The 42,827-nt window shown below is 72.1% G+C and carries 34 protein-coding genes; 19 read left to right on the top strand and 15 right to left on the bottom strand.

The features are described from left to right. The first annotated feature begins 87 nt into the window (after positions 1 to 87). Positions 88 to 378 carry a DivIVA domain-containing protein gene (locus ACLQ25_RS13065; RefSeq protein WP_425731142.1) on the top strand — a complete coding sequence of 97 codons (291 nt, stop codon included), beginning with the start codon at positions 88 to 90 and terminating at the stop codon, positions 376 to 378. A 247-nt stretch (positions 379 to 625) separates the two neighbouring features. On the opposite strand, the gene ACLQ25_RS13070 is transcribed toward ACLQ25_RS13065, so the two are convergent. The 4 genes from ACLQ25_RS13070 to ACLQ25_RS13085 all read right to left on the bottom strand — a co-directional run bounded on the left by ACLQ25_RS13070 (position 626) and on the right by ACLQ25_RS13085 (position 4,601). Beyond that, positions 626 to 1,210 (bottom strand): hypothetical protein, encoded by a 585-nt coding sequence (locus ACLQ25_RS13070; RefSeq protein WP_425731143.1) that lies wholly within the window; start codon positions 1,208 to 1,210, stop codon positions 626 to 628. Positions 1,211 to 1,318: 108 nt separating this feature from the next. Next, positions 1,319 to 1,660 (bottom strand): DUF3024 domain-containing protein, encoded by a 342-nt coding sequence (locus ACLQ25_RS13075; RefSeq protein WP_425731144.1) that lies wholly within the window; start codon positions 1,658 to 1,660, stop codon positions 1,319 to 1,321. Between the two features lie 29 nt (positions 1,661 to 1,689). Then, positions 1,690 to 2,634, bottom strand: coding sequence for an endonuclease domain-containing protein (locus ACLQ25_RS13080; protein ID WP_425731145.1), 945 nt, complete (start codon positions 2,632 to 2,634; stop codon positions 1,690 to 1,692). A 188-nt stretch (positions 2,635 to 2,822) separates the two neighbouring features. Then, positions 2,823 to 4,601, bottom strand: coding sequence for an ABC transporter ATP-binding protein (locus ACLQ25_RS13085; protein ID WP_425731176.1), 1,779 nt, complete (start codon positions 4,599 to 4,601; stop codon positions 2,823 to 2,825). A gap of 93 nt (positions 4,602 to 4,694) precedes the next feature. Between ACLQ25_RS13085 and ACLQ25_RS13090 the strand changes: the two genes are divergently transcribed. Together ACLQ25_RS13090 and ACLQ25_RS13095 are read left to right on the top strand one after the other, a co-directional pair. Beyond that, positions 4,695 to 5,123: a MarR family winged helix-turn-helix transcriptional regulator gene (locus ACLQ25_RS13090; protein WP_425731146.1), complete on the top strand. Its 429-nt coding sequence runs from the start codon at positions 4,695 to 4,697 to the stop codon at positions 5,121 to 5,123. Positions 5,124 to 5,268: 145 nt separating this feature from the next. Further along, a complete protein-coding gene (locus ACLQ25_RS13095; RefSeq protein ID WP_425731147.1) occupies positions 5,269 to 7,053 on the top strand; it encodes an N-acetylglutaminylglutamine amidotransferase in 1,785 nt (594 codons plus the stop codon). Between the two features lie 44 nt (positions 7,054 to 7,097). On the opposite strand, the gene ACLQ25_RS13100 is transcribed toward ACLQ25_RS13095, so the two are convergent. From ACLQ25_RS13100 to ACLQ25_RS13110, 3 genes are all read right to left on the bottom strand, one after another. Next, entirely contained in the window at positions 7,098 to 8,231 is a 1,134-nt protein-coding gene (locus tag ACLQ25_RS13100) for a carboxylate-amine ligase (RefSeq protein ID WP_425731148.1), read from the bottom strand. A gap of 90 nt (positions 8,232 to 8,321) precedes the next feature. Then, positions 8,322 to 9,530, bottom strand: a complete 1,209-nt coding sequence (locus ACLQ25_RS13105) for an RNA polymerase sigma factor (protein ID WP_425731149.1) — start codon at positions 9,528 to 9,530, stop codon at positions 8,322 to 8,324. Positions 9,531 to 9,532: 2 nt separating this feature from the next. Further along, complete coding sequence (locus ACLQ25_RS13110; RefSeq protein WP_425731150.1) at positions 9,533 to 9,886, bottom strand: YciI family protein; 354 nt, start codon at positions 9,884 to 9,886, stop codon at positions 9,533 to 9,535. A 266-nt stretch (positions 9,887 to 10,152) separates the two neighbouring features. Here ACLQ25_RS13110 and fxsA point away from each other — a divergent pair, with 266 nt between their 5' ends. Genes fxsA through ACLQ25_RS13125 form a run of 3 tightly spaced genes read left to right on the top strand, consistent with a single transcriptional unit; the run spans position 10,153 to position 13,252 of the window. Next, on the top strand, positions 10,153 to 10,344 hold the full coding sequence (gene fxsA / locus ACLQ25_RS13115; RefSeq protein WP_425731151.1) for an FxSxx-COOH cyclophane-containing RiPP peptide: 192 nt from the start codon (positions 10,153 to 10,155) through the stop codon (positions 10,342 to 10,344). A 2-nt stretch (positions 10,345 to 10,346) separates the two neighbouring features. After that, the gene (locus ACLQ25_RS13120; RefSeq protein WP_425731152.1) at positions 10,347 to 11,558 is read left to right on the top strand and encodes an FxsB family cyclophane-forming radical SAM/SPASM peptide maturase; all 1,212 of its coding nucleotides are present in this window, start codon (positions 10,347 to 10,349) and stop codon (positions 11,556 to 11,558) included. Next, entirely contained in the window at positions 11,555 to 13,252 is a 1,698-nt protein-coding gene (locus tag ACLQ25_RS13125) for an aKG-HExxH-type peptide beta-hydroxylase (RefSeq protein ID WP_425731153.1), read from the top strand. The genes ACLQ25_RS13120 and ACLQ25_RS13125 overlap by 4 nt, the downstream gene beginning before the upstream one ends. 10 nt (positions 13,253 to 13,262) lie before the next feature. On the opposite strand, the gene fxsT is transcribed toward ACLQ25_RS13125, so the two are convergent. The 4 genes from fxsT to ACLQ25_RS13145 all read right to left on the bottom strand — a co-directional run bounded on the left by fxsT (position 13,263) and on the right by ACLQ25_RS13145 (position 22,854). Next, on the bottom strand, positions 13,263 to 17,174 hold the full coding sequence (gene fxsT, locus ACLQ25_RS13130) for an FxSxx-COOH system tetratricopeptide repeat protein (RefSeq protein ID WP_425731154.1): 3,912 nt from the start codon (positions 17,172 to 17,174) through the stop codon (positions 13,263 to 13,265). Positions 17,175 to 17,186: 12 nt separating this feature from the next. Continuing rightward, positions 17,187 to 18,428, bottom strand: a complete 1,242-nt coding sequence (locus ACLQ25_RS13135; protein WP_425731155.1) for a TIR-like protein FxsC — start codon at positions 18,426 to 18,428, stop codon at positions 17,187 to 17,189. Positions 18,429 to 18,685: 257 nt separating this feature from the next. Further along, on the bottom strand, positions 18,686 to 21,325 hold the full coding sequence (locus tag ACLQ25_RS13140) for a discoidin domain-containing protein (RefSeq protein WP_425731156.1): 2,640 nt from the start codon (positions 21,323 to 21,325) through the stop codon (positions 18,686 to 18,688). Between the two features lie 326 nt (positions 21,326 to 21,651). Next, complete coding sequence (locus ACLQ25_RS13145; RefSeq protein ID WP_425731157.1) at positions 21,652 to 22,854, bottom strand: ROK family protein; 1,203 nt, start codon at positions 22,852 to 22,854, stop codon at positions 21,652 to 21,654. Between the two features lie 237 nt (positions 22,855 to 23,091). Here ACLQ25_RS13145 and ACLQ25_RS13150 point away from each other — a divergent pair, with 237 nt between their 5' ends. The 10 genes from ACLQ25_RS13150 (at position 23,092) to ACLQ25_RS13195 (ending at position 33,149) form a co-directional block, all read left to right on the top strand. Then, positions 23,092 to 24,390, top strand: a complete 1,299-nt coding sequence (locus ACLQ25_RS13150; protein ID WP_425731158.1) for an ABC transporter substrate-binding protein — start codon at positions 23,092 to 23,094, stop codon at positions 24,388 to 24,390. 70 nt (positions 24,391 to 24,460) lie between these two features. Continuing rightward, positions 24,461 to 25,453 (top strand): carbohydrate ABC transporter permease, encoded by a 993-nt coding sequence (locus ACLQ25_RS13155; protein ID WP_425731159.1) that lies wholly within the window; start codon positions 24,461 to 24,463, stop codon positions 25,451 to 25,453. Then, positions 25,446 to 26,285 (top strand): carbohydrate ABC transporter permease, encoded by an 840-nt coding sequence (locus tag ACLQ25_RS13160; RefSeq protein ID WP_425731160.1) that lies wholly within the window; start codon positions 25,446 to 25,448, stop codon positions 26,283 to 26,285. The genes ACLQ25_RS13155 and ACLQ25_RS13160 overlap by 8 nt, the downstream gene beginning before the upstream one ends. 29 nt (positions 26,286 to 26,314) lie before the next feature. Beyond that, the gene (locus tag ACLQ25_RS13165) at positions 26,315 to 27,679 is read left to right on the top strand and encodes a GH1 family beta-glucosidase (RefSeq protein WP_425731161.1); all 1,365 of its coding nucleotides are present in this window, start codon (positions 26,315 to 26,317) and stop codon (positions 27,677 to 27,679) included. Positions 27,680 to 27,826: 147 nt separating this feature from the next. After that, positions 27,827 to 28,378: a 2Fe-2S iron-sulfur cluster-binding protein gene (locus tag ACLQ25_RS13170; protein WP_425731162.1), complete on the top strand. Its 552-nt coding sequence runs from the start codon at positions 27,827 to 27,829 to the stop codon at positions 28,376 to 28,378. After that, a complete protein-coding gene (locus tag ACLQ25_RS13175; protein ID WP_425731163.1) occupies positions 28,375 to 29,358 on the top strand; it encodes an FAD binding domain-containing protein in 984 nt (327 codons plus the stop codon). Before ACLQ25_RS13170 ends, ACLQ25_RS13175 begins: the two co-directional genes overlap by 4 nt. Further along, a complete protein-coding gene (locus ACLQ25_RS13180) occupies positions 29,355 to 31,445 on the top strand; it encodes a xanthine dehydrogenase family protein molybdopterin-binding subunit (RefSeq protein ID WP_425731164.1) in 2,091 nt (696 codons plus the stop codon). The genes ACLQ25_RS13175 and ACLQ25_RS13180 overlap by 4 nt, the downstream gene beginning before the upstream one ends. Positions 31,446 to 31,473: 28 nt before the next feature. Beyond that, complete coding sequence (locus ACLQ25_RS13185) at positions 31,474 to 31,839, top strand: ArsR/SmtB family transcription factor (protein ID WP_425731165.1); 366 nt, start codon at positions 31,474 to 31,476, stop codon at positions 31,837 to 31,839. After that, complete coding sequence (locus ACLQ25_RS13190) at positions 31,839 to 32,477, top strand: SRPBCC family protein (protein WP_425731166.1); 639 nt, start codon at positions 31,839 to 31,841, stop codon at positions 32,475 to 32,477. The genes ACLQ25_RS13185 and ACLQ25_RS13190 overlap by 1 nt, the downstream gene beginning before the upstream one ends. 156 nt (positions 32,478 to 32,633) lie before the next feature. Beyond that, positions 32,634 to 33,149, top strand: a complete 516-nt coding sequence (locus ACLQ25_RS13195) for an NUDIX domain-containing protein (protein ID WP_425731167.1) — start codon at positions 32,634 to 32,636, stop codon at positions 33,147 to 33,149. A 346-nt stretch (positions 33,150 to 33,495) separates the two neighbouring features. On the opposite strand, the gene ACLQ25_RS13200 is transcribed toward ACLQ25_RS13195, so the two are convergent. The 3 genes from ACLQ25_RS13200 to ACLQ25_RS13210 all read right to left on the bottom strand — a co-directional run bounded on the left by ACLQ25_RS13200 (position 33,496) and on the right by ACLQ25_RS13210 (position 38,627). After that, complete coding sequence (locus tag ACLQ25_RS13200) at positions 33,496 to 35,439, bottom strand: ABC transporter ATP-binding protein (RefSeq protein WP_425731177.1); 1,944 nt, start codon at positions 35,437 to 35,439, stop codon at positions 33,496 to 33,498. A 93-nt stretch (positions 35,440 to 35,532) separates the two neighbouring features. Further along, positions 35,533 to 36,972, bottom strand: a complete 1,440-nt coding sequence (locus tag ACLQ25_RS13205; protein WP_425731168.1) for an ATP-binding protein — start codon at positions 36,970 to 36,972, stop codon at positions 35,533 to 35,535. Continuing rightward, a complete protein-coding gene (locus ACLQ25_RS13210; protein WP_425731169.1) occupies positions 36,969 to 38,627 on the bottom strand; it encodes an FAD-dependent oxidoreductase in 1,659 nt (552 codons plus the stop codon). Before ACLQ25_RS13210 ends, ACLQ25_RS13205 begins: the two co-directional genes overlap by 4 nt. A gap of 149 nt (positions 38,628 to 38,776) precedes the next feature. On the opposite strand from ACLQ25_RS13210, the gene ACLQ25_RS13215 reads away from it, so the two are divergent. Together ACLQ25_RS13215 and smpB are read left to right on the top strand one after the other, a co-directional pair. Beyond that, positions 38,777 to 41,026 (top strand): hypothetical protein, encoded by a 2,250-nt coding sequence (locus ACLQ25_RS13215; protein ID WP_425731170.1) that lies wholly within the window; start codon positions 38,777 to 38,779, stop codon positions 41,024 to 41,026. 28 nt (positions 41,027 to 41,054) lie between these two features. Then, the gene (gene smpB / locus ACLQ25_RS13220; protein WP_425731171.1) at positions 41,055 to 41,549 is read left to right on the top strand and encodes an SsrA-binding protein SmpB; all 495 of its coding nucleotides are present in this window, start codon (positions 41,055 to 41,057) and stop codon (positions 41,547 to 41,549) included. Between the two features lies 1 nt (position 41,550). On the opposite strand, the gene ACLQ25_RS13225 is transcribed toward smpB, so the two are convergent. Beyond that, positions 41,551 to 42,417 carry an aldo/keto reductase family oxidoreductase gene (locus ACLQ25_RS13225; RefSeq protein ID WP_425731172.1) on the bottom strand — a complete coding sequence of 289 codons (867 nt, stop codon included), beginning with the start codon at positions 42,415 to 42,417 and terminating at the stop codon, positions 41,551 to 41,553. Positions 42,418 to 42,559: 142 nt separating this feature from the next. Here ACLQ25_RS13225 and ACLQ25_RS13230 point away from each other — a divergent pair, with 142 nt between their 5' ends. Next, positions 42,560 to 42,787, top strand: a complete 228-nt coding sequence (locus tag ACLQ25_RS13230; RefSeq protein WP_425731173.1) for a hypothetical protein — start codon at positions 42,560 to 42,562, stop codon at positions 42,785 to 42,787. Positions 42,788 to 42,827 lie beyond the last annotated feature (40 nt).

A 42,827-nucleotide genomic window follows, 5' to 3' on the forward strand; every position in this document is an offset into this window, starting at 1 on the left:
GGGTCCTCTTCGGGGGGGCCCCCCCGCGGGGGGGGGGGGGGGCCCCCCCCCCCCCCCCGACCCCGCCTGCCCGCAGAGAGGATCGTCGTGGCTCAGGTGTATCGAGGAAGCCAACCCGAGCCGGCCGGCTACCCCGCCCGGCTGACGCCGTACGAGGTGCGGACCCGCGAGTTCGCCGCCCGTCAGCGCGGTGTCGACCCCGATGAGGTACGCGAGTTCCAGGCCCGCGTGGCCGACGAGCTGAGCACGCTGAACGAGACGGTACGGCTGCTCAGTCAGGAAAACGGCCGGCTCGGGCGGGCACTGCGGGACTGGCAGAGCATGCACGCACGCGAATGCCAACCGCCGTACGATCAACCCAACCCCGGCCACTGGTGACCGCGCGCCCCTCCCCCGGTGATCTGCTGGTCATCGACGGCAAGGCCTCGGTGCAGTTCGCCGGGGAACACGCGCTGACGTTCCGCGTCGTCTCGGTGTCGACCCAGCCCACGTACGACGGGTGGGTCTGGTTGACGGGCTACGTCCTCGACCGCCGGGGCGATGCGACCACCAAACGCGAGATCTTCGTGCGACTCGCCGGACTTCGTCCTCCAGACGACAGCGGTCCGATCCCCTCTACGGTTCGTCACACCTCGTCGGCGCGCAGGGCGGCGTCGGCCGGCGCGGTCGTCCGACTGGCGAGCGCCTGACGCAGCGCCGCCGACTGCTCCACCGAGCCACCGCGGACACCAAGGCTCTGTCGGGCCGCCCGGTAGTAGCCGTCCCGGGCCTCGTTGACCCGAGCCAGCTGCGCCGAGATGTCCTTCGGCGCTTCGACGATCCTTCGGGCAAGCCGCTCCACCTGCCAGATCGCGTCGCGCCAGTCCGCGGCGGCCACCACCGTCGGCTCATCACCGAGCAGGAGCAGGTTTTCCCACACGATGGTGCGTCGCGCGTCCGACTCGGCCAGACGGGCAAGTCCCTCGTCCTGGGCGATCGGGTGGCTGTGCGAGTCGGGCCGCAGGTGGGCCGTCATCCGCAGCGCCACCGCGTAACTCTCCTTGAGTGCGTGCGCGTAGTCGACGTACGCATCGAGCCGCCGCTCGTCCCAGCGCACGTTCTGGCTACGCCGCCAGCGTGCACGATCGGCGAGCGACGTGGCGAGAATCGTGCCGAGGGTGCCGACCAGGACACCGAGGAGCGCCGGAAGCTGCGACAAGAAGGTGCTCACGCCGCCGAGGTTGCCGTACTGGCGCAGGCTGCGCCAACCCGCTGGCCCGACCACTGACGCAGGCACAGCCCAGGGCTGCCGGTACTGCCCACCTGAGGGTCTAGGACATCAGCCCCAGAAGATCCCCGTCGGGTCGCTTCCGATCTCGTCGAGCAGCACGCTGACCTTGGCCGACGGCGGAGTCAGATCGTAACGGTGGAAGCCGAGATTCCGGTCTCGGTAGTACAGGGTCCAGGTGCCGGTCTTCTTCGTGTACCGCAGTCGCGCGACAGGAGAGGTCGTCCACTCCTGACCGGCCTTTCCACGCCATGGTGGTCGTCGTTCGACGACCGTGAGATGCCGGGGCGCTTCGTGGCACTCGATCCGAACCTGGTCTCGCACGCTCTGCGGTACGCGCTCGTCGCACCAGCGCCGCACCAGTGCCACGTCCTGTTCTGGAAGCCCGCCCATCAGACCAGGATCTCATCCTGTGCATGCGGTCAGGCCGCCGCGCGGGTCGCGAGGATCGCCAGGGTCTCGCGGCGTACGTCGTCGGCCTCGTGAACCAGGCGGCGATGGGCGAAGCGGACCACCAGGATCCCGACGGTCGCCAGCAGGGCGTCCCGCCGCAGGTCGATCTCCCGCTGTCGGGGATCCCCGTGGGTGGTGGCGCCGTCGAGTTCGATGTTGACCCGTTCCCCTTCGGCGAACATGTCGAGGTAGACGGTGCGCCGCCCGAGACGGATCGGCACCTGCCGGCGGAACACGGGCATGGTCGGGCCGGTGAAGACGTGGTCGTGGCCCCAGATCTCCAACGGACTACGGCAGCCCTCGGCGAGCCGGGTCAGCAGGGTCCGCAGCGCTGCCCGGTCGCTCAGCTTCGGTACGGTCTCCACGGCGAGGGTCAGCCGCTCGGGAGTGGTCAGCCAGTCGTTGACCGCCCGGATCACCGGTGCCCGCCGCTCGGCGGGCGGCAGGATCGGCCACGAGTCGACGATGCTCTGCTCGATGCGAGTGACCGTCAGTCCTCGGCGGACGACCACGTGCGGCGGCGCGATGACGAGATCGTTTCGCCGATGGACGACCACTCCGGGGCGGGCCCGTAGGCCTACGTTGATCGGGGCGGTGAGGTGCAGGGGCTCTCCGGCGGCTTGCGGGCGCAGGCCCCAGGCGGCGAGCGCGCTGGAATGGCTGAGTGTGGCGCGTCCCCGCGCCCAGGCGAGAGCCGCGAGGGCGGCGACGCCCGGGTCGAGGCGGCTCAGGACCGGGGCGCCCGGTCTGTCGTCCAGCAGGTGGGCCGCCACGAACACCTCGGGCAGCACCCGTATCAGTTCGCCGGTGCGGCACGCGTGCTCCAGCGCCCACTCCGGCACCACCTGGGTCACCGTCGTACGGGTGACCAGCCCTCCGGAGCGCTTCACGAGGTCCCGCAGCACCGAGTTCACGCCCCGAACCGTGCTGCCCGGGTCCGAGGCTCCGCAAGCAGTCACCCCAGCCACTGTGGACAGCACACCCACTGTGGAAAACCCCCACGCGCGGCCGAGTTCTGCTAGCCCTCGATCGGTGGCTGCTCAGCCGCACCCCGCTCGGCGTGTCGTGTTGCCCAGCAACCAATGATCAAGAGGGCAACGGCTCACGCCGCGAGCGTGGCATAGCGGCCTTGGCGGTTTAGCAGGGTGTCGTGGTCGCCCGACTCGACGATGCGGCCGTGGTCGAGGACGGCGATCTGGTCGGCGTCGCGGACCGTGGAGAGGCGGTGGGCGATGGTGATGGTGGTACGACCCTGGGCGAGCACGTCGAACGCCCTCTGCACGGCGCGTTCGGTCTCGGTGTCCAGGGCGCTGGTGGCCTCGTCGAGGACCAGGATGCGCGGGTCACGCAGCAGCGTACGGGCGATGGCGAGCCGTTGCTTCTCGCCGCCGGAGAACCGGTGCCCACGGGAGCCGACCTCGGTGTCGTACCCGTCGGGGAGCGCGACGATGAGGTCGTGGATCTGGGCGGCGCGGGCGGCCGCCTCGATCTCGGCGTCGGTGGCGTCCGGCCGGGCGTAGCGCAGGTTCTCCCGGACGGTGGTGTGCAGCAGGTACGTCTCCTGGCTGACCACGCCGACGATCGCGGCCAGGTCGGCCAGGCGCAGGTCGCGCAGGTCGACGCCGTCGATGGTGACGCGGCCGGCGGTCGGGTCGTGCAGGCGGCTGACCAGGCCCGCGAGGGTGCTCTTGCCGGATCCGGTCTCGCCGACGAGGGCGAGGCTGGTGCCGGCGGGCACGTCCAGGGTGATGCCGGCGAGGGCGGCGGTGTCGCTGCCCGGGTAGCCGAAGGTGACGTCTTCCAGGCGCAGGTGACCCCGTACCAGGGCCGGGTCGAGGCGGACCGGTTCGGCCGGGTCGGCGACGTCGACCGGCAGGTCGAGGTATTCGAAGATGCGGGCGAACAGGGCCAGCGACGCGGTCAGCGACACGCCCACGTTGAGCAGGCCCATCAGCGGCCGGAACAGGCCGCCCTGCAGGGCGGTGAAGGCGACCAGGGTGCCGATGCTCAGTGTCCCGGCGGCGCCGGGCAGGCCGGCGGCGAGGTAGATGACGGCCGGTACGGCAGCGAAGATGATGCTCATCGAGGCCATCCGCCAGCGTCCGGCCAGCTCGCTGCGCAGCTCCAGGTCGACGAGGCGCTCCGAGGAGGCGGTGAACCGCTCGATGAGGGCGGGGCCGGTGCCCAGGGTCTTGGCGAGCTGGACGCCGCTGACTGACAGACCCTCCTCGACGGTGACGTTGAGGTCGGCGAGTTCGCCTTGGCGCTGGGCAGTGATCTCGCGGCGCATCCGGGCGACCCGGCGGGTCAGCCAGATGGCCGGTGGCAGCACCACGAGCGAGACCAGGGAGAGCTGCCAGGAGAGCGCGACCATCGCGACGGCGGTGGCGACCACGGTCGTGAGGTTGGCCGCGACGGCGGTGGCGGTGGACGTGACCACCGACTGCATGCCGCCGATGTCGTTGGTGATGCGCGACTGCACCTCGCCGGTGCGGGTGCGGGTGAAGAAGCCCAGCGACTGCCGCTGGAGGTGGCTGAAGACGTCGGTGCGCAGCCGGTGCATGACCCGCTGCCCGACCTGGGTGGAGATCCAGGTTTGGACAACGCCGAGCGCGGCGGTCACGGCGGCGACGGCGACCATGCCGAGGACCAGCCAGACCAGCAGGGTCACGTCAGCTTGCGGTAGGGCGCGGTCGATCACGGTACGCAGCAGGAACGGGCTCGCCATCGCGACGATCGAGGAGAGCACGATGATCGCGGTGACGATGACCAGCGCGGGTCGGTGGGGGGTGAAGAGGCGGCCGATGCGGCGCAGGGACACCTGCCGGGCCTGCTCTTTTTCCTCGGCGCTGACGGTGCGGTGGCCGCGGTCGCGGCCCATCGGGGTGGGTTCCAAGGGGAACTCCTTCCGGAAGGATATGCTGAGGTTACCTCAACATGAGGGAACAACAGCATCGGCTGCTACCGTATTCCGGTGACCGAGGACACCACCGACAGCGCCGACGAGAGCCTGGCCGAGACGTTCTGGGCGGTCGCGTCCCGCCTGCGCCGGCAGACCCGCGAGTCACTGGCCCCGTGGGACGTCACCCCCAGCCAGGCCCGGGCGCTGGGCGTGCTCGGCCGCCACGGCGAGGTACGCCCCGGCACCCTCGCCGAGCACCTGCGCATCGCGCCCCGATCGGCCACCGAGGTCGTCGACGACCTCCAGGCCCGGGGGCTCGTCGAGCGGCGACGCGACCCGGCCGACCGGCGGGCCACCCTGGTCGCGCCGACCGCCGAGGGCGCCCGGGTCAGCGCCGCCATCCGGGCTGCCCGCCGCGCCGAGGCGGACCGCTTCTTCGGCCACCTGCCGGACACCGACCGCGCCGAGCTGGCCCGCATCCTGCGCACCCTGCGAGGTTGAACCGGACGCCGGGTCCCCCGCGGGTTTGCCCGCCCGCTGCGCGGGTAGCCAGCGCCCCCGTTTTCACCGAGGGCCCCGCCGCCACCAGTCGGGGAGACCTGACAGGAGGGGCCATGTCCGCCCTGAACCAGCACCGTCCCGCCTGATGTGCGGGATCAGCGGAGAGGCACGCTTCGACGGCCGACCGCCCGACGAGGCGGCGGTCACCCGGATGACCGAGGCGATGCGTTCCCGCGGACCGGACGCCGAGGGCCTGCTGACCGACGACTGGGTGACCCTCGGGCACCGCCGGTTGACCATCATCGACCTGTCTGAGGCCGGCGCCCAGCCGATGGCGCGCGACGACCTGGGCCTGGCGCTGGTCTTCAACGGCTGCGTCTACAACTACCCGGAGCTGCGCGAGGAGCTACAGAACGCCGGGTACGCCTTTCGATCCACCAGCGACACCGAGGTGATCCTGGTGGCGTACGCGCACTGGGGTGAACGCTTCGTCGACCACCTGGTCGGCATGTTCGCGATCGGCCTGGTCGACCGGGTCCGACGACGCCTCGTCCTGGCCCGTGACCGGCTCGGCATCAAACCGCTCTACCTCGCCGAGACTCCCGGACGGCTCCGGTTCGCCTCCACCCTGCCCGCGCTGCTGGCGGCCGGGGACGTCGACACCGGCATCGATCCGGTGGCGCTGCACCACTACCTGTCCTGGCACTCCATCGTGCCCGCGCCACGGACCGTGCTGCGCGGCGTCCGCAAGCTGCCACCGGCCACCCTGCGGGTCGTCGAGGCCGACGGGCGCAGCCGGGAGCAGGTGTACTGGCAGCCCGACTACGTGCGGGAACCCGCCGACGCCGGGATGGACGCCGCCGACTGGCGGGCCGCCGTCGGGGACGCGCTGCGCACGGCGGTACGTCGCCGGCTCGTGGCCGACGTCCCGGTCGGTGTGCTGCTCTCCGGCGGTCTGGACTCCAGCCTCATCGTGGCGCTGCTCGCCGAAGCCGGTCAGGAGCACCTGCGTACGTTCAGCATCGGCTTCGACAGTCGGGGCGACGAGTCCGGCGACGAGTTCCACTACTCCGACCTGGTGGCCCGCGCGTACGACACCGACCACCAGCGGATCCGGCTCGCCGACGACGACCTGGCGCCCGCCGTCCGCAACGCCGTGCGGGCCATGACCGAGCCGATGGGCAGCCACGACGTGGTCGCCTTCCACCTGCTGTCGGAACAGGTGGCGAAGCACGTGAAGGTGGCCCAGTCCGGGCAGGGCGCGGACGAGGTGTTCGCCGGCTACGGCTACCACCAGCCACTGGTCGACGCGCCTCGGCACGGTGCCGCCGAGACGTTCGCGGCGGCGTTCTTCGACCGGGACCACGACGGGCTGCGTGCCGTCGTCGGCCCGGCGTACGCGCTGGACCACGACGCCAGCCGGGACCTGCTCGCCGGGCACCTCGACGCGCCCGGGGCGCAGACCGCGTTGGACGCGGTGCTGCGCCTGGACACCCACCTGATGCTGCCCGACGACCCGGTCAAGCGGGTGGACAGCATGAGCATGGCGTGGGGGTTGGAGGTGCGTACGCCGTTCCTCGACCAGGACCTGGTGGCCCTCGCGGCGCACTGCCCGCCGGAGCACAAGGTGGCCCAGGGCGGCAAGGGCGTGCTCAAGGAGGTGGCCCGGGAGGTGCTGCCGGCGGAGGTGATCGACCGGCCGAAGGGCTACTTCCCGGTGCCGGCGCTGCGCAACGTGGACGGACCGGTGCGGGAGCTGGTCGCCGAGGCGTTGCAGGCCCCGGCGGCCCGCGAGCGCGGGCTGTTCCGCCCCGAGTACGTCTCGCGCCTGCTCGCCGAGCCGGACCGGGCCGAGGCGGCCGCCGGCAGCAACAAGCTGTGGCAACTCGGCCTGCTGGAGCTGTGGCTACAGACCCACGACATCCACTGAGCCACCGCCGACTCCGCCGCCGCCAGCAAGACGAGGGCGAGCCGTCAGGCGGCGGCGGTCTGGGCGGCGAGGTCGTCGATGACGGCACGCAGGTCGCCAGTCTCGTCAAGCACCCGGCGCTGTCGGGTCGCGCCGGTGCCGTCGCGGCGCAGCCGGGCCAGTTGGGCCAGCACGTAGCCGAGGTCGCCGTGCCGCAGCAGCGCCGGGGCGATCGTCGCCATCAGGTCGTCGACCAGGTCCCAAGCCGGGCGGGCGCCGCCGGCCCGCAGGTCGATCAGCTCGCCGTCGAGGCCGTCGTGGGCGGCCCGCCAGTGCGCCGCCGCGACGAGGCAGTCGCGCACTCCCGGGGCGGGCACACCGGCGCGTACGTCGTCGGCGAGCGTCGCGACCAGGCTGCGGACCACGGCGGCGACCAGCACCGCGTCGTCCACCGTCGGGCAGACGTCGCCGACGCGCACCTCGACCGTCGGGTACGCCGACGACGGCCGGGCGTACCAGTAGACCATCGCGGCGTCCAGCATGACGCCGGCGGCGATCAGCTCGTCGACCGTGCGGTCGTAGTCGGTGACAGAGTCGAAGTACGGGGTGGGGCCGATGCTGGGCCAGCGTTCCAACTGCATCGACCGCCAACTGGCGTGGCCGGTGTCGTACCCGTCGTGCAGCGGCGAGTTGGTGGTGAGGGCCTGCACGACCGGCAGCCACACCCGCAGGTGGTTGCAGACCTGCACGGCCAGTTCCCGGTCCGGCAGCCCGACGTGCACGTGACAGCCGCAGACGGCCGGATCGTGGGCCACCGGCCCGTACCGGCGCGACATGGCGTGGTAGCGCGGCTCGTCGGGCACCGTCCGGTGCGGCTCGGCCACCGGCGTCGCTCCGACGGCGACGAGCCGGGCCCCGGCCCGGGCGGCGGCCTCGACGGCCGATCGCCGCAGCGCCACCAGGTGGGTACGGAGTTCGTCGAGGTCGGCGCAGACCGGGGTGACCATCTCGACCATGCTGTGCCGGAACTCCTGGCGGCTCTGGTCGCGGGCCGATCCGCGCAGCGCGGCCCGCACCTCGTCAGCCACCGGCAGGTTGCCGCCGCTGTGCGGGTCGAGCAGCAGGAACTCCTCCTCGACGCCGAGGGTGAGCGTGTCGAGGTCGGCAACGGCGTCGACGGTCGCCGGACGGTACGCCATCTCCGCCTCCATCCGCTGCTGCGGCCACGGGCGGGCAGCCGGGCCGACGGGCGGCTCGGTTTCCCGGTCGGTCCACCGGCAAACGCGCGGTCAGCCCGTGGCCAGCGCCGCCGCCCGCGCGGTGAGGAAGGCCCGTTCGGCCGCGTTGTCCGTCAACGCCACGGCCGTCCGGTACGCCTCGACGGCCTCGGCGTCGCGCCCGAGCCGGGCCAGCAGGTCGGCGCGGACCACGTGCCGCACGTGGTATCCGGGCAGGTCGATCCGGTCCACCTCGTCCAGCGCCACGGCCGCGCCGGCGACCTCGGCGACCGCGACGGCCCGGTTCAGCGCCACCACCGGGCCCGGGGCGACGACCGTGAGCTGGTCGTACAACGTGAGGATCTGTCCCCAGTCGGTGTCGGCGGCGCGGGGTGCGACGCTGTGCACGGCGGCGATCGCGGCCTGGACCTGGTACGGCCCCGGCCGGCCACGGCGCAGGCAGCGGCGCACCAGCGCCTGCCCCTCGGCGACGAACGCGGCGTCCCACCGGCTCCGGTCCTGCTCGGGCAGCGGCACGAGGTCACCGCCGGCGGTGGTGCGGGCAGCTCGGCGGGATTCGGTGAGCAGCATCAGCGCGAGCAGCCCCAGCGCCTCCGGCTCGTCCGGCATCAGCTCGACGAGCAGCCGGGCCAGCCGGATCGCCTCGGCGCACAGGTCGGCGCGGACCAGGTGCGGACCGGTGCTGGCCGTGTAACCCTCGTTGAAGATCAGGTACAGCACCGCGAGGACGGCGTGCAGCCGGTCGGGCAGGTCGCCGTCGCTCGGCACCCGGTACGGGATGCGCGCGTGACGGATCTTCGACTTGGCCCGGACCAACCGCTGCGCCATCGTCGACTCCGGCACCAGGAACGCGCGGGCGATCTCGGCGGTCCGCAGGCCACCGAGCAGACGCAGGGTGAGCGCGACCCGGGTGGCCGGCGCGAGCGCCGGATGACAGCAGGTGAAGATCAGACGGAGCCGGTCGTCGCGCACGGGCCCCTCCTCGAAGGGTGGGTCGGGGGCGTACAGCAGGGCCGCCTGGGCGTGCCGGTCGGCGCGGGTCGCCTCCCGACGCAGCCGGTCGATGGCCTGGTTGCGGGCGGTGGTGATGATCCAACCGGCCGGGCTGGGTGGTGGGCCGCTGGTCGGCCACCGCCGCAGCGCGATCGTGAAGGCGTCCTGCACGGCCTCCTCGGCGAGGTCGATGTCGCCGAGGAGGCGCACCAGGACGGCGACCGCGCGGCCGTACTCGGCGCGGAACACCGCCTCCACGTCGGGCACGGTCAGCCTCCGACGGCGGACCGGAAGGGGCGAACCTCGATCGGCAGGGTGGTGGCCAGCGCGTAACGGCGACCCCAGCGCAGGGCGGCGTCCAGGTCCGGAACGTCGATGATGGTGACCCCGCCCAGGTGCTCCTTGCCCTCCACGAACGGCCCGTCGGTGACCAGGACGTCGCCGTCGCGGGGACGCAGCACGGTGGCGGTCTCCGGCCCGTGCAGGCCCTGACCGAACACCCACGACCCGTCCGCGACGAGCTCGTTCCGCAGCTCACCGATCTCGCGCATGACCTGGGCCAGGAATTCCGGCTCCGGTGTCCCGCCGTCGGGCTGGTGCATGCTGAGCAGATAGAGCATCATCGTTCCTCCTCGTGGGCGGCGGGTCGACCGGACGTCGACCCCTCATCCTCCACACGAACGGCGAGCGCCCACATCGACAGGCCGGACGGACCGGTATCGGCTCGCCGACGCCGAAGGGCCGTGGCGGTACGCCAGGTAACGGCACGGTGGCCAGCGCGTACGGGGTACGGTGTCGCGGCCTCGCGGGTCGGGCGCGATGGTGTAGAAAGGCGGAGTGAGCGCAGCGGTGACTCAGGTGCCGGTCTTCGGGCGAAGGACGGTCCACGGTGGCTGACCACGACCAGCCGCCCATCCCGCGCGCTGTCGGCACCGCTCTGGTGCAGCTCGGCGACGTACCCCTGGCGGACCTGTTGGCCGGCGCCGGTGACGGCGTCCTCGCGCACGTGCTGGGCACGCTGACCGCCGAGGGTGAGCCGGGTCGACCCGGCGACGTGTCGGCCTTCGAGTCGAGCTTCTGACCGTGCCGGCCGACGCCCCGCCGTCGGCCACCCGGGACCGCCCTGCCGTGGCCGCGCCGCACATCCGGCAGGTGGTGCTGAAGGTCCACTCGCGGTGCAACCTGGCCTGCGACTACTGCTACGTCTACCGCCACGCCGACCAGGACTGGCGGTCCCGGCCCCGGATCATGGCCCCGGGCACCGTACGCCGCGTCGCCGACCGGCTCGCCGCCCACGTGGCCCGGCACGGCACCGACCGCGTCCGGGTGGTGCTGCACGGCGGTGAGCCGCTGCTCGCCGGCCTCGCCGTGCTCGACCGGACGGTCCGCACGCTGCGCGCCGCGCTGCCCACCGGCGTCACGCTCGATGTCGCGATGCAGACCAACGGGCTGCTGCTCGACGAGGCGGCGCTCGACCTGTGCCACACGCACGGCATCGACGTCGGCGTGAGCGTGGACGGTGACCGTGCGGCCAACGACCGCCACCGCCGTCACGCCGACGGGCGCGGCAGCTACGCCGAGGTGGCCAGGGCGCTGCGCCGGTTGGCACGACCCGAACACCGCGCCCGCTACGCCGGTCTGCTGTGCACCGTGGATCTGGCCAACGATCCGGTCGCCGTCTACGAGGGCCTGCGGGAGTTCGACCCGCCCCGGCTGGACCTGCTGCTGCCGCACGGCAACTGGAGCGCTCCCCCACCCGGGCGTGACCCCGACGACCCCGCCACCCCGTACGCGGACTGGCTGATCGCCGTCTTCGACCGCTGGTACGCCGAGCGGCCCCGGCGGACCGGCATCCGACTCTTCGAGTCGCTGATCGCGCTGCTGCTGGGCGGTCGCAGCGGCACGCAGGCGCTGGGCGTCACCGATCCGGACGTCATGACGATCGAGACCGACGGCACCATCGAGGGCACCGACACGCTCAAGACCACCAGCGCGGCGGCGATGCGGACCGGCTTCGACGTCTTCCGGCACAGCTTCGACGACGCGCTGCGGCACCCGTCGCTCGCCGGGCGTCCCACCGGGATCGCGGCGCTCGCCCCGGCCTGCCGGGCCTGCCCGGTCGTCGGCGTCTGCGGCGGCGGCCTGTACGCGCACCGGTTCCGCGACGGCGACGGCTTCGCCCACCCCTCGGTCTACTGTGCCGACCTGTTCCGGCTGATCCGGCACGTGCAGGAGAGGGTGACCGCCGACCTGGCGGCGCTGCGTGATCGGAGCGTGCCGGCGGTACCCCCGTGACGGGCCCGCTGACGGCGAGACAACTCGCCGGGCTGGCCGCCGGCCACGGTGACGCCGACACCGTCGCCGTGTTGCGCGGCGGGCAGCTCGGTCGCCGCCGGCTGCTGACCGTGGCCGCGGCCCGCGCCTGCCGCGACGAGCCACTGGTGCGGCAGAGTCTGGAGCTGCTCACCCGGGCCGAGCATGCCGAACCGGCGACGGTCGCCGCGGTGCTGGCCCATCCGCCGGTGACCGGTTGGGCCCGCGCCGCGCTCGACGGCGCGGCCGGCCCCACCTATCTGGCGACGCTCGCCACGGCGGCGGCGGTCCGCGCCGGCCTGACGTTCACGCTGACGCTGCCCCGCCCGGCCGACGGTGTGCTGCCGCTGCCCACCGTCGGGGCGGCGACGGGCCTGCGCGCCGACGGCGCGATCCGGCTGCGCGGCGCGACCGGCACGCTGCGGATCGACGGCGGCGCGGACGACGACGGGGTACGCGTCGACGCCCGCGCCGGTCGGCTGCTGGACGCGGGCGACGGCGGGATCGGGTGGCAGCCGGCACGCCGGACCATGCCGTTCGACCCGGCCGGGGTACTCGTCGACGACCAGGACCCGTGGCGCGACTGCTACCACCGGCCGTCCGCGCCACGGCTGGACGACGCGGAGGCGGCCCGGCTGGACCGTCTCGCCGCCGGGGCCGGGCAGTGGCTGCGCGAGCACCTTCCGGCGCACGTCGACGCGCTGGCCGGTCTGCTGCGCTCGCTCGTGCCGCTGCGTCCGCCGCCCTCGGGCAACCCGGTGAGCGCCACCAGCAGGGACGCGCTGGGAGCCATCGCGCTCTCCGTGCCGGCCGACGCGCAGACCCTCGCCTTGCTGCTCGTGCACGAGGTGCAGCACACCAAACTCGGCGCGCTGCTCGACCTCGTCCCGCTGCACTCCGAGGGTGGGCCGGCGCGCTACCGGGCGCCGTGGCGGCTGGACCCGCGCCCGGTCGGCGCGCTGCTCCAGGGCGCGTACGCCCACCTGGGGGTGGCCGAGGTGTGGCGGCAGCGGCGGCACGAGGGCACCGCGGCCGCGTTCGAGTACGCGTACTGGCGGGAGCAGACCATCCGCGCGGTCCGGCAGCTCGCCGGGGCTACCGAGCTGACCGAGGTCGGCCGGTCGTTCGTGGCGGACATGGCCCGTACGGTGCACGGCTGGCGCGACCCGCTCGACGGGCCGGTCGAGGCCGCCGCGCGGGACGTCGCGGACGCCGGGGCGGTGCGCTGGGGCCTGGCCAACCTGCGGCCCGACCCGGACGGGGTGGCCCGCCTGGCGCACGCGTGGCGGCACGGTGTGCCACCGGCGCTCGACGGCTCACCGTCGACGGTCGTCCCGGCCCCGGCCCGGCCCGCTCTCACCGTGGCCAGTGGCCCCGAGGCCGCCGTCCGCCACCGGCTCCTGGGCGGCGGCGGGCCGCACCGGTCGAGCCCGAGCGACCAGGCGTACGCGGCGGGCAACGCCGAGGACGCGTTGGCCGGGTACCGGCGACGTCTCGCGGCCGACTCCGGCGAGGTCGACGCCTGGGTGGGACTCGCCCTGGCCGCCCACCGCACCGGGCAACCGGCGGCGGCGCGGGTGCTGACCCACCGGCCCGAGGTGGTGCGGGCGCTGAGCCAGACCCTCGTGGACGCCGACCCGCTCGCCCTCGCGGCGTGGCTGGCGCAGGCTTCGTGACCGGCCGCGTCTACAGGAGCGCCGGTTCGATGTAGGCGTTGGAGCGTTCCCGCTGGCGGGCCTGCACGACCCGGGGATTGTCGCCGCCGAAGAGCTGCACGAGCTGCCCGAACGCCTCGTCGTAGAGCGCCCGGCCGGCGTCCGCCTCGCTCTCGGTGCCCTGGCGGCTCAACGCGAGGTTGACCGACGCCGAGAGGGTGTCCGGATGCTCGGCGCCGAACGCCCGGGTCAGCTCCACGTACGCGGTGGTGTCCAGCAGCAACGCGCTCTCCCGGTCACCGAGGGCGAACAGGTCGTTGGCCAGGTTGAGGGTGGCCAGCAGGGTGTGCGGGTGCCGCTCGCCGAGGTTGGCCAGCAACTGGTCGCGGACCCGCTGGGACAGCTCCCGGGCCTGGGCGTGGTCGCCCTGCTTGCGCAGCAGCACGCCGAGGTTGTTGAGGCAGGCCAGGCTGATGGCGTGCGACTCGCCGAGCACAGCGTTGTAGCTCACGCTCAGGCGACGTGCCAACCGTAGGGCCGTCTGGTTGTCACCCACCGCCGACCAGGTCGTGGCGAGGGCCATCTCGGCCGAGAGGGTGTCGGCGTGCTCGGCGCCGAGGGTGCGCTGGTAGCGGACCACCGTCCGCTCGATCAGCCGGTGCGCGTCGGTGAAGCGGCCGAGCTGACGCAGCGTGAGCGCCAGCTCCTTGGCGGTCCGCAGGGTCTCCGGATGGTCCGGGCCGTTCACCTTCTGCTGGCTGGTGTACGCGCGTTGCAGGACGCTGTGCGAGCGCCACAGATCGCCGGTGTCGCGCAGGCCGCGCCCGTAGTTGCTGGCCGAGGCCAGGGTGGACGGGTCCTCCTCGCCGAAACGGTCCCGCCGCCGTTCGTGGATGTGCTGGTCGAGCACGGCCGCGCCACGGAAGTCACCGACCAGCCGCAGCGACACGGCGAGGTTGTTCTCGGCGATCAGCGTACGGCCGCTGTCGTCGCCGAAGCTGCGCACGCTCAACTCCAGCGTGCGCCGGTCCCGCGCCTCGGCGTCGTGGTAGAGCCCCTGGGCGCGCAGGTCCGCGCCGACGCTACGGGCCGTCATCAGGGTGTAGAGGTGATCCTCGCCGAAGATCCGCCGCTGCCGCTCGTAGACGTCCCGGTCGATCTCGTACGCCCCGTCGAAGTTGCTCTGCGCGCGCAGCACGTTCGCCAGGTGGAAGCGCATGCGCAGCCGGGTGGGGTCGTCCTCGTCGGTGTCGCGCCACCCGGTCAGCGCATCCTCGGCGAGGGCGCGGCTGCTGTCGTAGTCGCCCCGCCGGTAGAGGTAGCGCACGATGTCCACGACGAGCTGACGCGCCTCGTCCAGGGTGGACAGGTGCAGGCCGCTGGGGCGTACGTGCGGCCACAGCTCGGCGTACTCGGGCCAGTTGACCGGCTTGTCGGGGTCTCGGGGGTTGGCGGCGGCGAGCAGCAGTTGGGCCTGTCGGCGGGCCTCGACGGGATCGCTGAGCTGGTCCTGGATGACCAACTGGACCAGCCGGTGGATCCGTACCGTGTTGTTCTCGGCGTCGACCTGGGCCAGGCCGTAGCGGCCCAGCTCGGCGGTGACCAGGCCCTGCAGGATCGGGTCGGTGAGCGTCGGGTCGATCGGCGCCATGAAGCTGGCGAAGCGGTCACCGGTGAGCATGGCGACCGGGATCGGCTCCGGCGCGTAGAACGAGCACAGCTCCAGCAGCCGGGCTGCGGCCGGCTTCTCCTCACGCAACTGGCCGAGGGTGAACAGCCAGGTGGCGGCGAGCGCCTTGGAGTAGCCGGCGGACTGCCGGCCGTCGAGGATGCGCAGCAGGCCGGGCGTGTCCAGCGAGTTCAGGTACTTCTCGACCTGCATGGCGCTGGCCCGCAGGTACGCGGCGCCCTGCTCGACCGCGAGCGGCAGGTCGCCGAGCTTCTCGGCCACCTGGGTCGCCTCGGCCTCGCTGAGCCCACGGACCCGGTCACGCAGCAGTTGGACGCTCTCGGCGCGGTCGAACACGGTCAGCTCGGTCGCGGTGGCGTACTCGCTCCAGCTCTGGTCGCGGGTCGTGAGCAGGACGTGGCCGGGGCCCTGCGGCAGCAGCGCGCGGGTGGCGTGGGTGGGCTTGTCGACGTTGTCCAGGATGATCAGCCAGCGCTGGTCGGGCCCGGCGCGGCGCAGCGCGTCGAGCACCCGGCGGGCCGCCTCGGCGCCACCGCCGGTGCCCAGCCCCATCGCCTGCCCGAGGTCGCCGAGGCCGCCGCGGATGCGGTCCTCGCTGTCCGCCGGGATCCACCAGACCAGGTCGTACCCGCGGCCGAAGCGCAGCGCGTACTCGGCGGCGAGCTGGGTCTTGCCCACACCGCCGAGGCCGTGCACGACCTGGATCGCCGAGTCCGGCGAGGTGGTGAGCCGGTCGCGCAGCGCTTCGAGTTGGGCGGCCCGCCCGACGAACGGGGTGCCGTGCTGGCGGACGTTGGAGATCGCCGGGAACGGGCCGGGGAAGCGGCCGACCACGCGACCGCCGGCCATGGCGGTCGTCCCTCCGGCCGCATCCAGCAGGCGGGTTCGCGCGGTGGACGGGTCGACGTCGGTGAGGTCCACCGGGCTGTGGTCGCTGTACGGCATCGTCATCCGCGACTCGTCGACGCGCAGCGGCACCAGCGCGCCCGCGTCGCCGAGCTGGTCCCGGCCGGTGGCGTTCTTCCACACCTCGCCGGCCAGGGGCGTACTGGCGTAGTGCCGGGTGAGGACGGCCAGCACCCGGCTCGCGCCGCTGACGGCCCGGTCGAACTCGGCCCGCCCGCCGGAGAGCACCGGCACGTCCAGCGCGCGACGATCCACCCGCAGCCCGGCGTCCTCCAACTGGTCGGTGATCCACTCGGCCCAGAGCCGGTCGGCCGAGGCGTAGCTGAGCAGCACGGCCTGTTCGGCGGTGAGCCGGCTGCGCTCGAACTCGGCCAGCGAGCGGCGTCGGTCCGCCTCGCCGATCGGGTGCAACTGGGTGATGCGCCCGTCGGTGATCACCGAGGCGAGTTGCTCGTACGCGGCCAGCAGGGTGCCGGCCTGCTCGGGCCGGTCACCGAACGCGGCGAGGATCTCCTCGTAGGCGTAGAAGGTGCGGTAGGGCACCTCGATGGTGTTCCAGTAGCGGGCGGCCGCCGCCTCCGAGAGGTGGTCGAGGAACGGGGCGAACTCGGCCCGTACCAGGTCGCGACCGGTCTCCAGCTTGCGCAGCTCGGCGTCCTCGACGCGCATCGGCACCGGCAGCAGCAGCGGCGGGTCGTCCGGGCGCTGACTGCGGATCGAGCGGGCCACCGCCGCCGCGCCCCGGATGCTCTGGGTGGACATGGTGAAGCAGTTGACGACCAGGTCGGGCAGTTGCACGGTGCAGATGCCGGCCACGTCACTGAGGCCGGTGCGGCTGTCGATCAGCACCACGTCGTACTCGGCGCGCATCTGCGCCCGGACCGCGTCGATGAACGACGCGCCGCCCTGACGCTCGTAGAAGTTGGCCCAGTCGAAGGTGCTCACCAACCGGGAGTACGCCGAGTCCTGCTGGCCGGCGGCCACAAAATCGATCACGCCGCCGTGGCTGAAGTCCCAGTTCAGCGAGACCGCACGACGTTGGATCTTGGCGTGGCTGCTGGGGAGTTCCTGCGAGTCCTCGTCCCGGTTGCGCTGCATCGTGGCGATCGAGTAATCCCAGATCATCTCGATGACGCCCGGGGTGGCGCGCAGCTCCTTGTCCCGCAGGAACGGGTGGAAGTAGCGGTGCAGACCCGGAGACTCCAGGTCCCAGTCGACGACCAGCACCTGCAGGCCCTGACTCGCGAGGATCCAAGCCACGTTGGCCAGCGCCATCGTGCGGCCGGTGCCACCCTTGTACGAGTAGAAGGTCACGATCTGGCCGCGTGCCGTCTCGTTCAGCGCCATGACATGCCTCCCCTAGGGACCTTCGAGGATCGGGCGGGTACCGGGGCCGTCGGTGGGCGGCTCCTGGTAGACGGTGCCCGTACGGTAGATCCGGCCCTGTTCGACGACCAGCACGTCCTCCAGCTCCTCCTGGAAGCGTGCGCAGGTCGCGATCTCGGTGCGCCACACGTCGCGGGTGTTGTGCACCAAGTGGTACGGGAGCACCCGGGCCAGGGTGTCCCACATCTTGCGGTTGCCACCGGCGGCCGCGTCGTCGGCGGCCGTCCACGGCACCAGCACCGGCGCACGGGGCGCGGTCACCTCGCGGTCGTGACGCATCAGGCTCTGCTTATAGCGCGGCAGGTCGGCGGACCAGACGTCGACCACCAGCACGACGATCTGGTTGTGCGCCCGCGCCCACTCCCGTACCGCCGCCAACTCCTCGGCGTCCTCCACCGTCCAGCCGTAACTCTTGGTGGTGGCGATGGCCCCGGCCCAGCTGCCGATGGGCACCTCCAGCTCGGGCTGGTACGGACGCCAGTCCCGGGAGACCGCGCCGTAACGGTCCTCGGCCCCGGGGCGACTGCCGGCGAGCTCGGCGGAGCTGCCGGCGACCAGGACGATGTGCACGTGCCGCGCGCTGGTGGCCCGCTGCACCGCCGTCGTCGCGGTGGCGCCGTCGTACGCCTGCGGCCGTGGCGGCAGGTTGAAGGCGCTCGTCACCTTGGACAGCACCGGGCGCTGCGCGGGCCGGCGGAGCTTGTGGTCCCGGGCGGTCTGCACGATGTGCTTGGCGAGCGCGTCGACGAAGTCCTCGTAGTCGTCCTCGTGCCGTTTGCGCTGCTTGAGGGTGAGCAGGCCGTCCTGGGCGTACGCGGTGCCGGTCGGGAAGTTGCGGTACTGGTAGCCGGCGACCGCCGGGGGCAGCTTGTCGCACGGGATCCACTGGACCGGCACGATCGCGGGTGGACGGACCTTGAACAGCCGCTCGTGCTCGTCGATCCGGTCGGCGAAGACCCGGAACTCCCGACCGCAGTAGTCGCTGACGACGTACCGGGGTGAGGTGAGCGCGATGAGACAGGCGCTGGTGGACAACGCGTCGGACAGCGTGTCCGTCCAGGTGCTGCCGAGCAGGATCTGCCCGTCGATGAATCCCGCCTCGTCCCAGCGGACGGCGGCCAGCCCGGCCACCGCGTCACTGAGATCGCCGAAGAACTTCTGGATCTGACCGTTGCGGTTGTCCTCTTGGGCGTAGCTCAGGAAGAAAAGTGGCACGCCCGCCTCCGCTCACGGGTTCCACGACCGGTAGGCACAGTATAGGACCGTCGATGCCAGCCCACCCGAGCCGCGATCATCAGCGCGGGCGCGCGGAGAGTCGTATGCCCGACGCTTGCGGGTGGCCGACGACGTGGCGTACGCGGACACGACCGTGGCCGGCCCGGTCTTCGGCGGGACCGGGCCGGCCTCGGCCCTGGGTACGACCCGCGCCGGCCCGGTCAGATGAGTCGACCGGATCGGCGCGGGCGTCCCGGTCAGGGGTAGTTCGTCAGGTACACCGTCTGATTGGCCGCGTTCGCGGTGCCACCGGCGTTGTTGATCACCCGGTTGATGGTGCCGACGCCACCGAGCGAGACGGTGACCATGTTGGTGAAGCGCACGTTCGAGTTGACCGGCACCTCGAAGGAGTGCTCCTCGACCACGGCGGGGTTGACGTTGAAGTAGCTGTAGCTGCCCAGCCCGAACGCCTGGTGGCTGGTCACCGAGTCGGCCACCTTGTAGGCGGCGTAGCCCCGGGTGGACCCGTTCATCCAGGCCGCCTGGTTCGGCACGTCGTACGGCAGTTCGTTCTGGTAGAAGTACGTCCGCCCACCGTTGCCGTTCCAGATGGTCTGGTACTTCTGGTAGTGCTCGACGAAGAGGCCGTACATGGTGACGTCGTCGCCGTTGACGGTGAGCCCGGTGTCGGCGGTGTTCAGCGTCCACCCGGTAGGCACGCCCTGGGCGGCGTGGTCGGCCCGCCACAGCCACATGTGGTCACCGATCACGTTGTCGCTGTTGACGGTCAGCGTGTTGGTGGCCTTGCCGACGAGGGGACCGCCGATGCGGAAGAACACGTCGTGCAGCGAGGTCGGGTTGCTGGCGTGGCTCGCGGACGAGCCCGACGGGCCGACCTCCATGAGCACCGGCGAGTTGGTGGTGCCGGCCTCGAACATGATGCCGGCGACCTTCACGCCGTCCACGTCGGCGACCCGCATCCCGACGCTGCCGTTGTCGGCCTGGATGGTGGCCAGGCCGAGGCCGAGGATGACCGTGTCGGCCCGGTTGACCTGGATCGGCTCGGTGACGTGGTGCACGCCCGGGGTGAAGAGCAGGTGCTTGCCCTGGGCGAGGGCGGCGTTGATGGTTGCCGCGCTGGTGCCGGGCTGGACGACGAAGAACTGCGACAGGGAGATCGACGAGCCGGCCGGGGTCTTGTTGTACCAGCTCGTGCCGGTGGAGTTGGTGCGCACGGCGGGCACGAAGACCCGGTACTCGCCGCTTGCCGTCACGTAGAGGAACGGCTTCTCGCGGACCTGCGGGGTCTGCGCGATGACGGTGTGCGACGGGTTGGGGAAGCTTGGCGGCGGAGCGCCGTTGACACCCTGGAAGACCATGTTCCACACCGAGCCGGTCCAGCCGTTGCCGAACTCGCTGTTCCGCGAGTACCACTGCTGCTGCGAGCCGGAGACGACCAGGCCGTCGATGCGGGTGTCGGCCAGCAGGCCGCCGCTGGACCAGCCGTCGCCGCCGTTCCAGAGCTGGATCTGGTTCTGCGCGCCGCGCAGGTGCATCCGCCGGTACGGCGCGGCCTGCGACACCGCCCACCGCTCCACGCTCACGCCGGACGGCAGGGTCACCGAGAGGTTCTCCGCGGCCCGCCAGAAGTTCTGGGTGGCGTTGCCGCCGAACCAGGTTGCCTCGGCCCGGACGTGGCCGTTGAGGTTGACGTCGTCGGGGCTCATGCCGAGGCCGGCGACCTGGGTGAAGAAGCCCAGGTTGACGTCGGCGGTGTAGGTGCCCGGCTTGAACAGCACGGCGTAGCGCTGCGCGCCGAACTGGTTGGTCTCCTGCTGGGTGAAGATGGTGTTCAGTCGACTCTGGATCGTCGACGTCGGGGTGCTCGGGTCGAAGACGTACGTGTTCGCGCCGAGGTTGGGGTTGTACGGGTCGGTCGTGCCGACCGGAGGATCGGTGGTGCCGCCGCCGGTCGTGTTGACCCCCAGCTCCCACAGCGAGTAGCCGTAGGCGGTGCCCCGGGCGGTGCCGTACACGCGCAGGTAGCGTCCGGTGCCGGTGACGGTGAGGCTCTGCGTGCCACCGGTGGCCGTGGTGGTGGAGTAGGTCGTGGTCCAGGTGGACCCGTCGGCCGAGGTCTGGAGCTGGAAGGCCCGGGCGTACGCGGCCTCCCAGGTCAACGTCACCCGGCAGATCGTGCGGGTGGTGCCGAGGTCGACGCGCAGCCACTGCGGGTCGCTGGCGGCGCTGGCCCAGCGGGTGCCGGTGTTGCCGTCGACGGCGGCCGAGGCGGGGGTGCCGGCGTTCTCGGTGGACGAGGCGGTCACCGGGCTGCCCTGCGCCACGTTGGCGCTCCCGCAGGTGGACGTGTCGCCGCCGGTCTCGCCGTAGACCTGGAACTCCCACAGGGAGTAGCCGTAGGCGGTGCCCCGGGCGGTGCCGTACATCCGCACGTACCGGCCGGCGCCGGTCACGGTGAGGTTCTGCGTGCCGCCCGCGCCGGTGGTGGTCGAGTAGATCGTCGTCCAGGTGGCGGCGTCGTCGGAGGTCTGGATCTGGAAGGCGCGGCCGTAGGCGCCCTCCCAGAGCAGGTTGACCTGGCTGATGGTGGCCCGCGCGCCGAGGTCGACCTGGAGCCACTGCGGGTCGCTGAAGGCGCTGGCCCAGCGGGTGCCGGTGTTGCCGTCGACCGCGGCCGAGGCGGGGGTGCCGGCGTTCTCGGTGGACGAGGCGGTGGCCGGGCGGCCCTGCGAGAGCAGGGTGGGGGCGGCCTGCGCGGGCGCCGTGGCCACCGCCGGGGTCAGGGCTGCCACCAGGGCGACCGCGACTCCGGTGAGGAGGTGCCGAACGGTCCGTCGCCGGGGACGCGGGCGTACGGATGTAGCACGAGATGTCATGACATCGCCTGTCGATAGGGCGTTACGGACGCCGTGCGGGTGGGGTCGGTCTTCGCCCGTGGTGCCGTGGGTGGTGCCGCCGATGCGACGCCGCGGGGGAGAGGAGAGCGCTCTCGTAGGAGTGTTGCGGCGAGATTGCGGCGGCGTCAAGACATCGATCTATAACTTCGTTATTTATCCCGAGAATCAGATTTTGTGTAATTCCGCCCCAGCCCCACCCGTCCCCCGCCAGAAGCTGACTCCCAGTGATCAAGAGGTTGGCGTCAGAAACCACGCCCGGGATGACGCGAACCTCTTGATCACCGCACCGGGGGCGGGGGTGGGGGTCAGGTGGGGCGGACGCCGCCGGCGGTGAGGAAGCGGGCTATCGGGAGGGTGGCCGCGCCGAGGGCCACCGCGTCGACGCCCAGGCGGCACAGCTCGATCGACGCCTGCTCGTACGGCTGGCGCAGCGCCTGCCGGCCGGCGGCCGCGCGCACGGCCGGCAGCAGGTCGCCCAGCGCCATCGCCGCCCACCCGCCGAGGACCACCCGCTCCGGGTTGAACAGGTTGATCAGGTTGGCCACCCCCGCGCCCAGGTAGCCGGCCGTGTCGTCCAGCACCCGTCGGGCGGTGGCCGAGCTGTCGGCGGCGGCGACCAGAGCGGCGAGCTGGGACTCCTCGTCCTCGCCGGGCACGGCGCGTCCCCGACGGGCCTCCCGGTAACGGTCGATGATCGCCTCCGCGCCCACGTACGCCTCGAGGCAGCCGCGTGCGCCGCACCGGCACGTCCGGCCGCCGTACACCAGGGTGGTGTGGCCCCACTCCCCCGCGCTGCTGGACGCGCCCCGATAGGTGGCGCCGTTGGTCACCACGGCGGCGCCCACGCCCGACCCGACCAGCGCGAAGACGGCGTGCCGGGCCCCGCGCCCGGCGCCGAACCACATCTCGGCCTGCCCGAGGGTCTTCGCGCCGTTGTCGATGTGCAGCGGCAGGTCGGTGCCGGCGCCGATGAGGCGTTCCAGCGGCACCCGGTCCCAGCCGAGGGCCTGGGCGTGCACGACGGCCTCGTCGCCCTGCTCGACCACGCCGGAGACGCCGATGCCGACGCCGAGCACGTCGGCGGTGGCCACGCCGGCCCGGCCGGTCACCACCTCGATGCCGGCCAGCACGTGCCCGGCCACCAGGTCCGGCTCGGTACGGGCCGGGTCGAGCGGGTACTCGACGCTGGCGAGCAGCGTCATCGCGAAGTCGAACAGCTCGACCCGGACCCGGGTCTCGCCGACGTCCACGCCGATCACGAAGGCGTACCGGGAGGCGACCCGCAGCAGCATGCTGGGTCGGCCGCCGTCGGACTCGGCGGCCCCGGCCTCGACGACGATGCCCTCGTCGATCAGGTCGGTCACCACGTTGCTCACCGCCGGCTGGCTCAGCCCGGTGCTGCGCACCAGGTCCTGCCGGGTGAGCGGGGCATCGAGGAAGAGCTTCGTCAGCAGGGCGGACCGGTTGCGCAGCCGGACGCTCCGGTTGGTGGCACGCGCCAGCTCCACTCGTCACCTCGTTCCCGTCGGCCGTAGGTGGCGACTGTAACCGCACCGTGCTTGACGACCCACCGGCCAACCACTTTAATGACGACATTCATTAAGCCGTGATGTAACTCCCGGGAAACGCCGAAGGACCTCCGCCGGCGCGTCCGGAGAAACCCCGTCCGCAGCCGACCGCCGTCGCCTCACCCCTATCGACGACGACGGTCGGCGGACCCCCACCACGAACCGGAAGGGCTGACCGTGTCGAGACGACACCTCGGGATATTCGCTGCCGCCGTACTGGCCGCCGCATCGCTGACCGCCTGCGGCGGCTCCGGCGACGACTCCGCCTCCTCGCCCAAGACCCTCACCTACTGGGCCAGCAACCAGGGCGCCAGCCTGGAGGCCGACAAGACCACCCTCCAGCCCGAACTGGACAAGTTCGAGAAGCAGACCGGCATCAAGGTCAACGTCGAGGTGGTCCCCTGGTCGGACCTGCTCAACCGGCTGCTCGCCGCCGCCACCTCGGGCAAGGGCCCGGACGTGGTGAACATCGGCAACACCTGGTCGGCGTCGCTGCAGGCCACCGGCGCGCTCGTCGAGTTCGACGACGCCGCCCTGACGGCCGTGGGCGGCAAGGACCGGATCGTGCCCGCCGCGCTCGCCGCCGCCGGCGCGCCCGGCAAGCCGCCGGCCGCCGTGCCGCTCTACTCCATGGCGTACAGCCTGTACTACAACAAGAAGATGTTCGCCGACGCGGGCATCACCGCCCCGCCGACGACCTGGGAGCAGGTCGTCGAGTACGGCAAGAAGCTCAGCACCGGTGGCAAGTGGGGCCTCGCGATCGAGGGCGCCAACCCGTCGGAGAACGCCCACCACGCGTTCACCTTCAGCCAGCAGTACGGCGGCGAGTGGTTCGACTCGGCCGGCAAGCCGACCTTCGACACCCCGCAGAACGTCTCGGCCATCAAGCGCTACATCGACTTCATGGCCGCTGACAAGATCACCAACCCGAGCAACGCCGAGTACGCGCAGAACCAGTCGGTCTCGGACTTCGCCAACGGCAAGGCCGCCATGCTGCTGTGGCAGTCCGCCGGCTCGAACCTGAAGACCCAGAACATGGCCGCCGACGCGTACGGCGTGGCCCCGGTGCCGTTCCTGGCCAACCCGCCGGCCGGCGGCAAGAAGGTCAACAGCATGGTGGCCGGCATCAACATGGCCGTCTTCAAGCACACCAAGAACAAGGACGGCGCGCTGAGCTTCGTCAAGTTCATGACCAGCGACGAGGAGCAGACGATCCTCAACAAGACGTACGGCTCGCTGCCGGCAGTGAAGACCGCCGGCGCCGACCCGGCGTTCAGTGCCCCGGAGCAGAAGAGCATCCAGGAGACCCTGGTCACCACCGCGGCCCCGCTGCCGCAGGTGCCCGAGGAGAGCACCTTCGAGACCCTGGTCGGCACCGCGATGAAGGAGTTGTTCGCCGACGCGGCGAGCGGCAAGCCGGTCACCGAGGCATCGGTGAAGGCGAAGCTGACCGACGCGCAGCAGAAGATGCGCTGACCCACGCAGCGCCGGTGGCCGTGGTCGGGCTCGTCGCCTGACCACGGCCACCGCCTCCGAGAGGACCCCGATGGCAACCAGCACCACCGCGCCGGACGCCGACCGGCGCGCACCCCGGGCCGGGTCACCCGCCCGGGGGGCCGCCCGCCGGCCGCGCGGCCCCCGCCGTTCCCTCCTGCCGTACCTGCTGCTCGCGCCGGCCATCGTGCTGGAACTCGCCATCCACGTGATCCCCATGGTGGTCGGGGTCTGGATGAGCATGCTGGAGCTGACCCAGTTCCACATCCGCGACTGGTCCACCGCACCCTTCGTCGGCCTGGAGAACTACCGAGCCACCCTCGACTTCAACAGCGCCGCCGGCAAGGAACTGCTGCACTCGTTCTGGATCACGCTCGCCTACAGCGTGCTCTCGGTCGGGTTCGCCTGGCTGCTCGGCATCGCGGCGGCCGTCGTGCTGCAGAAGCCGTTCCGTGGGCGGGCCATCCTGCGGGCGCTGTTCCTCACCCCGTACGCGCTGCCGGTCTACGCCGCCGTGATCACCTGGAGCTTCCTGCTGCAGCGCGACACCGGCCTGGTCAACCACGTGCTCGTCGACCAGCTCGGCCTGCTGAACGAACGGCCGTTCTGGCTGATCGGCGACAACAGCTTCTGGTCGCTGCTGGTGGTGTCGGTGTGGCGCAACTGGCCGTTCGCGTTCCTCTGCCTGATGGCCGGTCTGCAGAACGTGCCCGGCGAGCTGTACGAGGCCGCCGCGATCGACGGGGCCGGGTTCTGGCGTCGGCTGCGCTCGGTCACCCTGCCCATGCTGCGGCCGGTGAACCTGGTGCTGCTGCTGGTGCTGTTCCTCTGGACGTTCAACGACTTCAACACGCCGTTCGTGCTCTTCGGCGGCTCCGCGCCCGCGCAGGCCGACCTGATCTCCATCCACATCTACCGCAGCTCCTTCAAGACCTGGGACTTCGGGTCGGGCTCGGCGATGTCGGTGGCGCTGCTGCTGTTCCTGATGGTCGTCTCGGCCGCGTACCTGCTGATCACCAACCGCCGGAGGGACGACCATGCGTGAGACCGCCGGTGAGCGCTGGGGCCGACGCATCGTGCTGACCCTGCTCACCCTCTTCGTCGTCACCCCGCTCTACGTGATGGTGACCTCCGCGGCGAAGCCGCTGCGGGACGTGCAGAACGGGTTCACCTGGTGGCCCAGCCGGCCCACCCTGCAACCGTTCGTCGACATGTGGAGCACCGTGCCGCTGGCCCGCTACCTGGTGAACAGCCTCGTGGTGTCGAGCCTCGCGGCGGTCTGCTCGGTCGCGATCGCCATCTTCGCCGCGTTCGCGGTCAGCCGGTACCGGTTCCGTGGCCGGGGCGTCTTCACCGTGACGGTGCTGTCCACGCAGATGTTCCCCGGCATCCTGTTCCTGCTGCCGCTGTTCCTCATCTACGTCAACCTGGGCAACGCCACCGGCATCGAGCTGTACGCCAGCCGGACCGGCCTGGTCATCACGTACCTGACCTTCTCGCTGCCGTTCTCGATCTGGATGCTGGTCGGTTACTTCGACTCGATCCCGCGCGGCCTGGACGAGGCGGCGCAGGTCGACGGTGCCGGGGCGCTCCGCACGCTGTTCCAGGTCATCCTGCCGGCCGCCGTGCCCGGCGTGGTCGCGGTGACCGTGTACGCGTTCATGACCGCCTGGGGTGAGGTGCTGTTCGCCTCGGTGATGACCGACGAGGGCAGCCGCACCCTGGCGGTCGGCCTCCAGGGCTACTCGACGCAGTTCAACGTCTACTGGAACCAGATCATGGCCGCGTCGCTGGTGGTCAGCATCCCCGTCGTCGCCGGGTTCCTGGCCCTGCAGCGGTACTTCGTCGCCGGTCTCACCGCCGGCGCCGTCAAGTGAGTCACCCCAACCCAGAGGAGAGCCTTCCCGTGCCGGACCTGTCCAAGCTGCCACCCGACTTTCTCTGGGGCGTCGCCACGGCGGCGTACCAGATCGAGGGGGCCGTCGACGTCGATGGCCGGGAGCCGTCCATCTGGGACACCTTCTCGGCGACCCCGGGCAACGTCGACAACGGCGACACCGGGGCGGTGGCCTGCGACCACTACCACCGGTGGCCGGAGGACGTGGGGCTGCTGCGGCAGCTCGGCGTGGACGCGTACCGGTTCTCGGTGGCCTGGCCCCGGGTGATGCCCGCGGGTGTGGGCCGGGTCAACGCCGCCGGGCTGGACTTCTACGACCGGCTCGTCGACACGCTGCTCGCCGACGGGATCCGACCGTTCGTCACGCTCTACCACTGGGATCTGCCGCAGGCCCTGCAGGACGCCGGCGGTTGGCCGGAGCGCGCCACGGCCGAGGCGTTCGCCGACTACGCGGCGGTCGTGGCCGGTCGCCTGGGCGACCGGGTGGCCGACTGGTGCACGGTCAACGAGCCGCTCTGCGTGTGCTGGATCGGGCATCTGGACGGGAACATGGCCCCCGGCGAGCGGGACCTGACCCGCGCGGTGCGCGCCTCGCACCACGTGCTGCTCGGGCACGGCCTCGCCACCCAGGCGATCCGGGCGAACGCAGCCCGGCCCGCCTCGGTGGGCCTGGTCGTGAACCTCAGCCCGATCGAGCCGGCGACCGACCGACCCGAGGACGTCGCGGCGGCGCGGCGGGCCGACGGGCACGTCAACCGCTGGTGGCTGGACCCGGTCCACGGGCGGGGCTACCCCGCCGACATGGTCGAGACGTACGGGGTCGAGCCGCCGGTACGCGGTGACGACCTCGCGGTGATCGCGACGCCCACCGACTTCCTCGGGGTGAACTACTACTTCCGGCAGTTGGTGGTCGACGACCCGACCGGCCCGGCGCCGTACGTGAAGCAGGTGCCGGTACCCGGCTCGGTGGAGACCGCGATGGGCTGGGAGATGTACCCGGCGGGCCTGGAGCGGCTGCTCGTCGACGTGCACGAGCAGTACGGACCGGCCCGGATCATCGTCACCGAGAGCGGCTCGGCGTGGCACGACGAGATCACCCCCGAGGGCACGGTGGAGGACAAGGAGCGCACCGACCACCTGGAGCAGCACCTGGCGGCGTGCGCGTCGGCGGTGGCCCGGGGCGTGCCGCTGGACGGCTACTTCGTGTGGTCGCTGCTGGACAACTTCGAGTGGGCGTACGGCTACGACAAGCGTTTCGGGCTGGTACACGTCGACTACACCAACCAGCGGCGGACGGTGAAGGCGAGCGGCCTGCGCTATGCGGAGCTGATCCGCGCGCACCGGAACATCGCGCGGGCCACTCCGGTGGCCTGAGACGACAGGCGGGGCGGACGGCCGCCCGGGTTGCGCTGCGGCGCGTACCCGGGCGGCCCTCGCCGTTGGTGGGCGGACGCACGGGTCGACGAAGGGGCCTTCGCGTTATCCGCCCTGATTTGTCCCTCGCGCGGCTAGTCTGGGGCGATGTCCGCCGGAGCAGAGAGTCAGACGGTCGTCGACGCGCAGCACGCGTCACGGGTGGCGTTCGACGTCAACGGCGCCCCGCGCGAGGTGACGCTGGACAACCGCACCACCCTGCTCGACACGCTGCGCGAGCATCTCGGCCTCACCGGGGCCAAGAAGGGCTGCGACCACGGCCAGTGCGGCTCCTGCACGGTGCTGCTCGACGGCCGCCGGGTGAAGAGTTGCCTGCTCCTCGCGGTCACCCTGGACGGCCGCTCGGTGGTCACCGTGGAGGGGTTGGCCGACGGGGAGGAACTGTCGCCGTTGCAGGCCGCCTTCATCGCGCACGACGCCTTCCAGTGCGGCTACTGCACCCCCGGGCAGCTCTGCTCGGCGCGCGCAATGCTCGACGAGGTCGAACAGGGCTGGCCCAGCGCGGTCACCGAGGACATCACCGCCGCGCCCGACCTCACCGACGCCGAGATCCGCGAGCGGATGGCCGGCAACCTGTGCCGCTGCGCCGCGTACCCGCACATCGTGGCGGCCGTCCGCGAGACGGCGGCGGCGCGATGAGGCCGTTCCGCTACCACCGGCCCACCGACGTGGCCGACGCCGTCGCCGTGCTGGCCGCCGAGCCGCAGGCGGCGTACCTCGCCGGCGGCACCAACCTGGTGGACCTCATGAAACTCGGGGTACAGCGCCCCGACGTGCTGGTGGACGTGAACCGGCTGCCCCTGGACGCCGTCGAGGAGCTGCCCGACGGCGGACTGCGGATCGGCGCGACGGTGCGCAACAGCGACCTGGCCGCGCACCCGGCGGTCCGCCGCGACTACCCGGTGCTGACCCGCGCCCTGCTCGCCGCCGCCTCCGGGCAACTGCGCAACATGGCCACCACGGGCGGCAACCTGTTGCAGCGCACCCGCTGCCCGTACTTCCAGGACACCGGCAAGGCGTGCAACAAACGCGACCCGGGCAGCGGATGCGCCGCCCTGCACGGCGAGAACCGCGACCTCGCGGTGCTGGACTGGTCCGAGCAGTGCGTGGCCACCCACCCGTCGGACCTGGCCGTCGCACTCGCCGCGCTGGACGCCGTGGTGGAGGTGCAGGACACCGACGGCGTCCGGGACGTCCCCATGGTCGACCTGCACCGCTCGCCCGGTAATCATCCGGAACGGGAGACCACCCTGGCCCGCGGCGCGCTGATCACGGCCGTACGGCTGCCGGCGCTGCCGGCCGCGCGTCGCTCGACGTACCTCAAGGCGCGCGACCGGGCGTCGTTCGCCTTCGCGGCCGGCTCGGTGGCCGCGGTGCTGGACCTCGACGGCGACGTCGTCCGCGACGTGCGGCTGGCCTACGGGGCGTTGGCCCACCGGCCGTGGCGCGCGTACCGGGCCGAACAGGAGCTGCGCGGCCACCCGTTCAGCCCCGAACTGGCGGCGCGCGCCGCCGACGCGGAGCTGGCCGAGGCCCGCCCGCTGAGCGACAACGGCTTCAAGCTGCCCCTGACCCGGTCCATCACCGTACGGGTGCTCAGCGAACTGGCGGCGTCGTGACCACCGGGGCGATCGGTCAGGCGCACCCCCGGCTGGAGGGCCGGGAGAAGGTCACCGGCGCGGCACGGTACGCGGTGGAGTACCCGGTCGACGGAGTCACCTACGGCTGGGTGGTGCCCGCGACCGTGGTGCGCGGTCGGATCACCCGGATCGACACCACCGAGGCGCTGGCCTCGCCCGGCGTGCTGGCCGTCGTGCACCACGGCAACGCGCCCCGGCTGGCGACCAGCCCGGAACCGGATCTGTGGCTGCTTCAGGACCCGGCCGTGCACTACCGGGGGCAGTACGTCGCGGTCGCGGTGGCCACGAGCCTGGAGGCCGCTCGCGAGGGCGCCCGGCTGGTGCGCGTCGAGTACGACGCGGGCCCACACAGCACGGTGCTCACCGACGACCACCCCGGTCTGTACAAACCGGACGAGGTCAATCCCCACTACCCGACCGACACGGCCGAGGGGGACTTCGACGCGGGGTACGCGGCCGCACCGGTCCGGGTGGACGCCACCTACCGGACCCCGGCCTACCACAACAACCCGATGGAGCCGCACGCCACCACGGCGCAGTGGACCGACGGGCGGCTGCTCGTGCACGACTCCAACCAGGGCGCGTCATCGGTGCGGGCCACCCTCAGCGAGCTGTTCGACCTGCCCCGCGAGTCGGTCCGGGTGATCGCCGAGCACGTCGGCGGGGGCTTCGGCAGCAAGGGGTACGCCAAGGCCGCCGTGGTGTTGACCGCCCTGGCCGCCCGACACGTGGACCGGCCGGTGAAACTGGCGCTGACCCGCCAGCAGATCTTCGGGCCGATCGGCTACCGCACGCCCACCATCCAGCGGGTCCGCCTCGCCGCCGACACGGATGGGCGACTCACCGCGATCAGCCACGACGCGATCAGCCAGACCTCGATGATCCGCGAGTTCGCCGAGCAGACCGCCGTCTACACCCGCAGCATGTACGCCGCACCCCACCGCCGTACGACACATCGGCTGACCCGCCTCGACGTGCCCACCCCGTTCTGGATGCGGGCGCCGGGCGAGTGCCCCGGCGCGTACGCGCTGGAGTCGGCGATGGACGAGTTGGCCGTGGCCGTCGGCATCGACCCGGTGGAGCTGCGTATCCGCAACGACACCGCCATCGACCCCGACCAGGGAGAACCGTTCACGAGTCGCAACCTGGTGGCGTGCCTGCGCGAGGGCGCGCGGCGGTTCGGCTGGGCCGACCGGAATCCGATGCCCCGGTCCCGGCGCGAGGGACGCTTCCTGGTCGGCTCCGGCGTGGCCGGCTCGGCCTACCCGACACGGTCCCGCCCGTCCTCGGCGCGGGTCACCGCCCGTCCGGACGGCGGCTTCCTGGTCCAGATCAACGCCACCGACATCGGCACCGGGGCGCGTACGGCGCTCTGGCTGGTCGCCGCCGACGCCCTGGGGGTGCCCCCCGAACGGATCGAGATCAGGATCGGTGACAGCGACCTGCCCACGGCCTCGCTGGCCGGTGGCTCGATGGGCACCTCCAGTTGGAGCTGGGCGGTGATCCGGGCGTGTGCGGCGCTGCGCGCCAAGCTGCCCGACGGCACACCGCCGACCGCCGAGGTGAGCGCCGAGGCGGACACCACCGACGAGATCGGCGAGCAGGCCGCGCTCCCCCGGTACGCGTACGGGGCGCAGTTCGTCGAGGTCCGGGTGGACACCACCACCGGCGAGATCCGGCTCAACCGGATGCTCGGCGTGTTCGCGGCCGGCCGGATCGTCAACCCGACGACGGCGCGCAGCCAACTCATCGGAGGCATGACGATGGGCCTGTCGATGGCGCTGCACGAAGGGGGCCTGCTCGACGAGCGGTACGGCGACTGGGTCAACCACGACCTGGCCACCTACCACATCACGGCCTGCCCGGACGTGGAGTCGATCGAGGCGTACTGGGTGGACGAACACGACGACGAGCTGAACCCCGCCGGGGTGAAGGGCATCGGGGAGATCGGGATCGTGGGCGCGGCGGCGGCGGTCGCCAACGCGGTGTACCACGCCACCGGCGTGCGCATCCGTGACCTGCCGATCCAGCTCGACAAGCTCGTCGGAGTATCAGATCTGGCTTAAATAAGCCAGGAGTGATACAACTGTCGCCGTGCACGCCTTCGACGTGCTGGGCGATCCGGTCCGGCGCCGCATCCTGGAACTGCTCGCCGACGGCGAGCAGAGCGCCGGCGCGGTGAGCGCGGTCATCCGCGACGAGTTCGGCATCTCCCAGCCCGCCGTGTCCCAGCACCTCAAGGTGTTGCGGGACAACGGCTTCGCCACCGTGCGTCCGGACGGCGCCCGGCGGCTCTACGCGGTCGACCCGGGCCCGTTGCGCGAGGTGGACGGCTGGCTGGAGCACTTCCGCCGCTTCTGGGCGCCACCCCTGGCGGCGCTCGCCACCGAGCTGGCCCGGGGCCGACGCGAGCGGCGCCTACGCGGGCCCGCCGACCCACCCGACGAGAGGAACACCTGATGTTCGACGCCACCGAGCAGATCAACGCCGTCCAGCGACAGGTCGGCAGCCGCACGCTGGCCGCCGGCGAGGCCCGGGTGACCACGATCAGCCAGACCTACCAGGCGACGGCCGAGGACCTGTGGGACGCCTGCACCAACGCCGAGCGCATCCCCCGCTGGTTCCTGCCGATCAGCGGCGACCTGCGGCTGCACGGCACGTACCAGCTCGAGGGCAACGCGCACGGCACCGTCGAGACCTGCGAGCCCCCGCACCGCTTCACCGCCACCTGGGAGATGGGCGGCGAGGTGAGCTGGATCGAGGTGCGGGTCACGCCGGTGGGCGACGATCAGGCCCGCCTGGACCTGGACCACATCGCGCACGTCGACCAGGACCGGTGGGCCCAGTTCGGACCGGGGGCCGTCGGTGTCGGCTGGGACCTGGGCCTGCTCGGCCTCGCCACGCACCTCTCCGGCGGCGTCGGCGTGCGGCCGGAGGACAGCGCCGAGTGGGTCGCCTCCGCCGAGGGGCGACGGGCCATGGAACTGAGCAGCCACCTGTGGGGCGAGGCGAGCATCGCCGCCGGCACCGACCCCGACGAGGCCAAGGCCGCCGCCGAACGCACCACCGCCTTCTACACCGGCACGCCGGCCGCCTAGGCCGTATGTCAAGGCCCTCGATCGAGCCGAGGCGGAGATGGGCTCGGATACCGGTGTTGTATCCGAGCCCATCTCCAACTCGTCTGGGCCCGCCGGAGGCCGGCTCGGGACTTCGACACACGCCCGCAGCGCAGCCGGCGGGTAACGTGCTGCGGCATGACCGGTACGCCGTACTCGCACTGCTCCTACTGCGGCGCCGCCTACCCGGCGGCGGCCGGCTGGCCGCGAGTCTGCGCGGCCTGCGGCGAGACCGTCTGGCGTAATCCGCTGCCCGTCGCGGTGGCGGTGCTCCCGGTCCGCACGGCCGCGGGCCTCGGCGTGGTGGTCGTCCGCCGGGCCATCGAGCCGGCCCGCGGGCTGCTCGCGCTGCCCGGCGGTTTCATCGAGTACGGCGAAGAGTGGTCCGACGCGCTGGTGCGTGAGCTGTGGGAGGAGACCGGGCTCGTCGCGGACGCCGCCGACGCCCGGCTCCTCGCTGTACGGGGCGCACCGCAGGGGGGCACCATGATGATCTTCGGGATGCTGCCGGAGCGGGCCGCCGAGGATCTGCCGCCGTCGCGCCCCACCGAGGAGGCGACCGAGTGGTTGGTCCTCACCGACCCGATCCAGTTGGCGTTCTCCACCCACACCCGCGTCCTGGCCGACGTCCTCACCGCGCCCCACCAACCCTGACCACGGCCCCCGAGGGCCGGCCCTCGCCGCCTGATCGACTCCAGACCGTCGAGGGGTATCCCACCGCCGCGATACCCCACATCGGCGACCTGAAGTAGATCACCGCACCCAAGCGCGATGATCCACTCGGGTTCGGTGATATCGGGCCGTCCTCGGCGGCGAGACACCCCGGATTCCCTGAACCCGAGTGGATCAAGCCGAGGACAGGCTCACCCCGCCCCGCCCCGGCCAGGCGGCGATCTTGCACTTACTGCGGCGACATAGGGCGCATTCCCAGCGAATTCGACAACCGAAAGTGCAAGATCGCGGAGGGCCGGAGCGGGAGCGCGGGGCGCGAGGGCGGGGATCAGGGGCGGTGGGCTTCGCTGGCGTGGGCGCGGTAGCCGCTGGCCTGTAGCTCGAACAGCTCGCGGTAGAGGCCCCCGGCCGCCATCAACTCGTCGTGGTTGCCCTGCTGTACGAGACGACCCTGGTCCATGACGAAGATCCGGTCGGCGTGCCGGACGTTTGCCAGCCGGTGGGTGATCAGGACGACCGCCCGGTCGGGCCGGCGACGCAGGTGCTGGAACAGGGCGTGTTCGGCGCGGGCGTCCAGAGCCGCCGACGGCTCGTCGCAGATCAGCAGGGCGGCGTCCCGGTAGAGGCCGCGCGCGGCGACCAGCCGCTGCCACTGTCCGCCGGACAGCTCGTGGCCGTTCTTGAACTCCCGGTCGAGCAGGGTGTCGTAGCCGTGCGGCAGGCCCACGATCATGTCGTGGGCGGCGGCCGCGTCGGCGGCCTCCTGCACGCTGGGGCCGGGCCGGTCGGGCGTACGGTCGTGCCGGCCCACCCTGATGTTCTGACCAGCCGTGAACGGGAACTTCCAGTACTCCTGCGTCATCACCGCGACCTGCGCGCCGAGCGCGCGCGGATCCAGCTCGGTGGCGTCGACGCCGTCCCAACGGATCGTGCCGCCGGTCGGCTGGTAGAGCCCGGCGATCAGCTTGGCGAGGGTGGTCTTGCCGGAGCCGTTCTCACCGACCAGCGCCACCACCTCGCCGCGCCGGATCGTCAGACTGACCCGGTCCACGGCGGGCGCGTCGGTGTCGGGGTAGCGCAGGCTCACCTCGTGCAGGTCGATCGCCTCGACGCCGTCGGCCGTCCGGCTGCCGCCGACGGGCACCCGGCCCTGCGCCCGGGTGAGGAAGTCCCGGTAGTCCTGGTAGTAGAGGGCGTCCTCGTACAGCGAGTTGGTGGCGACGACCGCGACGCCCAGGCTGGTCCGCGCGGACTGGAGGGCGAGCAGGGCGGTGGCCGCGGCGGCGAGGGCGACCATGCCGGCGAGCAGCAGGCCGCCGAGCACCGCGTACACGCCGAACGTGGCCAGGCCCGCCACGGTGGCGCCGGCCACGCGGGTGCCGGTCTGCGAGCGGACCAGCCGCAGTTGGGCGCGGGTCTCGACGGCCATCACACCCCGGTACTCGGCGAGCAGGAACTCGCGCATCTGATAGGCGCGCACCTCGGCGGCGGTGTGCCGGTTGGCCATCAGGTGGGCGAGCATCCACATTCGCCGCCGACGGGTGATCCGGGCCAGCATCGCCAGGTACTCCCGGCGGGCCATCCGCACGGCCGTGACCGCCTGGGGCACCGCGGCGAGCAGCAGGCACGGCAGCAGCAGCGGCTGGATGACGGTCACCGCGACGGCGGTGGCGAGCATCCCGACGACCCCGGTGACCAGGTTGACGGTGTGGTCGACGATCCAGGCCGCCTCGCCCATCCCCCGATCGCGGACGCGGTCCATCTCCTCGGCGAACCCGGCGTCGTCGAACGCGGCCAGGTCGACCGCCGTGGTGGCCTCGAACAGCCGCAGCTCAACCTGGTAGTTGATCTGTGGGGTGAGCCGGGCCTGGGCCCACCCGGCGGCGATCGTCAGGCCGCCGCGCGCCGAGATCGCCGTCGCGGCCACGATCAGCGCCGGCAGGGCGGCGCGCACCCGGTCCGGGGTGGGACCGGCGGCGAAGAGTTCCCGCAGTACGCCGGTCGTGGCGAGCAGGCCGAAGGTGGTCATCACCCCGGCGGCGACGTTCAAGCCGATGGAGGCGAGTGTGTCCGTGCGGTTGGTGGCCCAGGCCAGGGCCACCGCCTCACGGACCAGCCTCGGCAGCCGGCGGGCCACCGCCCAGAAGCTGGTGTGCGCGAAGGTGTGCGCGTGGTGCATCCAGACGGCGTCCTCCAGCTCCGGCAGCACCGAGCTGTCGTCGGGGGGATCGATCGGCTGGTCATCGTGGGTCGCGGTACGGGGGCGGGCCATCGAGTCCACGGAAGCTCCTCGGGGGGCGGGAAGCACGGACGCCGCCCGAGACTACTGCCCGCAACCGCTCGATGTCTCTAGGTAGTCGGCGTGTCAGGGCAACGCAGCCACGTCCTCGGTGATCGGCAGCAGGACCCGGAAGGTGGTGTGCCCCGGCTCGGTCTCCACCCGGATGTCGCCGTGGTGCTTGTTGACCACGATCCGGTACGAGATGTCCAGTCCAAGTCCGGTGCCCGCCCCGACCGGCTTCGTGGTGAAGAACGGCTCGAAGATGCGCGGGCGCACCTCCGGCGGAATACCGGGACCGGTGTCGGTGATCTCCACCGCCAACAGGTCGCCGACCCGTCCGGTGCGGACGGTCAGCACGCCCTTCTCCCCCATCGCGCCCAGCGCGTTGTCGACGAGGTTGGTCCACACCTGGTTCAGCTCCGCCGCGTACGCCGGGATCGGCGGCAGGCTCCGGTCGTACTCGCGGACGAGCTTGACCTCGGCCGGGATCTTGCCCTTGAACATGACGAGCGTCGCGTCCAGCAGGTCGTGCACGTCCACGACCCGGTGCGGCGCGCGATCGAGCTGGGAGTACTGCTTGGCCGCGCCCACCAGACCCGAGATCCGGGTCACCGCGTCGCCGATCTCGCGCATCAACAGTTCGGTGTCGACCGTGTACGACAGCCACCGCGCCGCGGCCTCCAGGTCCGCCGGCCCGACGGCCGCCTTCACCTGGGCGAGCCACGCCGCGTCCAGACCACCGGCGACCAGGATGGGCGCCAGGTCCCACGCGCCACCCACACCGTGGTCCTCCAGCCAGTCGGTGAGGATGTCCTCGGCGTCGGCGGTGGCGACCGGGGTCAGCTTCGGCGCGGTCGCCACCCGGGCCACCGCCTCCTCCTGCAACGCGACCAGCCCGTGCAGCGCCCGCCCGTCGAGCCGCCCGTCGGCGATCATCGCGAGCTTGTGCCGCATCCCGGCGACCCGGTCCCGCAACACCGACGTGGCCCGCACCGCCGCGGCGGCCGGATTGTTCAGCTCGTGGGTCAGCCCCGCCGAGAGCGAGCCGAGCGCCAGCAGCCGCTCCCGCTCGCCCACGATGGTCTGGCTGTCCCGCATGCCGAAGAACAGCCCCTCCAACAGGTGCATCGGCATCGGGAACCAGGACCGCAGGGCGTGCGCGAAGTCCTCCGCCGGCAGCACGAAGAAGTCGGCGTCGACGAGCGCCCGCAGGCTGTTGCGGTACGTCTGCTCGACCTGGTCGCCCAGGTACGCCTGGGTGGCCCCGCCGTACACGCCGCGCTGGTCGGTGCGGCTGACCTCGACGTCATCGCCACGGACCTGCCGGCTCAGCGCCACCGAGCCGCGCAGCAGCACGAAGAAGCAGGTGGCGGCCTCGCCCTCGCCGTACACGAGGGTGCCGCCGGCGCGCTGCTCCACGCGGCCGTGCTCGCTCAGCCAGTCGAGCTGCGCGTCGTCGAGGGCCTCGAACAGGAACAGCTCACGTAGCTCTGCCGGGGTCAGCCGATCGGACTGGCTGGTCATTGGGCCTCCAGGTAGCGGTGCACGAGCGACACGGCCATCGCGCCCTCGCCGACTGCCGAGGCGACGCGCTTGACCGACTCGGCGCGGACGTCACCGGCGGCGAAGACCCCCGGCAGGCTGGTCTCCAGGTGGTAGGGGTCGCGGGACAACGACCAACCGGCCGGGCGTCGCCCACCGGCCAGCAGATCCGGGCCGGTGACGATGAAGCCGCGACCGTCCCGCACGAGCACACCGTCCAGCCAGTCGGTGCGGGGTTCGGCGCCGATGAAGATGAACAGCCAGGAGGTGTCGACCGTGCGACTCTCCCCGGTGCGGGTGTCGCAGAGGGTGAGCCGTTCCAGGTGGTCGTCGCCGGCCGCGCCGACCACCGCGGTGTGCGGGTGCACGGTGATCCGGTCGATGCGCGCCAACTGGTCGATGAGGTAGCTCGACATCGACGCCGTCAGGTCCGCGCCGCGGATGAGCAGGTGGACGCGCGCGGCGTACCGGGAGAAGTGCACCGCCGCCTGGCCGGCCGAGTTGGCCCCGCCCACGATGTAGACGTCCTGGTCGACACAGCTCGGCGCCTCGGTGGCGGCCGCGCCGTAGAACACCCCCCGACCGGTGAAGTCGGCCAGTCCGGGGGCGTCGAGCACCCGGTACGACACGCCCGTCGCCAGCACCACCGTGTGCGCGGCGATCTCGCTGCCGTCGCCGAAGCGCAGCAGCCGCGCGCCGCCGGCCTCGCTCAGGCCGACCACCTCGCGGGCGCTGAGCAGCTCCGCGCCGAACTTCACCGCCTGCCGGCGGGCCCGGTCGGTCAACTGCGCGCCGGAGACGCCGTCCGGGAAGCCCAGGTAGTTCTCGATCCGGCTGCTCTGCCCGGCCTGCCCGCCGGTCGCCCGCCGCTCGACGAGCACGGTCCGCAGCCCCTCGGACGCGCCGTACACGGCCGAGCCCAGGCCCGCCGGGCCGCCGCCGATCACCACGAGGTCGTAGAAGTCGGACGCGGGCACCACGGTCAGCCCGGCCAACGCGGCCAGCTCGGCCTCGCTGGGGGACACCAGCGCCTTGCCCTCGGCGGTCACCACCAGGGGTACGTCCGCCTCGGTGGCCCCGGCCGCGTCGAGCAGCCGGGCGCCCTCCGGGTCGTCCGAGAGCAACCAGCGGTACGGCACCAGGTTGCGGGCCAGGAAGTCACGGATCTTGAACGACGGCGCCGACCAGCGGTGCCCGACCACGCGGATCTCGGCGCTCGTGGCGTCCGGGGTCACCGACCAGGCCTCCAGGAGCCCGTCGACGACCGGGTACAGCTTCTCCTCCGGCGGGTGCCACGGCTTGAGCAGGTAGTGGTCCAGGTCCACCACGTTGATCGCCTCGATCGCCGCGTCGGTGTCCGCGTACGCGGTGAGCAGCACCCGGCGGGCCGCCGGGAAGATGTCCATGGCGGCCTCGAGGAACTCGACGCCGGTCATCTCCGGCATCCGGTGGTCGGCCAGCAGCAGCGCCACCTGCTCACCGCGTAACTTGACCTCCCGCAGCGCGTCCAGCGCCTCCGGCCCGGAGGCGGCGCGCAGCACCCGGTAGCGGTCGCCGTAGCGGCGCCGGATGTCCCGGGCCACCGCCCGGGACACCGCGGGATCGTCGTCGACGGTCAGGATCACCGGGTTTGCCATGGCGCCAATAGAACCACCTCCCGAGGTCGAATCGCACCACCGCGTGGGCAGCGACGCGAGGCGTGACACCGCCCGGGACGGGTAAGCCGCACCGCCGCGGGCGGCCGGCACCGCCGACCCACCCGCTGTCGCACACCTGCGGAGGGCCCATGGCGGACGCGTCGCCGACCGAACCGACGACGGGTCGGATCGTGCAGCTGCGCGTGCACGGCGTCTCCGGTGCGAGCGCCGACCAGGTGCTCAACCGGCCGCACGTCCTCCAGGTCGCCGGAGACCGCAGCGGTGGGTTCTACCGACCCCGCCCGGGCTACCCGGACTCGACGGGCACCGACGGGATGACGCTGGAGGCGTACCGCTGGAGTGACCTGCCGTCCGGCACGGCCGTACGGACGCTGTCACTGGTGTTCCTGCTGCCCTTCATGCTCTGCAACGTGGCGATGTGGATGCGCCCGCCGAGCCGGCCGGCGAAGCACGCCATCATCGCGTTGGGTCGGGTGCTCGCCCTCACCCTCACGATGCTCTACGTGCTGTCCATCGTCGGGGTGGCGGTGGACCTCATCGCCTGGCGGTGCATGGGCACGCCGAGCTGCGTGGAGGGACGCAACTGGCTGTCCTGGCTCGGCGGGCGTTCGCCCGGCGTACGCCTCGGTGTGTCGGCCCTCGTGCCGGTCGCCGCCATCGGGATCGTGTGGTGGCTGGCCGCGCGGCCGAGCCACTCGTTCGACGCCTTCCGCACCGGCGCGGTCCAGGAGACCTCCTATCAGCAGTTGAGCGCGGTCGGCCAGTGGGACGGCAGCCCGGTGGTGGGGCGGTTGCGTTCGGTGCACGTAGCGGCCGCGTTCGCCACCCTGGACGGCAGCCTGCTGGCCGCCTGGGACAGCGAGAACTCGTCGTGGGTACGGGCGGCGCTTGCCGTGGCGACGGGTGGGGTGCTGCTCGCCTGCCTGGTCCTGCTGACCTGGGTACGGGGTATGGACCGGACCAGACCCGTGCCCGGGTTGGAGGGCGTCACGCGTGGCCTCCGCACGATCGCCTGCGGCCTGACGGTTCTGGTGATCGCGTACACCCTGGCCAGCGGCGAGCCCTGGCCGCACAGCGAGATGCTGCCCGGGTACAGCGCCACCGTGGCCTGGTTGTTCGTCAGCCAGACCTTCCTGCTGGTCATCCTCGTGACGATGGTGCTCATGGCGCGCGGCGGCGGGAGGCGTGCCGACGGGCAACGCCTCCCGCGGCTGCGCGCGCTCGGCGCGCCGGTCTTCGTCACCGTCGCCGCCGGACTCGCGGTCGCGTTCTCCGCCGAGCTGGTCTACCGGGTGGCGGACGTGTTGGACCGCGACGGGCAGCACACGAGCCGGTTCGCGTTCGCCCCGCCGCTGGCGTACAAATGGGCGATCTTCGGGTTTTTCCTGGCGGTGACGGCGGCGGTGCTGGTGGGCGTGCTGGTCACGGTCACGACCCGTGCCATCCGGTGGCGGGCCGCGCGGGCGATCGTGGCCGCGGACTTCCCGGACGCGCCGCCGGAGGCGGCGACGCGGCTGCGTCGGGTCGAGCAGGCGGTCGCCCGGGCCCGGTTCACCGAACGGGTGGAACCCCTCGCCGTGGTCTACGCCGGGTTCGCCGCGGTCGGGCTGGCCACCAGCGTGCTCGGCCTGTTGCAGCTCTATCCCGGCGACCTGTTCGAGGAGTACCTCGGTGTGCCCGACAGCTTCGTCAACTTCCTCATCGGGGCGGGCAACTACGCGATCGCCGCGATCCTGATCGGGCTCGTGATCGGCGGCATCTTCGCGTACCGGACGGCCGGGTTCCGCCGGTACGTGGGCGTCCTGTGGGATCTGGGCACCTTCTGGCCCCGGGGGGCGCACCCCTTCGCGCCGCCCTGCTACGCCGAACGGGCGGTGCCGGAGCTGACCAAGCGGATCACCTATCTCGTGGACCAGGGCGAGGTGGTGCTGCTGGCGGGACACAGTCAGGGTTCGGTGCTGCTCGCGGCCACGCTGCTCCAACTGCCCCGGCAGGTCACCGACCGGGTCGCGCTGCTGACCTACGGGTCGCCGCTCTGCCGGCTGTACTCGCGGCTGTTCCCCGCGTACGTCGACACGTCGACGCTGCGCGAGATCGGCGAGCGTATCGACTGGCGCTGGGTGAACCTGTGGCGCGACACCGACCCGATCGGTGGATGGATCTTCGCCCCGCACCGCCCCGGGGACGACACGACGCCGGCCGGGCCGGAGGCCGCGGTGGACCGCCGGTTGACCGACCCGCAGGGGCTGGTGCCCCCACCCAGCGACAGCGTGCCGCCGCCCATCCTCGGGCACCTGCCGTGCGAGTCGCAGGAGGAGTTCACGCAGGCGGTACGCGACCTGACCGCGCGGCTGCGCGCCGAGCGCCGGACGCGATAGTGCGGCGGCGGCCGGATATCGTCGCCGGGTGAGCCCGTCCCGCAAGCCCGAACGCCGACTCATCGCCTCGAACAAGAAGGCGCGACACGAGTACACCGTGCTGCGCACGTACGAGGCGGGCATCGTGCTGGTCGGCACCGAGGTGAAGTCGCTGCGCGAGGGGCGGGCATCGCTCGTGGACGCGTTCGCGCACGAGCGCGACGGCGAGATCATGCTGTACGGGCTGCACATCGCCGAGTACCGCTACGGCACGTGGACCAACCACGCGCCCCGCCGTAACCGCAAGCTGCTGCTGCACCGCTCCGAGATCGGCAAGATCCTCCAGGAGGTCCGCGAGGGCGGGGTGACCCTGGTGCCGCTGTCGATGTACTTCGACAACGGGTGGGCCAAGGTCGAACTGGCCCTGGCCAAGGGCAAGCGCACGTACGACAAGCGGCAGTCCCTCGCCGAGCGCGACGCCAACCGTGAGATCGCCCGGGAGTTGGGCAGACACCTCAAGGGTCATCCCCGCCGCAACTCCTGAGTCAGGGGCCGATCGTGTCCAGCTCGACGAGGTCGTCGTCGGACAGGACGAGTGCCGCGCCCGTGATGTTCTCGCGCAGGTGTGCCACGGACGACGTGCCGGGGATCAGCAGGATGTTCGGCGACCGCCGCAGCAGCCAGGCGAGGGCGACGGACATCGGCGTCGCCTCCAGCCGCGTGGCGACGGCCGAGAGGACGGCGGACTGCAACGGGCTGAAGCCGCCCAACGGAAAGAACGGCACGTAGGCGACGCCCTGGTCGGCGAGCGTGTCGATCATCTTGTCGTCCTGGCGGTGCGCGAGGTTGTACATGTTCTGCACGCACACGATCGGCGCGATCGACTGCGCCTCGGTGACCTGCTCCGGGGTCGCGTTGCTCACCCCGAGGTGCCGGATCAGGCCCTGCCGCTGGAGGTCCACGAGCGCGTCGAGCGCCTCCGCCACCGGCCCGGGTTGGGGCCCCTCGGCGTTGCCGAGCCGCAGGTTCACCAGGTCGAGCACGTCGAGGCCGAGCGTCTGGAGGTTCTCGTGGACAGCCCGACGCAGGCTCTGCGGGTCGCGGGCAGTGGGCCATCCGCCCTGTTCGTCGCGGATCGCGCCGACCTTGGTCACGATGTGCAGCGACTCGGGGTACGGGTGCAGCGCCTCCCGGATCAGCTCGTTGGTGACGTGCGGCCCGTACGCCTCGGCGGTGTCGATGTGGGTGACCCCGAGTGCGACGGCCTCGCGAAGGACGGCGAGTGCGCCGTCCCGGTCGGCCGGCGGTCCCATGACCCAGGGGCCGGCGAGCTGCATGGCGCCGTAGCCGAACCGGGTGACGTCCCGGTCGCCCAGCCTCCAGGTGCCGCCGGGAAGAGAGTGGGAAGCCATCTTCGCTACCTCTGACTTTCGCATCGCACCGCGCGTGGCGCCGGTGCCTCACTGTTACCGGAACCAACTATCAGGGGGTAACTTCCTAACGGAAAGTAGGCACCTGAAAGTGCGTAGCTCACCCTCATGAAGGAGCAGGGCGATGGCGACGGCGACAGCGGCCCAGAAGAGGGCGCAGGCCAAGTCGGAATACGACGCGTTCCTGGCACAGTGTCCGAGCCGCAAGCTGCTCGACCGGATCGCGGACAAGTGGGTCACTCTGGTGCTGGCCGCCCTCCGTGGCGCAGGCTCGCCGCAGTCCGGTGCCGACTGCGACGGCGAACCCCGGCCGATCCCTCTTGGTCAGGATGGCGTGAGGCACCCCGTGTGAGTGGGGTGGTGACCTGCTGAGGGCGGGGATCGGAGATCCT

Origin of the sequence: Micromonospora sp. DT44, assembly GCF_049841635.1 — a bacterium.
Classification (GTDB): domain Bacteria; phylum Actinomycetota; class Actinomycetes; order Mycobacteriales; family Micromonosporaceae; genus Micromonospora.

Coding starts and splice junctions, on each gene's coding strand:
- ACLQ25_RS13075 (WP_425731144.1), bottom strand. CDS start 1,660: ATGGGCGGGCTTCCAGAACAGGACGTGGCACTGGTGCGGCGCTGGTGC.
- ACLQ25_RS13085 (WP_425731176.1), bottom strand. CDS start 4,601: ATGGGCCGCGACCGCGGCCACCGCACCGTCAGCGCCGAGGAAAAAGAG.
- ACLQ25_RS13095 (WP_425731147.1), top strand. CDS start 5,269: ATGTGCGGGATCAGCGGAGAGGCACGCTTCGACGGCCGACCGCCCGAC.
- ACLQ25_RS13100 (WP_425731148.1), bottom strand. CDS start 8,231: ATGGCGTACCGTCCGGCGACCGTCGACGCCGTTGCCGACCTCGACACG.
- ACLQ25_RS13110 (WP_425731150.1), bottom strand. CDS start 9,886: ATGATGCTCTATCTGCTCAGCATGCACCAGCCCGACGGCGGGACACCG.
- fxsT (WP_425731154.1), bottom strand. CDS start 17,174: ATGGCGCTGAACGAGACGGCACGCGGCCAGATCGTGACCTTCTACTCG.
- ACLQ25_RS13140 (WP_425731156.1), bottom strand. CDS start 21,325: ATGACATCTCGTGCTACATCCGTACGCCCGCGTCCCCGGCGACGGACC.
- ACLQ25_RS13155 (WP_425731159.1), top strand. CDS start 24,461: ATGGCAACCAGCACCACCGCGCCGGACGCCGACCGGCGCGCACCCCGG.
- ACLQ25_RS13160 (WP_425731160.1), top strand. CDS start 25,446: ATGCGTGAGACCGCCGGTGAGCGCTGGGGCCGACGCATCGTGCTGACC.
- ACLQ25_RS13170 (WP_425731162.1), top strand. CDS start 27,827: ATGTCCGCCGGAGCAGAGAGTCAGACGGTCGTCGACGCGCAGCACGCG.
- ACLQ25_RS13175 (WP_425731163.1), top strand. CDS start 28,375: ATGAGGCCGTTCCGCTACCACCGGCCCACCGACGTGGCCGACGCCGTC.
- ACLQ25_RS13190 (WP_425731166.1), top strand. CDS start 31,839: ATGTTCGACGCCACCGAGCAGATCAACGCCGTCCAGCGACAGGTCGGC.
- ACLQ25_RS13195 (WP_425731167.1), top strand. CDS start 32,634: ATGACCGGTACGCCGTACTCGCACTGCTCCTACTGCGGCGCCGCCTAC.
- ACLQ25_RS13200 (WP_425731177.1), bottom strand. CDS start 35,439: ATGGCCCGCCCCCGTACCGCGACCCACGATGACCAGCCGATCGATCCC.
- ACLQ25_RS13205 (WP_425731168.1), bottom strand. CDS start 36,972: ATGACCAGCCAGTCCGATCGGCTGACCCCGGCAGAGCTACGTGAGCTG.
- ACLQ25_RS13210 (WP_425731169.1), bottom strand. CDS start 38,627: ATGGCAAACCCGGTGATCCTGACCGTCGACGACGATCCCGCGGTGTCC.
- ACLQ25_RS13215 (WP_425731170.1), top strand. CDS start 38,777: ATGGCGGACGCGTCGCCGACCGAACCGACGACGGGTCGGATCGTGCAG.
- ACLQ25_RS13225 (WP_425731172.1), bottom strand. CDS start 42,417: ATGGCTTCCCACTCTCTTCCCGGCGGCACCTGGAGGCTGGGCGACCGG.
- ACLQ25_RS13230 (WP_425731173.1), top strand. CDS start 42,560: ATGGCGACGGCGACAGCGGCCCAGAAGAGGGCGCAGGCCAAGTCGGAA.